The sequence below is a fragment of the Enterobacter cloacae complex sp. I2 genome, from assembly GCF_014896205.1.
Classification (GTDB): Bacteria; Pseudomonadota; Gammaproteobacteria; order Enterobacterales; family Enterobacteriaceae; genus Enterobacter; species Enterobacter quasihormaechei.
Genome location: NZ_JADBRA010000002.1, coordinates 1 through 56,266, shown reverse-complemented (window position 1 = coordinate 56,266; position 56,266 = coordinate 1). Strand labels below are relative to the sequence as shown.

At 56.7% G+C, this 56,266-nt stretch carries 56 protein-coding genes and 1 tRNA gene (1 of these 57 cut by a window edge); 23 read left to right on the top strand and 34 right to left on the bottom strand.

The features are described from left to right. Positions 1–529, top strand: partial view of an AraC family transcriptional regulator gene (locus IM300_RS02440; protein WP_063451185.1) — the 3' portion only. The gene continues 371 nt to the left of window position 1, outside the view; 529 of the gene's 900 nt are visible here — the last part of the coding sequence; its start codon lies off the left edge, out of view; the stop codon is at positions 527–529. 45 nt (positions 530–574) lie between these two features. Here the strand turns inward: IM300_RS02440 and yghB are convergent, their stop codons facing one another. Next, complete coding sequence (gene yghB / locus IM300_RS02435; RefSeq protein WP_023323743.1) at positions 575–1,234, bottom strand: DedA family general envelope maintenance protein YghB; 660 nt, start codon at positions 1,232–1,234, stop codon at positions 575–577. Between the two features lie 142 nt (positions 1,235–1,376). Beyond that, complete coding sequence (metC, locus tag IM300_RS02430) at positions 1,377–2,564, bottom strand: cystathionine beta-lyase (protein WP_063867770.1); 1,188 nt, start codon at positions 2,562–2,564, stop codon at positions 1,377–1,379. A 250-nt stretch (positions 2,565–2,814) separates the two neighbouring features. Here metC and exbB point away from each other — a divergent pair, with 250 nt between their 5' ends. Both exbB and exbD read left to right on the top strand, forming a co-directional pair. Continuing rightward, positions 2,815–3,546 (top strand): tol-pal system-associated acyl-CoA thioesterase, encoded by a 732-nt coding sequence (exbB, locus tag IM300_RS02425; RefSeq protein WP_063867771.1) that lies wholly within the window; start codon positions 2,815–2,817, stop codon positions 3,544–3,546. Between the two features lie 4 nt (positions 3,547–3,550). Beyond that, positions 3,551–3,976: a TonB system transport protein ExbD gene (exbD, locus tag IM300_RS02420; RefSeq protein WP_001251472.1), complete on the top strand. Its 426-nt coding sequence runs from the start codon at positions 3,551–3,553 to the stop codon at positions 3,974–3,976. 92 nt (positions 3,977–4,068) lie between these two features. On the opposite strand, the gene IM300_RS02415 is transcribed toward exbD, so the two are convergent. Together IM300_RS02415 and IM300_RS02410 are read right to left on the bottom strand one after the other, a co-directional pair. After that, entirely contained in the window at positions 4,069–4,497 is a 429-nt protein-coding gene (locus tag IM300_RS02415) for a cytoplasmic protein (RefSeq protein WP_193035157.1), read from the bottom strand. A 1-nt stretch (position 4,498) separates the two neighbouring features. Next, complete coding sequence (locus IM300_RS02410) at positions 4,499–4,903, bottom strand: hypothetical protein (protein ID WP_063867777.1); 405 nt, start codon at positions 4,901–4,903, stop codon at positions 4,499–4,501. Between the two features lie 102 nt (positions 4,904–5,005). On the opposite strand from IM300_RS02410, the gene IM300_RS02405 reads away from it, so the two are divergent. Both IM300_RS02405 and IM300_RS02400 read left to right on the top strand, forming a co-directional pair. Continuing rightward, positions 5,006–5,509, top strand: coding sequence for an ESA_00282 family adhesion-associated protein (locus IM300_RS02405; protein WP_131636393.1), 504 nt, complete (start codon positions 5,006–5,008; stop codon positions 5,507–5,509). Positions 5,510–5,552: 43 nt separating this feature from the next. Beyond that, positions 5,553–6,041, top strand: coding sequence for a TIGR00645 family protein (locus IM300_RS02400; protein WP_003862473.1), 489 nt, complete (start codon positions 5,553–5,555; stop codon positions 6,039–6,041). A 69-nt stretch (positions 6,042–6,110) separates the two neighbouring features. Here the strand turns inward: IM300_RS02400 and IM300_RS02395 are convergent, their stop codons facing one another. Then, entirely contained in the window at positions 6,111–7,151 is a 1,041-nt protein-coding gene (locus tag IM300_RS02395) for an aldo/keto reductase (protein WP_193035155.1), read from the bottom strand. A gap of 331 nt (positions 7,152–7,482) precedes the next feature. Between IM300_RS02395 and IM300_RS02390 the strand changes: the two genes are divergently transcribed. Further along, positions 7,483–9,030 carry a methyl-accepting chemotaxis protein gene (locus IM300_RS02390; RefSeq protein WP_193035153.1) on the top strand — a complete coding sequence of 516 codons (1,548 nt, stop codon included), beginning with the start codon at positions 7,483–7,485 and terminating at the stop codon, positions 9,028–9,030. Positions 9,031–9,032: 2 nt separating this feature from the next. Here the strand turns inward: IM300_RS02390 and fucR are convergent, their stop codons facing one another. Together fucR and yghU are read right to left on the bottom strand one after the other, a co-directional pair. Then, entirely contained in the window at positions 9,033–9,767 is a 735-nt protein-coding gene (gene fucR / locus IM300_RS02385) for an L-fucose operon activator (RefSeq protein ID WP_226842008.1), read from the bottom strand. A 91-nt stretch (positions 9,768–9,858) separates the two neighbouring features. After that, positions 9,859–10,725, bottom strand: a complete 867-nt coding sequence (gene yghU, locus IM300_RS02380; RefSeq protein WP_063451193.1) for a glutathione-dependent disulfide-bond oxidoreductase — start codon at positions 10,723–10,725, stop codon at positions 9,859–9,861. Between the two features lie 182 nt (positions 10,726–10,907). On the opposite strand from yghU, the gene gss reads away from it, so the two are divergent. Continuing rightward, on the top strand, positions 10,908–12,770 hold the full coding sequence (gene gss / locus IM300_RS02375; protein ID WP_193035150.1) for a bifunctional glutathionylspermidine amidase/synthase: 1,863 nt from the start codon (positions 10,908–10,910) through the stop codon (positions 12,768–12,770). A gap of 51 nt (positions 12,771–12,821) precedes the next feature. Here the strand turns inward: gss and pgaD are convergent, their stop codons facing one another. The 4 genes from pgaD to pgaA are packed head-to-tail and all read right to left on the bottom strand — an operon-like array spanning position 12,822 to position 18,961. Next, positions 12,822–13,256 (bottom strand): poly-beta-1,6-N-acetyl-D-glucosamine biosynthesis protein PgaD, encoded by a 435-nt coding sequence (gene pgaD, locus IM300_RS02370; RefSeq protein ID WP_193035148.1) that lies wholly within the window; start codon positions 13,254–13,256, stop codon positions 12,822–12,824. After that, entirely contained in the window at positions 13,253–14,584 is a 1,332-nt protein-coding gene (pgaC, locus tag IM300_RS02365) for a poly-beta-1,6-N-acetyl-D-glucosamine synthase (RefSeq protein ID WP_063451196.1), read from the bottom strand. Before pgaC ends, pgaD begins: the two co-directional genes overlap by 4 nt. Further along, positions 14,577–16,514, bottom strand: coding sequence for a poly-beta-1,6-N-acetyl-D-glucosamine N-deacetylase PgaB (gene pgaB, locus IM300_RS02360; protein WP_193035146.1), 1,938 nt, complete (start codon positions 16,512–16,514; stop codon positions 14,577–14,579). Before pgaB ends, pgaC begins: the two co-directional genes overlap by 8 nt. 8 nt (positions 16,515–16,522) lie before the next feature. Next, positions 16,523–18,961 carry a poly-beta-1,6 N-acetyl-D-glucosamine export porin PgaA gene (pgaA, locus tag IM300_RS02355; RefSeq protein WP_193035144.1) on the bottom strand — a complete coding sequence of 813 codons (2,439 nt, stop codon included), beginning with the start codon at positions 18,959–18,961 and terminating at the stop codon, positions 16,523–16,525. Between the two features lie 669 nt (positions 18,962–19,630). Here pgaA and IM300_RS02350 point away from each other — a divergent pair. After that, a complete protein-coding gene (locus IM300_RS02350; protein ID WP_063451244.1) occupies positions 19,631–20,158 on the top strand; it encodes a LuxR C-terminal-related transcriptional regulator in 528 nt (175 codons plus the stop codon). Between the two features lie 61 nt (positions 20,159–20,219). On the opposite strand, the gene IM300_RS02345 is transcribed toward IM300_RS02350, so the two are convergent. Beyond that, positions 20,220–23,252, bottom strand: coding sequence for an autotransporter outer membrane beta-barrel domain-containing protein (locus tag IM300_RS02345; protein WP_193035143.1), 3,033 nt, complete (start codon positions 23,250–23,252; stop codon positions 20,220–20,222). Between the two features lie 116 nt (positions 23,253–23,368). Then, complete coding sequence (locus IM300_RS02340) at positions 23,369–23,683, bottom strand: lipoprotein (RefSeq protein WP_063451200.1); 315 nt, start codon at positions 23,681–23,683, stop codon at positions 23,369–23,371. Between the two features lie 175 nt (positions 23,684–23,858). Between IM300_RS02340 and IM300_RS02335 the strand changes: the two genes are divergently transcribed. Further along, positions 23,859–24,491 carry a response regulator transcription factor gene (locus IM300_RS02335; RefSeq protein WP_193035135.1) on the top strand — a complete coding sequence of 211 codons (633 nt, stop codon included), beginning with the start codon at positions 23,859–23,861 and terminating at the stop codon, positions 24,489–24,491. After that, positions 24,488–26,272 carry a hybrid sensor histidine kinase/response regulator gene (locus tag IM300_RS02330; RefSeq protein WP_193035133.1) on the top strand — a complete coding sequence of 595 codons (1,785 nt, stop codon included), beginning with the start codon at positions 24,488–24,490 and terminating at the stop codon, positions 26,270–26,272. Before IM300_RS02335 ends, IM300_RS02330 begins: the two co-directional genes overlap by 4 nt. A 76-nt stretch (positions 26,273–26,348) precedes the next feature. Here IM300_RS02330 and IM300_RS02325 read toward each other — a convergent pair. Together IM300_RS02325 and IM300_RS02320 are read right to left on the bottom strand one after the other, a co-directional pair. After that, positions 26,349–26,424, bottom strand: a tRNA-Phe gene (locus IM300_RS02325). 95 nt (positions 26,425–26,519) lie between these two features. Next, entirely contained in the window at positions 26,520–27,233 is a 714-nt protein-coding gene (locus IM300_RS02320; protein WP_064909939.1) for a DUF554 domain-containing protein, read from the bottom strand. Positions 27,234–27,414: 181 nt separating this feature from the next. Here IM300_RS02320 and IM300_RS02315 point away from each other — a divergent pair, with 181 nt between their 5' ends. Further along, positions 27,415–29,553, top strand: a complete 2,139-nt coding sequence (locus tag IM300_RS02315; RefSeq protein ID WP_193035132.1) for an ornithine decarboxylase — start codon at positions 27,415–27,417, stop codon at positions 29,551–29,553. Positions 29,554–29,628: 75 nt separating this feature from the next. Here the strand turns inward: IM300_RS02315 and IM300_RS02310 are convergent, their stop codons facing one another. Together IM300_RS02310 and IM300_RS02305 are read right to left on the bottom strand one after the other, a co-directional pair. Then, positions 29,629–30,321, bottom strand: coding sequence for a response regulator (locus IM300_RS02310; protein ID WP_112791620.1), 693 nt, complete (start codon positions 30,319–30,321; stop codon positions 29,629–29,631). Continuing rightward, complete coding sequence (locus IM300_RS02305) at positions 30,311–31,948, bottom strand: sensor histidine kinase (protein ID WP_193035130.1); 1,638 nt, start codon at positions 31,946–31,948, stop codon at positions 30,311–30,313. The genes IM300_RS02310 and IM300_RS02305 overlap by 11 nt, the downstream gene beginning before the upstream one ends. Before the next feature lie 345 nt (positions 31,949–32,293). On the opposite strand from IM300_RS02305, the gene IM300_RS02300 reads away from it, so the two are divergent. Genes IM300_RS02300 through citG form a run of 8 tightly spaced genes read left to right on the top strand, consistent with a single transcriptional unit; the run spans position 32,294 to position 39,605 of the window. Continuing rightward, positions 32,294–33,655 carry a 2-hydroxycarboxylate transporter family protein gene (locus IM300_RS02300; protein ID WP_022649371.1) on the top strand — a complete coding sequence of 454 codons (1,362 nt, stop codon included), beginning with the start codon at positions 32,294–32,296 and terminating at the stop codon, positions 33,653–33,655. Between the two features lie 17 nt (positions 33,656–33,672). Beyond that, positions 33,673–34,536, top strand: a complete 864-nt coding sequence (locus tag IM300_RS02295) for a fumarylacetoacetate hydrolase family protein (RefSeq protein ID WP_193035128.1) — start codon at positions 33,673–33,675, stop codon at positions 34,534–34,536. 13 nt (positions 34,537–34,549) lie between these two features. Next, a complete protein-coding gene (gene citC, locus IM300_RS02290) occupies positions 34,550–35,572 on the top strand; it encodes a [citrate (pro-3S)-lyase] ligase (protein WP_193035126.1) in 1,023 nt (340 codons plus the stop codon). Between the two features lie 16 nt (positions 35,573–35,588). Then, on the top strand, positions 35,589–35,882 hold the full coding sequence (gene citD / locus IM300_RS02285) for a citrate lyase acyl carrier protein (RefSeq protein WP_107533737.1): 294 nt from the start codon (positions 35,589–35,591) through the stop codon (positions 35,880–35,882). After that, entirely contained in the window at positions 35,879–36,754 is an 876-nt protein-coding gene (citE, locus tag IM300_RS02280) for a citrate (pro-3S)-lyase subunit beta (protein WP_112791624.1), read from the top strand. The genes citD and citE overlap by 4 nt, the downstream gene beginning before the upstream one ends. Positions 36,755–36,764: 10 nt before the next feature. Further along, positions 36,765–38,288 carry a citrate lyase subunit alpha gene (gene citF, locus IM300_RS02275; RefSeq protein ID WP_193035124.1) on the top strand — a complete coding sequence of 508 codons (1,524 nt, stop codon included), beginning with the start codon at positions 36,765–36,767 and terminating at the stop codon, positions 38,286–38,288. Then, a complete protein-coding gene (gene citX / locus IM300_RS02270) occupies positions 38,285–38,824 on the top strand; it encodes a citrate lyase holo-[acyl-carrier protein] synthase (RefSeq protein WP_063867818.1) in 540 nt (179 codons plus the stop codon). Before citF ends, citX begins: the two co-directional genes overlap by 4 nt. Then, on the top strand, positions 38,802–39,605 hold the full coding sequence (gene citG, locus IM300_RS02265) for a triphosphoribosyl-dephospho-CoA synthase CitG (protein ID WP_193035122.1): 804 nt from the start codon (positions 38,802–38,804) through the stop codon (positions 39,603–39,605). The genes citX and citG overlap by 23 nt, the downstream gene beginning before the upstream one ends. A 79-nt stretch (positions 39,606–39,684) precedes the next feature. Here citG and IM300_RS02260 read toward each other — a convergent pair whose 3' ends face one another. The 4 genes from IM300_RS02260 to mutY form a co-directional block, all read right to left on the bottom strand. Next, a complete protein-coding gene (locus IM300_RS02260) occupies positions 39,685–40,941 on the bottom strand; it encodes a nucleoside permease (protein ID WP_193035120.1) in 1,257 nt (418 codons plus the stop codon). Positions 40,942–41,159: 218 nt separating this feature from the next. Then, entirely contained in the window at positions 41,160–42,236 is a 1,077-nt protein-coding gene (gene mltC, locus IM300_RS02255; RefSeq protein ID WP_131636456.1) for a membrane-bound lytic murein transglycosylase MltC, read from the bottom strand. A 124-nt stretch (positions 42,237–42,360) separates the two neighbouring features. After that, positions 42,361–42,633: an oxidative damage protection protein gene (locus IM300_RS02250; protein ID WP_003862425.1), complete on the bottom strand. Its 273-nt coding sequence runs from the start codon at positions 42,631–42,633 to the stop codon at positions 42,361–42,363. Positions 42,634–42,659: 26 nt separating this feature from the next. Continuing rightward, positions 42,660–43,712 (bottom strand): A/G-specific adenine glycosylase, encoded by a 1,053-nt coding sequence (gene mutY, locus IM300_RS02245; protein ID WP_193035118.1) that lies wholly within the window; start codon positions 43,710–43,712, stop codon positions 42,660–42,662. A 144-nt stretch (positions 43,713–43,856) separates the two neighbouring features. On the opposite strand from mutY, the gene trmB reads away from it, so the two are divergent. From trmB to IM300_RS02230, 3 genes are read left to right on the top strand one after another with little or no spacing between them, the layout of a single operon-like run. Continuing rightward, entirely contained in the window at positions 43,857–44,576 is a 720-nt protein-coding gene (trmB, locus tag IM300_RS02240) for a tRNA (guanosine(46)-N7)-methyltransferase TrmB (RefSeq protein WP_063867823.1), read from the top strand. Then, positions 44,576–44,902, top strand: coding sequence for a YggL family protein (locus tag IM300_RS02235; protein ID WP_006178455.1), 327 nt, complete (start codon positions 44,576–44,578; stop codon positions 44,900–44,902). The genes trmB and IM300_RS02235 overlap by 1 nt, the downstream gene beginning before the upstream one ends. A gap of 57 nt (positions 44,903–44,959) precedes the next feature. Continuing rightward, positions 44,960–45,676, top strand: coding sequence for a DUF2884 domain-containing protein (locus IM300_RS02230; protein WP_107533729.1), 717 nt, complete (start codon positions 44,960–44,962; stop codon positions 45,674–45,676). Between the two features lie 75 nt (positions 45,677–45,751). Here IM300_RS02230 and IM300_RS02225 read toward each other — a convergent pair whose 3' ends face one another. Genes IM300_RS02225 through IM300_RS02200 form a run of 6 tightly spaced genes read right to left on the bottom strand, consistent with a single transcriptional unit; the run spans position 45,752 to position 49,311 of the window. After that, positions 45,752–45,976 (bottom strand): endonuclease domain-containing protein, encoded by a 225-nt coding sequence (locus IM300_RS02225; protein ID WP_370552233.1) that lies wholly within the window; start codon positions 45,974–45,976, stop codon positions 45,752–45,754. A gap of 20 nt (positions 45,977–45,996) precedes the next feature. Beyond that, positions 45,997–47,139, bottom strand: coding sequence for a radical SAM family heme chaperone HemW (gene hemW, locus IM300_RS02220; RefSeq protein WP_063867827.1), 1,143 nt, complete (start codon positions 47,137–47,139; stop codon positions 45,997–45,999). After that, a complete protein-coding gene (locus IM300_RS02215; RefSeq protein WP_193035116.1) occupies positions 47,132–47,725 on the bottom strand; it encodes an XTP/dITP diphosphatase in 594 nt (197 codons plus the stop codon). The genes hemW and IM300_RS02215 overlap by 8 nt, the downstream gene beginning before the upstream one ends. A 3-nt stretch (positions 47,726–47,728) precedes the next feature. After that, a complete protein-coding gene (gene yggU / locus IM300_RS02210; protein ID WP_003860023.1) occupies positions 47,729–48,025 on the bottom strand; it encodes a DUF167 family protein YggU in 297 nt (98 codons plus the stop codon). Continuing rightward, positions 48,022–48,588, bottom strand: coding sequence for a YggT family protein (locus IM300_RS02205; RefSeq protein WP_063451231.1), 567 nt, complete (start codon positions 48,586–48,588; stop codon positions 48,022–48,024). The genes yggU and IM300_RS02205 overlap by 4 nt, the downstream gene beginning before the upstream one ends. Before the next feature lie 21 nt (positions 48,589–48,609). Beyond that, positions 48,610–49,311: a YggS family pyridoxal phosphate-dependent enzyme gene (locus IM300_RS02200; protein ID WP_193035114.1), complete on the bottom strand. Its 702-nt coding sequence runs from the start codon at positions 49,309–49,311 to the stop codon at positions 48,610–48,612. Positions 49,312–49,328: 17 nt separating this feature from the next. Here IM300_RS02200 and IM300_RS02195 point away from each other — a divergent pair, with 17 nt between their 5' ends. Further along, positions 49,329–50,309 carry a type IV pilus twitching motility protein PilT gene (locus IM300_RS02195; RefSeq protein ID WP_193035112.1) on the top strand — a complete coding sequence of 327 codons (981 nt, stop codon included), beginning with the start codon at positions 49,329–49,331 and terminating at the stop codon, positions 50,307–50,309. Between the two features lie 10 nt (positions 50,310–50,319). Here the strand turns inward: IM300_RS02195 and ruvX are convergent, their stop codons facing one another. The 7 genes from ruvX to galP all read right to left on the bottom strand — a co-directional run bounded on the left by ruvX (position 50,320) and on the right by galP (position 55,876). Then, a complete protein-coding gene (gene ruvX, locus IM300_RS02190) occupies positions 50,320–50,736 on the bottom strand; it encodes a Holliday junction resolvase RuvX (protein WP_193035110.1) in 417 nt (138 codons plus the stop codon). Beyond that, a complete protein-coding gene (locus tag IM300_RS02185; RefSeq protein ID WP_022649353.1) occupies positions 50,736–51,296 on the bottom strand; it encodes a YqgE/AlgH family protein in 561 nt (186 codons plus the stop codon). Before IM300_RS02185 ends, ruvX begins: the two co-directional genes overlap by 1 nt. Before the next feature lie 74 nt (positions 51,297–51,370). Continuing rightward, a complete protein-coding gene (gene gshB / locus IM300_RS02180; RefSeq protein WP_193035108.1) occupies positions 51,371–52,318 on the bottom strand; it encodes a glutathione synthase in 948 nt (315 codons plus the stop codon). Between the two features lie 19 nt (positions 52,319–52,337). Continuing rightward, positions 52,338–53,069 (bottom strand): 16S rRNA (uracil(1498)-N(3))-methyltransferase, encoded by a 732-nt coding sequence (gene rsmE / locus IM300_RS02175; protein WP_131636374.1) that lies wholly within the window; start codon positions 53,067–53,069, stop codon positions 52,338–52,340. Between the two features lie 51 nt (positions 53,070–53,120). Next, positions 53,121–53,828: a deoxyribonuclease I gene (gene endA / locus IM300_RS02170; protein WP_063867834.1), complete on the bottom strand. Its 708-nt coding sequence runs from the start codon at positions 53,826–53,828 to the stop codon at positions 53,121–53,123. Between the two features lie 94 nt (positions 53,829–53,922). Then, positions 53,923–54,420, bottom strand: coding sequence for a SprT family zinc-dependent metalloprotease (locus tag IM300_RS02165; protein ID WP_063867837.1), 498 nt, complete (start codon positions 54,418–54,420; stop codon positions 53,923–53,925). A gap of 58 nt (positions 54,421–54,478) precedes the next feature. Next, positions 54,479–55,876, bottom strand: a complete 1,398-nt coding sequence (gene galP, locus IM300_RS02160; protein WP_063867839.1) for a galactose/proton symporter — start codon at positions 55,874–55,876, stop codon at positions 54,479–54,481. Positions 55,877–56,266: the final 390 nt, after the last annotated feature.

Sequence of the window (56,266 nt, the reverse complement as noted above, 5' to 3'; positions counted from 1 at the left end):
GATGGCGGCAAGCGGTATTAACTCCGCGACCTTATCGGATGAAATTCTTTGCGCGATCGAACGCCTGTTAGATGTGATGGAAAGGCCGCTGGACGCCCGTATTCTCGGAAAGCAGATTATCCGCGAAATTCTTTATCACGTGCTGCTGGGGCCGGGCGGCGGGGCGCTGCTGGCGCTGGTAAGCCGGCAAACGCACTTCAGCCTGATTAGCCGCGTGCTGAAGCGTATTGAGAGCCAGTACACCGAAAACCTTAGCGTTGACCAGCTGGCGGCAGAAGCCAATATGAGCGTCTCGGCGTTTCACCATAACTTTAAATCCGTCACCAGCACGTCGCCGTTGCAGTACCTCAAAACCTACCGTCTGCACAAGGCGCGGATGTTGATGATCCACGATGGCATGAAGGCCAGCGCGGCGGCGATGCGGGTTGGATATGAAAGCGCGTCGCAGTTTAGTCGGGAGTTTAAGCGTTACTTCGGCGTTACGCCGGGGGAAGATGCGTCGCGCATCCGAACCATGCAGGGAGCCTGAGGGGAAACGTAGGCCGGGTAAGCGGTAGCGCCACCCGGCTTTTGTTTATGCACTGCAATACTTTTTCTTAATCACCACCGCAATAGTACCCACCAGCCCAGCAACCAGCAGGAAGATCGGCAGCACCATCAGGAACGTCATCACCTGGTCTTCATGGCGCTTAACAAAGGGGATCATATTCAGCGCGTAGCCGAGCGTAGTGACCACACCCACCCAGAGCAGGGCGCTCAGCCAGTTGAAGAACTGGAAGCGGCGGTTAGACAGGCCTGAAATCCCCGCCATGGTCGGCAGCAGGGTACGCACAAACGCCAGAAAACGCCCTGCGAGCAGCGCCAGCAGGCCGTGGCGGTCAAACATGCAGGTCGCACGCTGGTGGTATTTATGTGGCAGCTGCGCCAGCCAGCCCTTCACCACGCGGGTGTTTCCAAGCCAGCGCCCCTGCAAATAGCTCAGCCAGCAGCCGAGACTGGCCGCAGAGGTGAGGATCACCATTGTCGGTGCGAAGTCCATCACGCCCTTGCCGATTAACGCTCCTGCGAGCAGAAGCAGGCTGTCTCCGGGTAAAAATGAGGCTGGCAGTAGTCCATTTTCCAGAAACAGCGTCGCGAACATCACGAAATAGACAATCCCGACGACATGCGGGTCCGCCAGCGCGGCAAAATCGTGTTGCCAGAGCGCCGTGATGATATTTTGAATAACAGCCATGGACTTTCCTGTGGAACAGCAGATATAACGCTATTGTACTCCCAAATTTGCCTGTCGGGGTTGATCGCAGGCGCATCTCATACAGACTTTTCCGCTTGCGGTGTTCAGAATGGCTTCCGGGGAGTACATTTCAGCCAGCACTTTACACGATGCGCTCAAACCCTGCCGATAAATCCGCAATTAAATCGTCCACATTTTCCAGCCCGATATGCAGGCGGATTAAGGTCCCCTCAAAGTCCACCTCGCCGCCCGGGCGCAGGGCCGCAATCTGCTCCGGCTGGTTAGGCAGGATCAGCGATTCAAATCCACCCCAGGAATAGGCCATGCTGAAGAGGGTAAAGTGATCCAGATAGCGCGCCAGCTCGGCGTCATTCAGGCGCTTTTTAAGAACAAATGAGAACAGCCCGCTGCTGCCCGTAAAGTCACGTTGCCAGTATTCGTGGCCTTTGCTGCCCGGCAGCGCCGGATGGTTAACGCGCTCCACCTGCGGATGCAGCGCCAGCCACTGGGCAATTTGCAGGCTGCTTTCGTGGTGCTGACGCAGACGCACGCCGAGCGTACGAATGCCCCGGCTGGTCATGTAGGCGGTATCGGCATCCACCATCTGACCCATCAGGTAGGCGTTTTCACGCAGTTGATCCCAGCAGCGGGCGTTAGCTACCGCCGTACCGATCATGCCGTCGGAATGGCCAATCAGATATTTGGTCGCCGCCTGTATGGAGATATCAATATCAAAGTCCAGCGCTTTAAACAGCACGCCTGCCGCCCAGGTATTGTCGATCATGATAATCGCTTCCGGCGCGATACTGCGCACCGCGTTCACGATGGCCGGGACGTCATGCACTTCCATGGTGATGGAGCCGGGAGATTCCAGGAACACCACGCGTGTGTTGGGCTGAACAAGCCCGGCAATGCCTGACCCAATCAGCGGATCGAACCAGCTGGTGGTGACGCCGAGCTTGCTGAGAATTTTGGTGCAGAAGTCCTGACTTGGTTCGTAGGCGGTATTGGTCATCAGGACGTGGTCGCCCTGTTCCACAAACGCCAGAATGGTATTGGCGACCGCCGCCGCGCCGCACGGGAACAGCGCGCAGCCCGCGCCGCCCTCCAGTTCGCACATGGCTTCCTGCAACGAGAAATGGGTTAACGTGCCGCGACGACCGTAAAACAGCCCGCCCTTCGCGCGATTACGCGTGGCGATTTTTTTATCCTCGACGGTATCAAACACCAGCGAGGAGGCGCGCTGGATCACGCTGTTGACGGAGCCCTGGGTGTATTTCTTACTGCGTCCTGCCTGCACCAGCGTGGTCTCAAGCTGCTTTTTAGTCATGTTCGCTAACCCTATTTTTATACGTCTGGACGTCCAGACTACCATGATTGTCAGAATGTGCATCCGGATGCTTATCGAATAAGCAGAAAATATTATTAAAAATACGCATAAAAAATTTTTACTGCGTAAGCGCAAGGAAAGTGAGCGAAAATTACGGCACTATGTAAATACTAATGAGAACTACTATCAATTCGACGACGTTTTGATATTATTACGTTCAGATTTGTGATTTGCGTCCTGGAGATACAGAGTGGGTAATAATTTGATGCAGACGGATCTCTCCGTTTGGGGCATGTACCATCATGCTGACATCGTAGTTAAGATTGTGATGATCGGCCTGATTCTGGCGTCCGTGATCACCTGGGCTATCTTCTTCAGCAAGAGCGCCGAACTTCTTTCACAAAAACGTCGCCTCAAGCGTGAGCAGAAGCTGCTGGCAGAAGCCCGCTCTCTGGATCAGGCTTCTGATATCACCTCATCCTTCCATGCGAAAAGCCTGACCACCCTGTTAGTGAATGAAGCTCAGAACGAGCTGGAACTCTCCGCAGGCAGTGAAGATAACGAAGGCATTAAAGAGCGTACTGGCTTCCGTCTGGAGCGTCGCGTTGCAGCCGTAGGCCGTCATATGGGCCGCGGTAACGGCTACCTGGCGACTATCGGCGCCATCTCCCCGTTCGTCGGCCTGTTTGGTACCGTCTGGGGCATCATGAACAGCTTTATCGGCATCGCCCAGACGCAGACCACTAACCTTGCGGTCGTCGCGCCGGGTATCGCAGAAGCGCTGCTGGCAACGGCTATCGGTCTGGTTGCCGCTATCCCGGCGGTGGTTATCTATAACATCTTTGCACGCATGATTGGCAGTTACAAAGCCACGCTGGGCGACGTTGCCGCGCAGGTTCTGCTGCTGCAAAGCCGCGACCTGGACCTGAACGCCAGCGCCGTTAAGCCGGTGCATGCGGCCTCCAAACTGCGCGTAGGTTGATTGTATGGCAATGCGTCTTAATGAAAATCTGGACGATAACGGTGAAATGCATGAGATCAACGTGACGCCGTTTATCGACGTCATGCTGGTTCTGCTGATTATTTTTATGGTTGCCGCGCCGCTGGCGACGGTGGACGTAAAAGTGAATCTGCCTGCATCCTCCAGCCAGCCGCAGCCGCGTCCGGAAAAGCCTATCTACCTGTCGGTGAAGGCTGATAAATCCATGTTCCTGGGCAACGATCCGGTGACGGATGCCTCGGTTATTCCGGCGCTGGACCAGCTGACCGGCGGCAAGAAAGACACCACCGTCTTCTTCCGCGCGGATAAAACCGTCGATTACGAAACCATGATGAAGGTAATGGACACGCTGCATCAGGCGGGTTATCTGAAGATTGGTCTGGTCGGCGAAGAGAAAGCGGCCGCGAAGTAAAACGATGGCTTTTGCCGCCTTCCGTGCCGGGTGGCGGCTTCGCCTTACCCGGCCTACAATCTCAGGCTAGCGCCTCCGGGCGAACCACGTTGTCAGCAGTCGGAAGATGTTGTTGACGCCTCTTCATCGAGCGCCACGCAGGTGACGTTTGATGTGCGATAGTTGCCTTCCGAGAGTTTACGGGTCAGGCGCAGGGTGGCGGTTTCGCGTGCCAGCAGGTACTGATAGCTCGCCTCCAGCCGCCCGAGGATCTTCTCCTTCAGCTCAGGGTGCTGTTCGATAATGGCGTTCATCACCGCGCCGCAAATTTCCTCTTTGACCTGCAAGGCATAAATCTCCCGGCGGTTCTGCCATTTCAGGCGCACCAGCGTGGCCGGAATTGAAATTAAATCCTGCGTAATTCGCGTCATCTCGTCATTTTTTATCTTTTTGAGGGCGTCGAGATTTTGCTTTAAGATAAATTCATCGCTTTTCTTATCATCTAAAGTCAAATAAACGTTATTACCGGTATCATTATTCACGTTAATCTTCCCCCAGCTGATAAAAAATGGGATTGTTTTTTTCACGCGTAATTAAATTAAGCCAAATTTCATTGCCCGCTTCATTTATTTGCTGCGTTTTCTCGGCCATTATTTGACTTAAAGTCTGGGCATCTATTTCCCCTTCGGCCTGTAAATCATTCAGCAGATGAACCAGAGCTTCAATCTTGATGGCCCGAAATAAACGTTCTTTTAAATGGCGATCGTGCTCTTCCAGCACCATATTACGGGATTTGCCGGTGCGCGAAACACCAATTAATATATCGGCTTCGTAGTCGGAGAGTTTTCTTTTTCCTTGAGTGAAATTCGCCTCTTTATCTGCTTCCGTCGAAGGCTGTTCCACAGGCGTAATGTGGTACTTTGCCGGGACAATATTGTCGGGCAGCATTTTAATTTCCTTTAATTTCAAAAGGGTGGGGTTGGAAAAAGGGTGAGATTCGTTGACAATAACATGAGGCAATTTTAAAATCAAAAAAAATGGAGCCTACCCATGAACAGCATTTTCTTTACGGTCATAACGTTACTATTACTGACCGCTGGCGTGCTTTTATTGATGCAAGAGTTCAATAAAACGAAAGTGTCAAAAGACGTCAGTGAACCGCCGCAGCCTGAATTGATGTCCAAAGAGGAGGGGGAAGATCATTTCTCCGTATTGATGAACGCCGTGACGCCGGTGTGGTACTGGCGGGTGAATCACGAATATATCGATTTTCTTCATGCGACAATTAAGCGGATGAAAATGTCCGACATTAATGACACGCCCGGCCTGTTCGATGCGCAGCGCCGCTGTAGCGACCTTAATTCCGCCGTCTATAAATATTATGACAATATCAAAAAGCGCTGTCTGAATGGTGAGAAGGTGTCGTACTCCGATTTGGACGTATTAAATCTGCGCCAGTGTTTTCGCGAGTTTAGCCTGGAAGCCTACCCGGAACTGGTTGCGCTGGTCTGGCCGGAGTATGCGCGCCCGGATGTAGATCCCAACGATGTGTAGTTGAGATATACTGAGCGCTGGTTTCGTTTGCAGACAGGATTTTATGGAACGCTTTTTTGAAAACGCAATGTATGCCTCTCGCTGGCTGCTCGCACCCGTCTATTTTGGTCTTTCCCTGGCGCTGGTCGCTCTGACGATCAAGTTCTTCCAGGAGATTTTCCACGTCCTGCCAAACATTTTCTCCGTGGCAGAAGCCGATTTGATTCTGGTTCTGCTGTCGCTGGTGGATATGACGCTGGTGGGGGGATTACTGGTGATGGTGATGTTCTCCGGTTATGAGAACTTCGTCTCTCAGCTTGATATCGCCGAGCATAAAGAAAAGCTCAGCTGGCTGGGGAAAATGGACGCCTCCTCGCTGAAAAATAAAGTCGCGGCGTCAATTGTGGCGATTTCGTCTATTCACCTGTTACGCGTCTTTATGGACGCGAAGAACGTCCCGGACAATAAGCTGATGTGGTATGTCATTATCCACCTGACGTTTGTGCTGTCGGCGTTTGTGATGGGGTATCTGGATAAGATCAGTAAGAAATAATTTTACCGCGCCCCTCACTCTAACCCTCTCCCTGTGGGAGAGGGCCGGGGGGGTAGCAGGCCGCACTATTTATTTATCCGACGACGCCTGCCACAAATTCAGTTCACCGTCCGTCACGTGCTGGTCAATGCGCGTCAGTTCATCTTCGGTAAAGCGCAGGTTATTCAGCGCCTGCACGTTCTCTTCCAGCTGCTCCGGGCGGCTCGCACCAATGAGCACCGACGTTACGCGCGCGTCTTTCAACAGCCAGCTTAGCGCCATCTGCGCCATCGTCTGCCCGCGCGCGTGCGCCATTTCATTCAGCAGACGAAGGCTACTCAGGTTAGCTTCCGTCAGCATGTTCTCCGTCAGGCCGCGCACTTTCTTCCCTTCGCGCTGCATGCGTGAACCGTCCGGAATACCGTTCAGGTATTTACCGGTCAGCAGGCCCTGCGCCAGCGGGGTAAAGGCGATACAGCCCGTTCCGTTTTTCTCCAGCGCGTCCAGCAGGCCAGTTTTGTCGACCCAGCGGTTAAGCAGGTTGTAAGACGGCTGGTGGATCAAAAGCGGGATCTTCCACTCGCGCAGCAGTTCGGCCATCGCCGTCGTGCGTTCCGTGGAGTAAGACGAAATGCCGACATACAGCGCTTTTCCGCTCTGCACCGCGTGTGCCAGCGCGGCGGCGGTCTCTTCCATCGGCGTGTGTTCGTCAACGCGGTGAGAATAGAAAATATCCACATACTCCACGCCCATGCGTTTCAGGCTCTGGTCGAGGCTGGCGAGCAGATATTTACGTGAACCGCCCGAACCGTACGGCCCTGGCCACATGTCGTAGCCCGCTTTGGTGGAGATAATCAGCTCGTCGCGATAACCGGCAAAATCTTCCCGCAGCAGGCGGCCAAAATTTTCTTCAGCGCTGCCCGCAGGAGGGCCGTAGTTATTGGCAAGGTCAAAATGGGTAATGCCGAGATCGAAGGCTTTACGCAGCAGCGTACGCTGGGAATCGAGCGCCTGAACGTGACCGAAGCTGTGCCACAGGCCCAGCGACAGCGCCGGCAAGCGCAGGCCACTTTTGCCGCAGTATCGGTACTGCATATTTTCGTATCGGCCGGAGTAAGGGTGCCAGGACATGATGTCTCCTTTCTTATCGGTGAATTTTCGAAACAGCGTTTTTATTCTAAGCCTATCAAATCATAAATCGTGGAGATAAGCGACGACGCGCCTGACTAGCAAGAATTTTCCGCACGAGCTGATTGATTACGATGACTATTATGCCCACGCTATGACCAGCCCGAAGCCGAGCTGGCTGGTCGAGAACGTTAAGCTGGTTTAAAAAGCATCTGGAATAATAAGCACTGCTTAAATAAATCATCACAAGGGGTTATCTTTTCCCCTGTCCCTGCCGATAACGAGGATAGCACTCGCCTCTGGGCGAATTCACCCTCACGGCAAGGAACACTCAATGAACATGCTTCGTAATTTCACCATCCGTTTCGTCATGCTGACGATACTGGGGATCTTTTGTGTCATGTGGGCGGGCGTAGGGCTTTACAGCACCTGGTCTCTGTCCCGCGTTTCTGATGGTAACGACGTTGACCGTCAGCTGGTCCGGCAAATGACGGTATTGAGCCAGGGTAACGATCAGTATTTTCGCTTTGTCACCCGCCTGAGCCGCGCGATGGACGTTAAAGCGGCGGGCGGCACGCCGGACCTGGCTTCCGCCCAGCAGGCTCTGGATAACATGAGCAAAAAGCTGGCGGAGATAAAGGCCATCTCCCCGGGCCCGATGGATGAAACGGTCTCTGCGCAGGTCATTTCCACCTGGCAGGCGCTGCTCGATCGGGGCGTTACGCCGCAGATGGCGCAGGCGAAGCAGGCGACGCTCGAAGGCTATCGTCAGCAGGCCAACAACGTCACGCCGCCGCTGAGCCGCGCGTTTGGCGCCGCGGTTGAGAACTTTAACAATTCTGCGGTGACGGCGCTCGACAGTACGCGCGTAGTGGTCGACAGCCTCACCAGCATAACCCGGACGGTGATCGTTACCGCCACGATCGTCGGTCTGCTGATCCTGCTCTTCACCGACCGCTACCTGGTGGCGCTGCTGGTGAAGCCGCTGGAACGCATCCGCCAGCAGTTCCGCCAGATTGCGCAGGGCGATCTCAGCCAGCCGATTGAGCCCATTGGCCGCAACTGCGTGGGCCAGCTGGTGCCGCTGCTGAGCGCCATGCAGGACAGCCTGCGTGAGGCGGTCAGCACCATCCGTTCCGGCAGCGAGAATATCTGGCGCGGGGCAACGGAGATCTCCAGCGGGAATAACGATCTCTCTTCGCGTACCGAAGAGCAGGCCGCTGCGCTGGAAGAGACGGCGGCAAGCATGGAGCAGCTTACCGCAACCGTGAAGCTGAACGCCGAAAGCGCACGCCAGGCCAGCCAGCTGGCGGACATTGCTTCCGGCACGGCCAGCCGCGGCGGTTCACTGGTCGACGAGGTCGTCACCACCATGAGCGGCATCTCAGCCAGCTCGAAGAAGATTGCTGAAATCACCTCCGTGATTAACAGTATCGCCTTCCAGACCAACATTCTGGCGCTTAACGCCGCGGTCGAGGCGGCCCGGGCAGGGGAGCAGGGGCGTGGCTTTGCGGTCGTTGCGGGTGAGGTGCGTAATCTGGCCAGCCGCAGCGCGAACGCGGCAAAGGAGATCGAAGGGCTGATTGCAGATTCCGTTTCCCGCGTGGCGCAGGGGGCGCAGCTGGTGAACGATACCGGCACGACGATGGAAGCCATCCTGCGGGACGTGACGGAGGTGACCGTCATTATGAAGCAGATCGCCACCGCGTCAGAGGAGCAGAGTAAAGGCATTTCGCAGGTGGGCGTGGCCATCACCCAGATGGACGGCGTGACCCAGCAGAACGCCTCGCTGGTGGAGCAGGTTTCCGCCGCCGCCGCCGCACTGGAGCGGCAGACTGAAGAGCTCCAGCGCTCAGTGCAGAAGTTCCGTCTCTCCGCGTAACATCACTGCGTCAGGCTGTCACTGGCGGCCTGACGTTTATCGCTCTGAATCATCTGTGTCACCTGCGACAGCTGGCCGATTTTCACTTCGCTTGCCCGCATAAGTTTACTTTTATCGATCAGCAGCAGCGACTGGCTGGCGCGGCTTAACAGCAGCGCCTTAAAACCCGCGTTGTGCTCGGACGGATCCCAAAGGACGCCATGCTCATCGACCCCTTCACACGAGAAGATAAACAGATCGATCTCCAGCCCTTTTAGCTGCGTCACCAGCGCCGGATTAACATAGCAGCGATACTTACGCTCAAGCGTTCCGCCGGAACAGATAAGCGTGATCCGCTCGCGCTTCGCCATCTCGTGGCAGATAGGCAGGCTATTGGTAAACACGGTGAGTTCGATATCCGGAAGCTGGCGCGCCAGATGAAAGCAGGTCGAACTGGCATCAAGGGCAATGGTCATCCCTTCGCTGATCCAGCCTAGCGCGTGGCGGGCAATATCGGCTTTGTCGGCATAATGGCTTTTCAGCCGTGCGCCAAAGGGTTCACCGCTGTCGCGGCTATCGGGATGAATCAGACGCGCTCGTCCGTGCTGACGCAGGAGCTTCCCCTGCTGCTGCAACGACTTCAAATCCCGGCGGATTGTCTCTTTACTGACGGAGAGTTTCTCAGCCAGTACATCGGTAGTCAGCCAGTCGCTTTTACTCAGCAAAGCGATAAGGCGCTGCTGTCGGGTTGCTTTCAGCGTCTGGTCTGACATACGAGGTTCCTTGCGCACGCGTGCTGACTCACTTTTCTCATCGCAGAAGAAGGGCGGCGAACCGCCCGGTCATCCGTCAGGCCTGACGTTTATCTTCCGTCTGGGTATCGAAGTCGCTCGCTGAATGGCGCTCATGCAACTGCTCGCTCAGCTCGCCGTTGGTGCGGTTAACGATGCGTCCGCGTTTAACCCCAGGGCGATTCGCCACATCTTTTGCCCAGCGCTGCACGTTGGTGTACTTCCCGGCGTCGAGGAACTCGGCGGCGTTGTAAACGCTGCCCAGCGCCACGCAGCCAAACCACGGCCAGATCGCCATATCGGCGATGGTGTACTCTTCGCCTGCCACGTAACGGCCGCGCGCCAGCTGTTTGTCCAGCACGTCGAACAGGCGTTTAGCTTCCATGGTGAAGCGATCGATAGCGTACTCAATCTTCACCGGCGCGTAGTTGTAGAAGTGGCCGAAACCGCCGCCGAGGAACGGGGCCGCGCCCTGTAACCAGAACAGCCAGTTCAGGGTTTCCGTTCGTCCTGCCGGATCTTTTGGCAGGAAGTGACCAAACTTTTCGGCCAGATAGAGCAGGATATTGCCGGATTCAAAAACGCGCGTCGGCGGGGTAGTGGAGTGGTCACGCAGCGCCGGGATCTTCGAGTTCGGGTTCACGTCGACAAACCCGCTGGAGAACTGATCGCCCTCACCGATGCGGATTAGCCATGCGTCGTATTCCGCACCCGTCACGCCCAGCGCCAGCAGCTCTTCCAGCATGATGGTAACTTTCTGTCCATTCGGCGTACCCAGAGAGTACAGCTGGAGCGGGTGCGCGCCCACGGGGAGCTCTTTCTCGTGCGTGGCGCCCGAGACGGGACGGTTGATATTGGCGAACGCGCCGCCGTTATTCTGTTTCCATTCCCACACTTTCGGTGGCTGATAGGTATTTTCGGACATGTTGGCCTGCCTTTTTGGTGTTGTGTTGAGGCAGTGTAGCAGGAGATATAAGAACCGTTTAACGATGCGAGCGTAATGGTCAGGGCGGGTGTATGATAACGCCACCTCTGTCAGTTAATTACAACGTGCAGACGACGACAACCCCACAAAAAATTGCCGCCTGCCTGTTTTAGGTTGGACACATGCGTAAAGGAACGTTAAGCAGTGACGCACCCTTCGGGACGTTATTAGGTTATGCGCCGGGTGGCGTGGCGATTTACTCTTCAAATTATGGCAGTCTCGATCCGCGCCACTACCCGGAAGACGCGGAGTTTCGCAGCTATATCGGCAACGAATACATGGGTCATAAATGGCAGTGCGTTGAGTTTGCGCGCCGCTTCCTGTTTCTCAACCACGGGTTTGTCTTTACCGACGTCGGGATGGCGTGGGAGATCTTTTCTCTGCGTTTTTTACGCCAGGTGGTGAACGACAACATTCTGCCGTTACAGGCCTTTGCCAATGGCTCGAAGCGCGCACCGCAGGCCGGGGCGCTGCTTATCTGGCAAAAGGGCGGTGAGTTTCAGGAGACCGGACACGTGGCCGTCATCACCCAGCTGCTGGACGACAGGGTGCGCATTGCGGAGCAGAACGTGATCCATGCCCCGCTGCCGCTGGGGCAGCAGTGGACGCGCGAGCTGCGTCTGAGCGTTGAAAACGGCTGCTATACGCTTCATGACACGTTCAGCGATACCGAGATCCTCGGCTGGATGATCCAGACGGAGGAGACTGAACACAGCATTCCTCAGCCGGAGATCGACGGTGAGCTGCTGAAAATCAGCGGCGCGCGGCTGAAGAACTGCCGTCAGTTTGACGGGAAATGGCTCAATGAAAACGACGCCCTGCAACAGGCGTACGTTCGCGCCAACGGCCACGTTATCAACAACGATCCCTGCCAGTACTTCACCATTACCGAAAGCGCCGAGCAGGAGCTGATCAAAGCCACCAACGAACTGCACCTGATGTACCTCCACGCCACCGACAAGGTGCTGAAAGACGACAATCTCCTCGCACTTTTCGACATCCCGAAAATCCTCTGGCCGCGCCTGCGCCTCTCCTGGCAGTGGCGTCGTCACCATATGATCACCGGTCGTATGGATTTCTGCATGGATGAGCGCGGCATCAAGGTTTACGAGTACAACGCGGATTCCGCCTCCTGCCATACCGAGGGCGGGCTCATTCTCGAAGAGTGGGTGAAAAACGGCTACCGCGGCATCGGCCACAATCCGGCGGAAGGCTTGCTGGAGGAGCTGACCGGCGCCTGGAAGCACAGCCACGCGCGGCCGTTCGTGCATATCATGCAGGACAACGATACTGAAGAGGATTACCACGCGCTCTTTATTCAGCGCTCGCTGATCCAGGCCGGGTTTGAAACCAAAATCCTCCATGGCCTGGGCGCGCTGAGCTGGGATGCCGCCGGGCAACTGATTGATGATGAAGGCCGTCACGTCAACTGCGTATGGAAAACCTGGGCGTGGGAAACGGCGATTGAGCAGATCCGCGAGGTGAGCGAAACCGAGTACGCCGCCGTGCCTATCCGCACCGGACACCCGCAGGGTGAAGTACGCCTGATCGACGTCCTTCTGCGCCCGGAAGTGCTGGTCTTCGAACCGCTGTGGACGGTGATCCCCGGTAACAAGGCGATTCTGCCGGTGCTGTGGCAGCTGTTCCCGAACCACCGCTATCTGCTGGATACCGACTTTGAGGTGAACGACCTGCTGAAGCAGACCGGTTACGCCGTTAAGCCCATTGCCGGGCGCTGCGGGAGCAACATCGACCTCATCAGCGCTCAGGATGAGTTGCTGGATAAATCCAGCGGCAAGTTTGTCGATCGTAAAAATATCTATCAGCAGCTGTGGTGCCTGCCGAAGGTTGACGGCAAATACATTCAGGTCTGCACCTTTACCGTGGGCGGGAACTATGGCGGAACCTGTCTGCGCGGGGATGACTCGCTGGTGGTGAAAAAAGAGAGCGATATTGAACCGCTGATTGTGGTGAAGGATAAGTAATTCATACCCGCGACAAAAAGCCCCCGCCGGATAACCGGCGGGGGCTTTTTCTTACTCTTCTTCCTCGTCCTGCTGTTCGCTAATCTTGAGATCAATGATGCGGCCGATCTGGTCATGATAGACCGTCAGCAGGTTGTACTGGCTCATCTCCGAGATAAGCTGCGGTGAGACGTCAAAGCTTCTGGCAAGCTCGTCATGGTGCAAATAGCCCGCACGACGGCGTCTTACGTGGGTACGTCGACGATTGTACTGATACCATAAAATCAGAAGCCAGCCGTTGAGTACGGCGAGCAGCAAATAAATTAGTACCGTGTTAAAGGAAGCAATGATGTCTCCCCACCGGTACTCGCTCTCTTCAGTTAACTGCATCCACAGCCGGGCATACAGAAAAAACAGAAATCCTCCCCACGCCAGCAGCGTTAACGCGGTATCGAAAAGGCGTGGGAGTAGCCGGTGTTCAGTCAAAATTAAGGTATTTTCGTTCATTGAAGACGTCCTTTTCCCCGGTCCGGGCTGATCCAGCGTGCGCGTGCGCGCTGGCGCTTAAGCATAACTTTTGGAAATGCAACAAGGGTGGTGAACAGGCCAATCATCCAGTAGACCATCGGGAACCAAATCACCCAGAAAAGCGAGCTCGCCACTTTTCGCTCATACCGCCGCTCGATGTACAGGCTGACAAGGAACTGCATCAGGCACATAACGCCCAGCAATAGCCCGGTAAACGCCGGTGGAAAGAGGGTTTCAACGGTCAGGTTGGCGGGCACCGGCGCGACATGGCTGATGAGGAATAACAGTACCGTCACCGCGTAAGCAAACGCCCACAGCGTTGACAGCGCGTACTCCATAAACAGGGGCCACATGCGATGGTGTTCCCAGCGCACTATTCTGCGAAGGTTGACCAGAAACACCTCCGCGCCGCCCTGCGCCCAGCGCAGACGCTGTTTCCACAGGCCTTTGAGGGTCTCCGGCATCAGGATCCAGCACAGTGCCCGCGGCTCGAAAAAGATATCCCAGTGGCGCAGCTGGAGCTTCCAGCTGATGTCGATGTCTTCCGTGATCATGTCCGGACTCCAGTACCCGACGTCCGCCAGCGCCTGGCGGCGAAAGGCGGCGATCACGCCCGAGACGGTAAAGACCCGGCCATAGATCCGCTGCGTCCGTTTGATAAGCCCAATGATGGATGAGAACTCGCCCACCTGAATACGGCCAATCAGCGTCGAGCGCGTGCGAATGCGCGGGTTCCCTGTGACGGCCCCAACGTGGGGATACTGGATCAGCGGCGCCACCAGATACGCCGCCGTGTCGCGGTCAAGCAGGGCGTCGCCGTCAATGCAGACCAGCAGATCGCCACGGGCCGCCGCTGCGCCGGCCTTGAGCGCAACGGCTTTTCCCTGGTTCTCCGCGAGGTTAATCACCCGCAGGCGCGGCTGCTCCAGCGCGAGCTGGTGCAGCTCCCGGGCGGTGTTGTCGGAAGAACCGTCATTAATGGCGATAACTTCAATATTTTCATACCGCTGAGCCAGCGCTGCGCTGATGGTCTCTCTGGCATTCCTTTCCTCGTTGAAGCAGGGAATAAGGATGGAAATTAACGGCTCACCGGCGAGCATCGGGGCTGGCGTTTCTTTGCCCCACGGCCAGCGTCGTTCGAGCTGAAACCAGAAGTAGAGACCGCCGGTTATCCACAATACGGACATGAACAGCGGCCAGAAGAACACAAAATCCAGGATCAGCTCGCCGGTAAACAGGGCGGCAACGCCTAATGGCAGCCCGAACACCAGACATAAAATAGAGAATGCGATGATGCGATCAGTCATTGTCAGGATACCAGTAGGAAGATAATTCAGGCCTGATGCGGGACATAGCAGGCTGGTTGTTAATGAAATCGTCGGGGTAGTAACCGTAGTTTTTGACGCCGTTCAGCTGGAGCACGCGCATCCACTCCACCAGACGCTCGTCGGGAACGGGGCGTTGCGGTGTTTGCGACCAGTCTCTCGCCTGGAGTTCAAAAATGGTCTTATTGAGCGCGCCGGGCCGCGCGGCGACGGCTTTAACCAAACGCGTAAGCCATGCATTGCTCTCCTCTACCGGGACGGACTCCATCAGGGGCATTGCCATCGGTACCGTCCAGTCATAGGCCGCCAGAAAATCATCAAGATTCTGCGCAAACCACGCTTCGCTTTCGGGTTGCAGAATGGGCAAGACGAACATATTCCGCGCGGTTTTGATTTGCGGACCACGAATGTCCTTTACCGCCTGGCTTAAGGCCTGGGTAAACCCAATAAGCAGCTGGCTCCTCTGGCGCGCGGTATCCTGCCCGGCATCGTCAACGTCCGTCAGCACCGCATCGTCATGGAACACAATCCCGTTGAAGCTGGCATGCCGGGCTAAATCTTCATAGATTTCCGTCACCTGCTGGCGAACCTGCGGGTTCCATGGCGAAAGCCTGATATAGGGATCGGTGGCCTCGTGCAATGCGCCTGTCTGACGATCCCGACGCTGAACGCGCGGCAGGGAAGGATCGAGATCGAACGAGAGCACCGGCATCCACGCGAAGACCTTCACGCCCGCCCGGGTCTGGAGCTGCCAGGAGATAAAATTAAAGAGATCGGCCCGAACCGGAAGCCGGCGGTTGGGGAAATAGAGCGCTTTGATTTTGCCGTCGCCCTGCGGGTCGGCAAAGGCCTGGAGGAAAACATGGCTTATTTTCATGTCGTAGACCCGCTGGACCAGCTTGTTGATATTCTGGGCCTGCTGAGTCGGGTCGGGATCGTAAACGTAGTCGAGATCGACGTGCATGACGCGCACGGGATCGTGCTCCTGAATCTGGCTGACAGTACTGGCAAAGGTTTTGAGCGAGGGATTCCCGGAAATCAGCAGGCGGGGAATGCTGCTGAGATTGCCCACGTCGCCCAGTCCGTCCTCCAGGGTAAAGGCCAGCCGGTAGCCCTCTTTTTTGGCAATAGACAGTGACGTGCCGTTGGCTGCTCCGTACGGCCAGACCCAGGCGCGCGGCGCTTTCCCGGTTACCTGAGTTATTTTATCCGTCACCTTGCGCACGTCATCGCCGATCCGCTGGCTGAACTGTGCGTCAGTTTCATAGCGCCCCGTCGCTTTATCATAAAAGCGGCTGGCGATGGCCGGTTCACGGCTGCCCTGCGGGTTGGCCGGAATGCCGTAATGTGAGGCCCAGGTATGCGCGCCGATTTCAACCAGCGGGGAGCGGCTTAACTCGCGCACCATATCCCACGTCGCGAACCGATCGCGGGGCGTCATCAGACCGCCGAAGTTAACCTTTTGATTTGACGGCGTATCCACCCAGCTGCCCACCGGCGCCCACAGCGCAGGAACGTTCCATGCCTGAAGCAGCGGCCAGACGCGGGTATAAAAGCTGCTGTAGCCATCATCAAAGCTGAGTAAAACGGCTTTCTGCGGCAGCGTTTTCTTTCCGTCATGGGCATCGAGAATGTCCTGCACGCTGATGGCGTGATAGCCGTTATGCAAAAGCCAGCTAATCTGCTCGTTTAACGCGCTGGTGCGAACGGAGAGGTAGCGCTGATCGGCAGCATCATCTTCAACGTCGTGATAGGCGAGCACCAGAAACTGGTTTGTCGGCCAGGGTTTGCTTGCCTCCTGCTGCGGCCTCTCTTTGGGCGCAATAAACGAGAGCGCCTGCGCGTAAACGCTCGCGCTGAGGCAGAGACAGGCGGTGAGTAACAGTCTCACTGAAAAACGTGTGTTCAGCATAGTCATCCTTAAAAGCGTAAAGTCGCATCAAACGAGACGGAGAGATTGCTTTCGCGTTTGCCGTCGTAAGGGCGTTTATCCCAGTTCAGCATCACCCCGGTATCCACGACGTTATTCCACTGAATGCGTTGCCCGTAACCCAGCAGGGTAATGGCGCCAGATGACTGATTTTTCTGCCAGTATCTGCCGCCGCCGGCGACAATCTGCTGGCTCCAGAGGGTGTCGTAGTGGCGGTACATCTCATGGTCAACGGACAGGGCGGCCGTGACGGACAGATCCCGTGTCGGGTTGTAATAAAGCGTATCCCGCAGGCTGTTTTTACTGGCGGCGATCCCCGGTTCGAGATCCAGCGTCAGGGACGGGGTCTGCCAGAGGCGCTCTTTCCCCGTGAGGACATATTCCTGACGGCGGTTATGGTCTGAGAAGCGGCTGACGGCGGCGCTAAGCTGATACTCCCGGCGCTCGTTTTGATACCAGCGCACTCCGCCTTCGCCACGGTTCGCGCTTATGCCATTGCGTAGCGCCCGTAAGGGCGTGGTGCGGGACAACCGTTCGAGGCTACCGCTGATCTGCCAGCTGTCACTGAGGCTGTAAGTCGTTGAGAGCCGGGCACCCGGCTTGTTTTCACCGTGATAGCGGTTGCTGGAAATCTCGGCTTCGAGCGTCAGGTCGCGTGGCCGCCACTCAACGCCGCCCAACAGGTGGCGGCTGATGCCTTTGCCTTCGTCAAAATTGCCCTGTGCATAGCGGGCGCCGGCAAACAGCCGCCAGTTATCCGCCACGGGCGGGCCATAGAGCGTGGCGTCCCAGCTCATGTCGTGGGTACCGCTGACGGGGTTATCTGAGTGCAATCCTTTACCCGCGTTCAGACGCAGTTCAGACATATGGTGGACCGCTCTGAGCCGGTCCAGGCGGCGGGCGCTGCGATCGGTGGGTGCGCGAGACAGCACGTCCTCAGCCAGTAAATCCATCTGTCGCCACTCCTGAAGGTCCATTGCGACGTAAGCCTGCTGTTTTTCAAGCTCCAGATTCGACGGTTCAAGCGCCTCTGCTTGCTTAAGCTTTTGCTCGGCCGCGCGCGGCAGGCCCCGCGCCTGAAGCAGGGCGGCATAATCAATCTGTAACCCCTGATTGCCCGGTGCCGTTGACGCCAGACGATGCGCCAGCTTTTCGGCCTCCGGCAGGGCGTTGGTCGCCAGCAAATAGTTAAAGTTGAGTGACTGCCCGGTAAGCCACCGATCGTTTGGCTGGGCGGTGGGGGACCCGAAATCGTAGCGGGTCCAGGGAACGCTGCGGGTCTCGCGCTCAACGTAGCGGCGGGCGGCCTGATACTGCCCCGTATCCAGCCAGGCGTAGAAAAGCGCATGTTCCTCGTCCTGCGGATCGGAGGTGTATTGTGGATAGCGTTGCACAAGCGAGAAGGCGGCGATGGCGTTTTTCTCCTGCAAATATGCAGAGATCACCCAGCCGATGGCCCACTCCGGCACCGGATGCTGTGCGGCTGTCAGCGCCTGATATTCGCTAATGACCTGCCGGTAATCACCCTGCGCATACAGCGCACCAAGCCGATCGATACGGGCAAGGACGATGTCTTCAGCCGCCTGCGGGTCGTTTTGCCAGCGGGAAAGCAGGACCTGGTAACGATCTAATGCGCTTTGTGCCAGCCGCAGGCGCTCTCTCTCCGTTCTGCCCGGCACATCCGCCAGGCGTACCCGTTCAGCCGCGGCGTTACGCTCAAGGCGGCGGCGCTCCGCAGGAGAGAGCGCCGTGTTTTGTGACAGCCAGAGTGCAGGCGTGCTTACCCGGTTATCCGTTAGCGCATCGATCGTCTCGCGAAGAAGGGCCTCATTCCCTGGCGCGGCGCTTAGCGCGCGCATGTCCGCCAGCAGCCGATCCCTGTTTTTTCCCTGGCGCATCCAGACATAGGAGAGCGTCTCAAGGTGCGCGGAAGAAGGCTCTTTTTTTACCAGTTGTCGGGCTTCCGATAGCGCGAGACGATCCATGCGGGCATCGGCCAGGGTCTTCACATAGCCGATGCGGTAATCGTCGTTATCCGGCGCAAGGCTGCGCGCCTCTTTCCACAGCGATAGGGCAGATGGCCAGGCCTTTTGGTTTCTCCTGGATTGCGCGACAGCAGCGATGGCGCGAGCGGGCAGCGGCATATAGATGCCATAACGCTGCCAGACCTGGATAACCTCATCATCGCGCCCTGCCCAGGAGGCAACCTGTAACCAGTCCGCAACCTGTTCGGGCGTTAAAGCATGTTGTTGCTCATAGCGCTGTAGATAATCAAGAAACTGAGCGTAATTACCGTTACGTGCCTGTTGAATCTGATGCGCATAAGCGGATTCATCAGCCTGAACCAGAACAGGAAAGAGTAAAGGCAGGAGTAATAATATTGTGGTGCGATAAAAGAATAACGTAGTGAAGCGAAGCGATCTTTCCATATCTATTTGCCATTTGTTTATCATGAATCCATTGCATAACACGGCCGCCTTTTAACTCAGCGTTAAAGGCCATAAAGGAGAACATTAAATCTGAATGGTGCTACGTTACGGGATACTTACTTAAAGGTAATTATGAGCCCTCATCTCGGTGATTCAGTTGGGGGTAATGTACACCCGATGTGTTGGGGGATAAATAAGTTGAAAAGCGGGTTGAGTGTTTTGAGATAATTCTGGAAGATGACGGTTTTTTAGATAATTTAATTCGCGGCGTTTGTTTTTAACTTATTGATAATATTGATTTTTTATTCGTTTGTTTTTCTTTTTGTTATATTCGAAATGAAGTTCTGCTCAGTTAATTAAAGTACTTTCCGGTGCGTGTTTGGGAAGTTTCATGACAAAAATTCTTAATGTTCAGGGAAGTGACTTTTCTGAAATTCTTTTTTATTTATAATTAACGTCAGCCATTGAGTGATAGTCTACGAAAAGTCTAGCTCACCAATGTGCATATTGAGGGATGATCAAAGCCAGAAAACATTTGCCGTTAATGTAAAGCGCTATAAGCGAAAGCGTTCTTCTTTCTTAAGAGGCGGGCTTGCTTTAATCTAAAAGGGATGGTTAGTGGCGACTTCAATTGTGTTAGTGACTCAGGATTGTTTCCTTGTCAGGGGGATGCGGCTATTTTTCCCGGATATAATTTGCCTCAGTTCGATTGACAGAAACATATTTGATACCGGTGCAGATGAATATACTGTACTGATTGATAGCCGTACGCCGCTCCGTTTATATGATTACCTGATACGCCATCCGGCCAGAACGAGAAAAACGATCTGCTGCGTTATGCTGGATATGCACCCTCGAGAGGAGGACCTTCTCAGTATGAAGCTGTTTATGAACACGTCGCTTACGGCCCCGGATATGGCGTCGTTATTCAATCTGGTGCTCGATATGAAAGGCAGGCGTCTGACAACCAAATGGCTGCTTAACTTACGCCTGAGTCGACACGAAGCGGTAATGATCCGGTTGCTGAAGGCAGGGAGGTCAATGGAAGAGATTGCAGATAAGCTAAATATGTCGGTCAAAAGCCTCTATCGCAAGCGAACGGTGCTGTCGGAGCGGTTAGGGGCGGGGAACTTCAACGAGGCGTGTTTGTTCATCTTCAAAAACAAACTGCTGGACGCGGTTGGGAACGATCCCTAGCTTAGTCAGAAGCCAAAAGCACAAACCCGCCACGAGGGCGGGTTCTTTTAATGGACATAATTCAGAACGACCAGCGCAGATTGGCGTTAACCGAGTTGACGCGGGTATCCGCACCATATTGTCCCTGATAACCCACATCCAGCGTCGCAGCACGCGACAGCTGTACGCTCACGCCGATATCACCCACCATTACGTCCTCATCGACGGCCTGTCCCTGAGTAATGAACGCGTCGCTGCCCGCAAACGCCATGCGCGAAGAGGGATTCTTATCGCCATAAGCGTGCTGCCAGCCCAGCGAACCGTAGAGGTTAACGTTTTTCGGCAGCTCGGTAACACCGCGTACCCCGAGTGTGGAATAGAAGGTGTTCATCGTTTCGTTACGTACGCTCAGCGCAGCGGCACCGCCGTCTTCCCTGAAGCTGTCGGTATGCAGCCGGATGTACGATAAATTGACGAACGGCTCAATATTCATATCAGGCTGGCCGAAACGGTAACCCGCTTCGGTGAACGCCAGCAGCGAGTTGGCGTCGTAATCCGACTTCAGCCGATCCGAGAAGCCGCTGAAATCAACATTGCGCTCGCCTTCGATCTTGTGCCAGGTATAACCCAGCGCGCCGCGAAGGGAGAACGCATCCTGTTGACCCGCCGCATACAGGCCAAGATGGTAGTTGTCGGTATCCGCTGAGGAACGACGGCTGTCGACGTCGTAATCACCCCGGCTGTAGCCGAAATAGCCACCGACACGCACGTTATGATCCGCCAGCTTGCGATCTGCCCCCAGCAGGAAGCCGGTGGTGTTGCCGTCAAGCTTGCCCACATTGCCGTCGCCGCTGTTTTTACTCCAGGAGCTGAAGGTCTGGCCCCAGACGCCATTATTTTGCGGCTCCGGCTGCTGCACCAGCGACATTGCTAACGGTGGTATCGGCAGGCTGTCGTTATCAAACGCGCGCTGCATACGCTGGTTTAACACGTTGAAAACCTGCGTGCTGCTGGCGATCAGGTTGGACTGCATTGACGGATAAACTTCGCCAGACAGCTGGTTGAACGCCTCGCGCGCTTCCGGTGCGCTGAGCAGCAGCAGCGAGTTATACAGCGCCAGCGACGGGCCGCTTTGCGTCAGCGTGGAGAGCGCGCCGGCGGTATTCCACTGGTTGCTGCTTTTGGCCACGGTCTGGAAAATCCCCGGCTTGCCGCTGCCCGGGTTTTCACCGCCAGGGTTTTCCCCTCCAGGATTCTCACCTCCCGGATTTTCGCCTCCGGGGTTTTCTCCTCCCGGATTCTCACCTCCCGGGTTTTCGCCTCCAGGATTTTCGCCGCCAGGATTTTCGCCGCCGGTCTCTTTCTGCGCGATGGTCAGATCCACGGCGTTGGTGCCTTGCTTGAGCGCCACGTCCAGGAAGGCAGATTTGGAAATCGCGCCGGCGAACTCACCGTCAATCCCTCCCTCGGAGGTTAAAATGCGGTAGCTTTGGCCCGTTTTATAGCTGGTTTGCGGGTCCAGCGCGGTGACCTGTACCTTAGCCTGATCGCTGATGGTGGTTTTGCCCGATACCAGCAGTTGGTCGCTGCTGCCATCTCCCGCGATATCTACGTCATAGAAGGATTCGCCGATAAAGTTCAGATAGCGTTTCAGCGTCAACCTGCCGATAGTGCCGTCGCCGGGCGAGATATGCCCGCCGGACAAGATCTCGGTCTGGCCCAGCGTGCCGTTGCCGCCCAGCGTGCCGCCGGCCTTGATTGACGCGGCGCTGCTGTAACCCGCCCCGTTGCTGACGTCTGAACCCGCCGTCGCGTTGAGGATCAGCGTGCCGCCGTTCTCCGCGCTAAGCGTCTGAATATCAAAAATATCGTCTTCTGGCTGGGTGTTAATATTGCTGGCAATGATGACTTTACCGCCCCGCGCGGTTACGTTCGCCTTGAGTCCGGAAAGATCGCCGTTCAGGGTCGTCTGCCCGGAGGTGTTGATCACCTCACCTTCGCCGCTCATCTTGTTGCTAAAGATGTAATTTGCGTCGGTATGGTTGAAGTAGACATAGCTGCCGAACAGTCCGCCGCGCAGGCTGATTGCCGTCTTCGCATCGAGGCTACCTGCGCCGCCCGCCGTGCCAAGCGTTGGCTCAGTTAAACCCGTGCCGATGTCCATATTGCCGCGGCTGCCGATGATGAGCGCTCCCCGGTTCGAGCCGGAACCCGATGTCCCCACGATCAGCGCATTGCTGCCTGCGGAAAATGAACCGCCGTCAATCACCGACAGCACGCCATTGCCATAATCGCCCACGCTCACGCTGCTGCCGCTGGTAAAGCGCGAGTCTTTGCCCGCAATAACCAGCTCAGCCGTTTTACCTGCCCCGGAGACGCCCGCCACCTGCACGCCGCCCACGTTAACCGCACCGCCGTTCAGCACGTCCAGGTCGCCATAAAGCGTCAACGTACGGCCAACGTTCCACTGTGAGCCGCTCCCCGTGACGGTGGCTTTCGGGCTTAGCGTGTCGGTTTCACCCGGCCCGATACCGTTGCCGATGCGCGCATCGTAGGCGGTGCTGAGCGCCGCGCCGTCCTCAATCGCCAGCGTGGAGCGTGCGCCCAGATCGGTGCCTACGCTAAGAAAATTACTGGTCACACGAGAGCCGGCACCCGTGGCGATAAGGTGGCTGTCGTAGCCGCGGGTGGTGCCGACAACGATCTCCTTTGCGCTCGCCAGTGCGCCTTCTTCGACCCGCAGGGTACCGAGACCAAGATTCAGGTCGCCGCGCAGGACGTACCGATCGTTCACCGCGTTAAGCTCAGCGTTTGGCCCGCGGACCGTGACCACGCTTTCATAAATTTGGCCGTCGAACAGCCGACCGATATTGATGTTATAGGCGGTGATTTTGCCGTTATCGATCAGCAGGTTTCCGCGTTGGTTACGTCCAACATAAACATCTCCGGTGTAACCCAGCGTTTCGGTAATACGCGAGTCGCCATCAAAAATAGCATCGGCCGCACGCGCGACATCGACAGGTAAAAGCAGTAGCAGCGGTGCGGAAAAAAGAGCGAGGTAAAGTCTGGAAAGCGGCGTCTTAACCGCTAAAGAATGCGATGTAGAGTTATTCACGGGCTATCTCCGTACTCATTAGCGTGATGTCAGGAAAATCGTTTTTATATGACAACTCAGATACGTCGAATAATGTAAAAGGCGTTATTTATGTACGCCTTTTGATGTGGCGTTAATTATTTATGTGTGACAACAGGTGTACAGGTTGGCGCGCTCAGCGTCGGTGCGGATCCTAAAATTCCCGGCATCATCATTGATGAACAATCAAAAATGCGCCCTTTTTCCGTCGTAGCGCGATAAGTCAGTTTTTGTCCTCCCAGTGCGTCCGGCTGGGCGCCGTTAACGTTGGTCACGGTTATTTCATCTGATGAGCCCAGCCCCAGCATTTTAGCGGTCTCTGCCTGTAGAAGTGGAATAGCCTGATCGGTTTTCAACGTGGAACAACCCGCCAGCATCAACGTAACGGTTATAACGATTAGTGGCTTTTTCATAAATTATCCTTGATATCCAATCAGTTAATTTTACTGATTGTATTTATGTTTTCTTTTACCCAAACCAGCGAATAATATATTTCTCTTTCCTAATCGAAAAAACCCTCCTAAAGTAGGGTAGGTAGAGAATAATTCATCCGTACTCTAAGATATGCGAAGGTAAAAGGAGGATCCTTTGGGACAGAATTATGCGTTAGTCGTTGATGACCATCCATTGGTAGCAAGCGGCATCGCCAATTTTCTGATTACACATTGCCAATTTAAGCAGGCGTATGTGGTGACGAATGAGGATGATTGCTACCGTCAAATTAGGGACCATGGCCCGCCACGTTTGCTGGTAATCGATTTTTGGCTCTCGTCCGGTACGGCCTTGAAATTACTCAAAGAAGCAAAAGAACTTTACCCCCAGGTTCGACTCCTGGTGGTCAGCGGGGATGACAATAATGATATCTGGCGGAAAGTTCATGCCGCCGGGGGGCACGGATTTGTATTGAAAAGCGAGCCGCCAGAAATGTTCTCACGGGCCGTTTTTGCCCTCACTGATAATCAGACCTGGTTTCCTGAGGGTAACGAAATTTCCGATAAGTCGAATAATGAGCGGTTAAGTAAATTTAACTTAACGCCGCGACAAATTGACGTATTAAATATGATTATGCGCGGTCTGCCAAATAAACGCATCGCCGCCCAGCTTTCAATTTCTGAACCCACGGTCAAAGAACACATCAGCAATATTTTGAAAAAGATAGGCGTTAACAGTCGGGTCGAAGCCATCACGCTTCTGCATGGCAAACAGGAACCGTCGGAATGAGGTTTTTCCAGAGCTTACAAAACGAGGGTATCTCTGCTCCGGCGCAGATCCGTTTGCTAAACAACACGTTTCTGCGGCTGGTATTCAGCTTTAGCGCGGTGCCCTTTGTTGGTATTCCTTTCGCCATCTGGATTTATATGCTTGGGGACAAACTCGGCCCAACGATTATCTGGATAATCATTTATCTGTTATGTGCCGTGGCGATACGAATATTGCACCGACGCTATCAGCGCGAAGCGAAAGAATACGATGAAAGGGAGGTCCTGCGACGCTGGCTTCCGCGTATTAATAATATTGCCTTTATTCACGGGCTGGGCATTTCATCACTCTATTTAATTACGCCACAGACGCAGAACTTTGACTTTTTCCTGTTACTGAATATCAGCATCGCCGCTATCGTCGCCGCCAATGCGACGCATCTGACGCCGGTCATCAGCACCTTTACGCGCTTTTTCTTCGCCTCCTGGGGGGTGCTGAACCTCGGTATTATCTGGCGGCTCGATGAGTTGATGTTCATCGTGCTCATGCTGAATCTGCTTTACGGCTTCGCGATTTACCGCCATGCGTTAACGTCACATGCGTTCTTTATTCAGCAAGCGCTGCTTGAGGAAAAAAGTTCGCGCCTGGCGGAACAGTTTCGTCAGGCCAAAGAGGACGCGGAGCAGGCGCTGCTGGACAAAAACCAGTTTCTGACAACCGCCAGCCACGATCTGCGCCAGCCCGTTCACGCTATGGGCTTTCTGATCGAAGCCATCCTCCACCGAAACCGGGACGACAGCCTGACGCCGCAGCTTCTTGACCTACAGCAGAGCGTTCGCTCGGTACATTTGATGCTCAATTCTCTGCTCGATCTCAGCAAAATAGAATCCGGGAACGTACTTTCTGCCCCTGGCAAAGTGGATATCGGCGCTCTGCTCGACTCGGTCATCACGCTGTTTCGCGAAGAAGCCAACAGCCGCGCGCTTAGGCTGGGCACCCGGCGACCTAAACGCCGCATCTACGTGATGGGCGATCCGCTGCTGGTGCGACAGTCCCTGATTAACCTGATTCAAAATGCCCTTCGCTACACGCTCCAGGGCGGCGTGCTGGTCGCCATCCGACCGCGCGGTGACGAGTGTATGGTGGAAGTGTGGGACACGGGGGTCGGTATCGCCGATGATGAGAAAGGCAAAATCTTCTCACCTTACTACCGCCCCGAGCTGGCATGGAAGATCGATAGCGCCGGGCACGGGCTGGGGCTGGCCGTCGTTGCCCGTTGTGCCAAGCTGATGAAGGTGAAATACGGGATGCAATCCATTGAAGGTAAAGGCTCACGCTTCTGGATGCGCTTCACCCAATACGCTGGCGAAGAGATCGCGACGGACACCCCGGCCGCCGATAACAACGCTTCTGCGCCGGTTCGCTATGCGCCGCTTCGCGGTTCTTGCCTGGTTGTTGATGACGATCCGCTGGTGACGTCTGCCTGGGAGAGCCTGATGAGCGTCTGGGGAATCAACGTACGCTGTGCGGCCTCCGCTGAAGAAGCGTTTGCCATCATCGACGACGGCTTTACGCCGTTTGCCGTGCTGTGCGACCAGCGCCTGCGATCCGGCGAAAGCGGCTTTGACATCCTGAAAGCGCTTTTTGAACGCCTGCCGGATATGAGCGGCGCGATAGTCAGCGGCGAATTTAATTCACCGGTTCTGCTGGAGGCAGAGCAGGAAGGGTACCTGGTACTCCGCAAGCCTCTTGAGCCGGCTAAGCTGCATGCGCTGCTTACGCAGTGGTCAGGATGTCGTTAAGGGAATGCAGAAGGGTTGATTCTGGCGGGCTTAGAATGCAAAAACGGACCTCCGTGGAGGTCCGTTAATATGAATTTGGTGCCCGGACTCGGAATCGAACCAAGGACACGGGGATTTTCAATCCCCTGCTCTACCGACTGAGCTATCCGGGCAACGGGGCGCATTAAACCCGATCCGCCCTCCGACGTCAACGAAATTTATTGCTTTCGGTGCAGACTGCACACTCTCTCACCATTTCGCCGCAAACTTAAGCGAAAAAGTGCGTCCAGAGCGCGGAAAGCGGCATGGCGAGCAGCAGGGCAGGGAGCATGTTCACCACTGCAAACATTTTGATGCCACAGATGCGCAGCCCTGTCGCCAGCAGCAACAGGCCGCCGACGGCGGTAAAGTCTGCCATCATCGCGGGCGTCGTCAGCGGCAGGATCAGCGTGGCGCAGGTGGCCAGCGCCAGCTGAATCAGCAGCATTGGCACGCAAATCGCGGCGACGGCGATGCCGAGCGTAGTGGCAAAAATAGTGGCGGTGAAGAAATCCAGGAACGCTTTCGCAATCAATATGCTGGGATCGCCGGTCATTCCTTCCTGCATCGAACCGAAAATCCCCGTACCGCTGGCGCAGAACAGAATAACGATCGCAACGTAGTTTTGAATAAACGACTCGTGCGTGCCGTGCTTCGCCTTGCCCGGTCGGGCAATCAGGTTTTTAGCCTTACCTACCGCGCTATTTATGCCTCTTTCCAGATAGCAAAATTCGCCAATCAGCGCGCCGAGCAAGGTTGCCAGCACCATTACCGGCAGGTTGGCGCACTTCACCACTAAAAGGATACCAATTCCCAGCGACGCCAGGCCAAAAATGGAGGGCATGGAGACGCGAATACGCTCCGGCAACCGCTGGCTTAATACTGCCCCAAGTACACCGCCCAGCAGTACAGCTCCCGCATTGATAAAGGGTCCAATTACCACGTTTAACTCCTGTTATTTAAGCACTGGCATTGCATGATTATGGCACGTCCAGCCCTGATTATGGTTAGCTTCGGGAGGCGTAATGCATACTGATTCCTTCTTGCGCCTGAAAATAAAAGGTGACATGATTGCGCGAATTTTCTCCTCCCTGTCTCACCGTTCGGTGAGGGTATTTGCGCTTATGAAAACCATGAAAATTGCCGTCAGCCGTGAGCTGGTATCCAAAGTTTCTACGCACCGTGAAAAGGTGACGCTGGATAACACCGATTTCACCGATGTGGCGGCAGTCGTCATTACGGTAGTTGAAAGCTACAGCGGCATTCTCGCGTTGCTGAAGCGTACGGGCTTTCAGCTACCGGTGTTTATGTTCTCGCATGAGCCAGGAGAGGTGCCTGATGGCGTCACGGCGATTATCTCGGGTAGAGCGCAGGAGTTCCTGGAACTGGAATCCGCCGCCTGCCGGTATGAAGAGAACCTGCTGCCACCTTTTTTTGACACCCTGAGCCAGTATGTCGCAATGGGGAACAGCACCTTTGCCTGTCCTGGTCATCAGCACGGCGCGTTTTTCAAAAAACATCCCGCCGGGCGCCAGTTCTACGACTTCTTCGGTGAAAACGTGTTTCGCGCCGACATGTGCAACGCCGACGTGAAGCTCGGGGATTTGCTGATCCACGAGGGTTCTGCCAAGCACGCGCAAAAGTTCGCGGCGAAGGTGTTTAACGCGGATAAAACCTACTTCGTGCTGAACGGCACGTCGGCTGCCAATAAAGTGGTGACCAATGCGCTGCTGACCCGTGGCGATCTGGTGCTGTTCGATCGTAACAACCATAAATCCAACCATCACGGGGCGCTGATCCAGGCCGGGGCTACCCCTGTTTATCTTGAGGCCGCGCGTAATCCGTTTGGTTTTATCGGCGGAATCGATGAACACTGCTTTGATGACGCGTATCTGCGGGACCTGATCCGCGAGGCGGCGCCGGACAAGGCCGACGAGGCCCGCCCGTTCCGCCTGGCGATCATTCAGCTCGGTACCTACGACGGCACGATCTACAACGCCCGTCAGGTGATCGACAAGATCGGCCACCTGTGTGACTACATCCTTTTTGACTCCGCGTGGGTGGGCTACGAGCAGTTTATCCCGATGATGGCAGAAACGTCTCCGCTTCTGCTGGAGCTGAACGAGAACGATCCGGGAATTTTTGTGACCCAGTCGGTACACAAGCAGCAGGCCGGGTTCTCGCAAACGTCGCAGATCCATAAAAAGGATAACCATATTCGCGGCCAGTCGCGTTTCTGTCCGCACAAGCGTCTTAATAATGCGTTTATGCTGCACGCCTCTACCAGCCCGTTTTACCCGCTGTTTGCGGCGCTGGACGTAAACGCCAAAATCCACGAGGGCGAGAGCGGGCGCAGGCTGTGGGCGGAGTGCGTCGAGCTGGGTATTGAGGCGCGCAAGGCCATCATCGCCAACTGCCATATGATCAAGCCGTTTATCCCGCCAGTGGTGGCGGGGCGGCCTTGGCAGGATCACCCCACGCAGGTCATCGCCAGCGAGCGTCGCTTCTTTAGCTTCGAGCCGGGGGCAAAATGGCACGGTTTTGAAGGCTATGCTCGCGAGCAGTATTTCGTCGATCCGTGCAAGCTGCTGCTGACCACACCGGGCATTGATGCAGAAACAGGTCACTATACCGATTTCGGTATTCCGGCGACCATTCTCGCCCACTACCTGCGCGAAAACGGCATTGTACCGGAGAAGTGCGACCTCAACTCCATCCTGTTCCTGCTGACGCCAGCGGAGAGCGAGGAGAAGTTAATGCAGCTGGTGGCGATGCTGGGGCAGTTCGAACAGCATATTGAAGACGACACGCCGCTCGCGGACGTGCTGCCGACTATCTATCAGAAATACCCGGTGCGTTACCGCGACTACACGATCCGTCAGCTGTGCCAGGAGATGCACGATCTCTACGTCAGCTTTAACGTGAAGGATCTCCAGAAGGCGATGTTCCGCCAGGAGAGCCTGCCCGCCGTAGTGATGAACCCGCAGGATGCCAACCAGGAGTACATTCGCGGAAACGTGGAGCTGGTGCGTATTCGTGACGCTGAAGGGCGCATTGCCGCAGAAGGTGCGCTGCCATACCCGCCAGGCGTGCTGTGCATGGTGCCGGGCGAAGTCTGGGGCGGGGCGGTACAGCGCTACTTCCTGGCGCTGGAAGAGGGCATTAATATGCTGCCTGGCTTCTCGCCGGAGTTGCAGGGCGTGTACAGCGAGAAGGATGCGGACGGGATCAAGCGACTGTATGGGTTCGTATTGAATGTTTGAACGTAGGCCGGGTAAGCGTTAGCGCCACCCGGCGAGTTGCCCGGTGGCCAAGCTTACCCGGCCTGCAATACTGCGTCAGGCTTCTGCGCGGCGGTACATCCTTCTTGGATGCCCAATCTTCCCGTACAGCATCTCCACCGTCAGAAAACCCACCTCCACGCAGTGTTCCAGATAGCGTCGGGTGGTAGTTTTACTCAGGCCCGTCTCGCTCACCACCTCATCCACCGTAAAGCAGTGCGCCGCCTTGCTGTTGAACAGCGTTTGCACCCGCGCCAGCGTGTTCTCCTCTATCCCTTTACTGCCGTTGTCCAGACGATAGTTTTTCGCCTGTAGCTGATAGAGCGAATCCACGTTCTGCTGGTCAACAATCTTCCAGACGCGCTGCTGCTCGGCAAACTGCACAAAACGCTCCAGCGACTGGCTCAGGCGCTTCCAGGAAACCGGCTTGAGGATGTAGTCGAACGCGCCGTTACGAATGGCCTGGCTACAGGTGTCCATATCGCTGGCGGCGGTGATGAAAATCACCGAGCAGTTGGCGCGGGCGAGCATCGGGTTGCTGATAAGGGTGATGCCTTTGCCGTCCGGCAGGTAGTTATCCAGCAGCATCAGCTTCGGCTGTTTGCTCTCCAGCTGTTGCTGCGCGTCGGCCAGCGACGCGGCAATTCCCACCAGCCTCAGGCGCGGATGTTTACCGATAAGCTCCGCGTGCAGTTGCGCCAGTTCGTTCTCGTCTTCAACAATCAGTACGTCGATAAGTTCATGTTGCATAGTCGGTATCTTCCAGTTCCTGTGCGGGGTGCCGGGCCGTTCCCGTGGCGGGAATAAACAGTGAGAAAATGGCACCGCGTGGGGTGTTATCGGCAACTTCAATTGCGCCGCCAGCCTGCGTGACGTAGCTTTCAATCAGATAGAGGCCTATACCATGATCGCCGCGCGTTTTGGTGGTGATGCCGCGCTCAAAGATCCGGTCGCGGATCGCCGGTGTGATGCCGACGCCCTGGTCGGCGACTTCAATAATCAGTTCTTGCTCGTTCAGCTTTATCAGCACGTCTACCGGCGCATGCGGAAGCGGGGCGCGCTGGGTCGCTTCGATGGCGTTATCCAGCAAGTTCCCGATGATCGAGATAAGTTCCGATTCGAGCAGCGGCAGGAACGGCTTGTCCACCCGGCAGGCCGGATCGAAACTCAGCTCAACGCCTTTTTCACGGGCGCGGGCGGCTTTACCCAGCAGCAAACCGCACAGCGTCGGGGAGCTGAAGCGGGACGAGATAAAGTCCAGCAGCTCCTGAGCGTGTTCCGACTGCGCCTGTATGTAGCGGATCGCCTCGTCATAACGGCCCATATGCAGCAGGCCGGACAGCGTGGTCATACGGTTCAGCTGTTCGTGGCGCATGATGCGCAGGTTATCAACGTAGCGCTTCACCTGGCTAAGCTGGGCGCTGAGCGAGTCGATCTCGTTGCGATCGCGAAAGGTGATCACCCAGCCCTGCAACGCATCTTCCAGCATGATCCGCACCCGGCTGGCAATGACCGTGAGATCGTTAAAGCGACAGATCTCATCGTGGGTGTCTTTCGCAAGCATGGTCTGCGCGTTAAAGAACGGGACGGGTGCGATCACCTGGCTAATGTGTTGACCGCGCAGTTCGCGGGCGGGCTGACGTAAGCCTAATAATTTACGCGCCGCCTGATTGATCACTTCAATGCGCAGGTCGTCATCGATGGCAATCACCCCTTCATAAATGGATTCCATCATCGCCTTTTGCTGACGCACCAGCAGGCCGATTTCGCGTGGTTCCAGAGAGAATATCTGCTTCTTGATGCTGCGGGTGAAGAACCAGGAGAAAATAAACAGGGCGATAAGCAGTAGCACGGCGGCAATCAGGATATTGACCACCTTGTTGACGGTGATGGTGTCCAGATAGCTTGTGAGATAGCCCACCGAAACAATCCCCACCACCTGCCCGGCATCATTAAAAATAGGGGCTTTGCTGCGTAGCGAAATGCCTAACCCGCCCTTGCGGATGGTAATGGTGCTTTTGCCGTGTAATACCTCGTCGTTGTCCCCGCCAACCAGCGTTTTGCCCACCCGGTCAGCAAACACGGAGTGAAAAAGATGCAGCCCTTTATTGTCACCAATCACAATAAAACTGGCGTCGCTGTGGGCGGCTATTTTCTGCATAAAGTCATGGATGCTCTGGATATCCTTTTGTTCGACTTCTTTTCGCAGAGTGGGAATAAGCGCTATCTCTTCAGCCTGTATTTTTGCGCGCGCGCTCATTTCCTGATAAAGCTGCCTGCCGACGTCGACATAATAATATCCGCCCAGTAATGCGAACAGCACTGAGAAAAAGGCGACCAGCGAAATAAAGAGCTTGATCTGAAACGATACTTTCATAACTATCACGCAAGGTATCAACAGGTTGGCTGAATATATCATCTTTTAACGCCAGGATGCCCGCTTTGCCGAAAACTTGTGATCCCTTGCACAGCACGGCCTGTAAAAGATTTTTCCGAAAGTCTCATTCTCTGAATGCTAACTGAATAAATGTTATTTCTTTGTTCGGTTAGGAAAAGAAACCATAAAAACCACGGTAATAAATAAGGCATAAATCACATTAAATAATAGAAACCATTAAAACCATAGCGGCCATTAAAACTTCGCCTTTAATATGTCATCCCTCACATAAAGTAAGCCTTTGTGACTCTAAGCTGAACGCACAAAATAACTAAGGGGCTTATTATGAGCACAACTGACGATTCATTCTCTGTTACCCACGACCCGATTGATATTCAGCGGCCCTCCCTCAAGGAGCGCTGGTGGCATATTATGGATACCTGGAAAATCGGCATTATTCCTTTGCCGCTGTTCGTTCTGGCGGGCGCGCTGATTGCGATTGATTGTCTGGGCGGAAAGCTGCCGAGCGACATCGTGGTCATGGTGGCCACGCTGGCCTTCTTCGGCTTTGCCTGCGGCGAATTTGGCAAACGCCTGCCGATTGTCGGCAAGCTCGGCGCGGCGGCGATTTGCGCCACCTTTATCCCTTCCGCGCTGGTCTACTATGGTCTGCTGCCGGACGTGGTGGTGGAATCCACGACCAAATTCTACAAATCCACCAACATTCTCTACCTCTATATCTGCTGCATCATCGTCGGCAGCATCATGAGCATGAACCGCACCGTGCTGATCCAGGGCTTCCTGCGCATCTTCTTCCCGATGCTGTGCGGTGAAATCGTCGGCATGATTGTTGGCATGGGCGTGGGGCTGGCGCTGGGCCTTGAGCCGTTCCAGATCTTCTTCTTTATCATTCTGCCGATCATGGCGGGCGGCGTCGGGGAAGGGGCGATCCCGCTTTCCATCGGCTATGCCACCCTGCTGCACATGGACCAGGGCGTAGCGCTTGGCCGCGTGCTGCCGATGGTGATGCTCGGCGGCCTGACGGCGATCATTATTTCCGGCTGCCTCAACCAGCTCGGGAAACGCTACCCGCACCTGACTGGCGAAGGCCAGCTGATGCCTAACCGCGCGAATGCGGATGCCACCGTCTCTCAGCCTGCGTTCTCCGGTAAAGCGGACGTGACCACTATCGCCTCCGGCGCGCTGCTGGCGGTGCTGCTGTACATGCTGGGCATGCTCGGCCACAAGCTGATTGGCCTGCCTGCGCCCGTTGGCATGCTGTTTATGGCGGTGCTGGTGAAGCTCTGCAACGGCGCTTCTCCGCGTCTGCTGGAGGGTTCCCAGGTGGTGTACAAATTCTTCCAGACCTCCGTGACCTATCCAATCCTCTTCGCCGTTGGCGTGGCAATTACCCCGTGGCACGAGCTGGTCGCGGCGTTCACCGTCAGCAACCTGCTGGTGATTATCAGCACCGTGTCTGCGCTGGTGGCGACCGGATTCTTCGTCGGTAAAAAGATCGGTATGCATCCGATTGATGTCGCCATCGTCTCCTGCTGCCAGAGTGGACAGGGCGGTACCGGCGACGTGGCGATCCTGACCGCAGGCAACCGCATGAGCCTGATGCCCTTCGCCCAGATTGCTACCCGTATCGGCGGCGCGATTAACGTCTCTGTCTCACTGCTGATTCTGGGCAACTTCCTCGTCTAAGTATTCAGGAAAAAACAATGAAACTCGCAAGCTTTTTATACCAGGGAAAACGCAGCTACGGCATCGTTCAGGCCGAGGGCGTGATTGATTTAGGCCGCCGCCTGGGCGACCGCTATGGCGACCTTAAAGCGCTGTTGCAGGGCAACGGTCTGGCGCAGGCCACCCGTTTTCTGAACGACGCGGTGGACGTGCCGCTGAACGCCATCACCTTCTTGCCGGTGATCGTGCAGCCGGAAAAAATCCTCTGCGTGGGCATGAACTACGCCGACAAGCGCAAGGAGTTTGACCAGCACAACCCGGCCCCGACGCTGTTTGTCCGCTTCCCGGATTCACAGACCGGCCACAACGAGCCGGTGCTGAAGCCGCGCCACTCCAGCGAATTCGACTACGAAGGCGAGCTGGCGGTGATCATCGGTAAGGGTGGGGAGAACATCAGCCGCGATGACGCCCTGCGCCACGTGGCGGGTTACAGCTGCTACATGGACGGCTCCGCCCGCGACTGGCAGCACACCTGGTTCACCGCCGGTAAAAACTGGCGTCAGACCGGGGCATTTGGCCCCTGGATGGCGACGGCGGATGAGATCCCGGACCCGCACAGCCTGGCGATCCGCACCTGGCTTAACGGCCGCATGGTGCAGGAGGACAACACCAGCAGCATGATCCACAAGATTGCGGAGCTCATCGAATACATCAGCACCTTCACCCGCCTCAGCCCGGGCGATGTGATCATTACCGGCTCTCCTGGCGGCGTGGGTAAAAAGCGTAACCCGCCGCTGTTTATGAAGGAGGGGGATCGCATTGAGGTGGAGATCGAGCATATCGGTCATCTGAGCAACGTGATCGTGGAAGCGCCAGCCGTCGGGCTTGCGGCGGCACACTGAGTAAGGCGGCAGCATGCAATCGCAACCCATTGATTTTCGCCATACCATTGTGGCGAAACACCCGGAACGCTTAAGCCAGATCCGCTACCTGCTGGCAGACAGCGGCCTTGGCCTGGACAACGACATCACGCTGTTTGTTGAAGCCTGGTCCGGCGCGCAGCTGGTGGGTTGCGCAGGGCTGGCTGCCAACGTCATCAAGTGCGTGGCGGTCAACGAGCAGCTTCGTGGGGAAAATCTCAGCGCGCGGCTGCTGGCAGAGGTGGAGAATGCGGCGCTGGAGCGCGGCCATTTTCACCTCTTCCTCTGCACCCGTCCGTGCAATAAGGAGCGCTTTGGCCGCAGCGGCTTCTGGCCGATTGCCCAGAGCGGGAACAACGCGGTGCTGATGGAGAACACTCCGCAGGGGATCGCGCGCTACTGCCGTACCTTAAGCCGGATGCGAAAGGGCGGGGAGAAAACTGGCGCGATCGTGATGAACGCCAATCCGTTCACCCTCGGCCACCGCCATCTGGTGGAGCAGGCGGCGGCGCAGTGCGATGCCCTGCATCTGTTTGTGGTGCGTGAAGACGCTTCGTTCTTCCCGTTCAGCGCGCGCCTTGAGATGGTGCGGGCGGGCGTGGCGCATCTGCCGAACGTGGTGGTGCATGAAGGCTCGCAGTACATCATCTCGCGCGCCACGTTTCCGGCCTACTTTCTCAAAGAGAGCGGCAAAGTGCAGCAGGCGTGGAGCGAGATCGACGTGCTGATCTTCCGCGACTTCATCGCCCCGGCGCTCGGCATCACGCACCGATTTATCGGCTCGGAGCCGTTCTGCGATATCACCCGCCAGTACAACCAGACGCTGCACGATCTGCTGGCCTCGCACATTGAGGTGGTGGAGATGCCGCGCATCAAGGCCACCGGCAACGCCATTTCGGCGTCCGAAGTGCGCCGTTTACTCAAGACACAGCAGTTTACCCGGATCCGGGAGATCGTCCCGGACTCCACCTTCGCGCATCTCGAAGCGCATTATCGCGCGAGTGCGGAAGTCGCATAACTATCAGGAATTTATCATGAATATTGTAAGGGAGGCGCTGGCCGGAACGCAGGAGTCCAGCGACCTGATGGTGAAAATCGCCCCCGCTCACGGCGAGCTGGAGATTGTCATCCACAGTGAAGTGATTAAGCAGTTTGGCGAGCACATTCGCCAGGTGGTCGACGACACGCTGCGCGCCATGAACGTGCACCAGGGATTAATCATTATTGAAGACAAAGGGGCGCTGGACTGTGCAATCCGCGCCCGCCTGCAAAGCGCGCTTCTGCGTGCTGCCGATGAACAGGCCATCAACTGGGAGGCGCTGAAATGAGCAAACTCCGCCGCAGTATGCTGTTCCTGCCGGGCGCCAATGCCGCCATGCTCTCCACCGCGTTTATCTACCGGCCAGACGCCATCATGTTCGATCTTGAAGATGCGGTGGCCCTGCGCGAGAAAGATACCGCACGCATGCTGGTGTTCCACGCGTTGCAGCATCCGATGTATCAGGATATCGAAACCGTGGTGCGCATAAACCCGCTGAGCACGCCGTTTGGCCTGCTGGATCTGGAGGCCGCCGTGCATGCGGGCGTGGACGTGATCCGCCTGCCGAAAACCGACACGCCGGATGATATCTACGAGCTGGAAGGCCACCTTGAGCGTATCGAACAGGAGTGCGGGCGCGAGGTGGGTTCTACCCGCGTAATGGCAGCGATTGAATCGGCTATTGGCGTCATCAATGCCGTGGCGATTGCCCGCAGCTCGCCGCGCCTGATCGGCATTGCGCTGGCGGCCTTTGACTACGTAATGGACATGCAGACCGAGCGCGGCGACGGCACCGAGCTGTTTTATGCCCGCTGCGCGGTGCTGCACGCCGCCCGCGCAGCGGGCATCGATGCCTTCGACGTGGTGTGGTCAGACGTTAACGACGAAGCCGGGTTCCTGCGCGAGGTCGACCTGATCCGCAAGATGGGCTTTAACGGCAAATCGCTGATTAACCCGCGCCAGATTGACCTGCTGCACAACGCCTACGCCCCGACGCAGGAAGAGGTGGAGCACGCCAAAAGGGTGATTGAAGCGGCAGAAGAGGGCGAGCGTAACGGCCTGGGCGTGGTCTCGCTCAACGGCAAAATGGTCGACGCCCCGATTATTAACCACGCGCAGGTGGTGCTGGAGCGCGCGGCGGCTTCCGGCGTGCGTCGGTAAGGATGACAAAATGAATCAGACAGAACTTCTCCACGTAAACTTCCCGCATCTGCGGGACCTGAAACCCTTTGATACCGCCCACAGCGCGACGCCCTGGCTGGCAGACAGCGACGCGAAGCACAACCGCAAGCTCTGTGCCACCCTCGAAGAAGCCGTAGCGCGCAGCGGCTTGCAGGACGGAATGACCATCTCCTTCCACCATGCCTTTCGCGAAGGCGACCGGGTGATCAACACCGTTGTGGCGCTACTGGCGCGGATGGGATTTAAAAATTTGACCCTGGCCTCCAGCTCGCTGATGACCTGCAACGACGCGCTGATCGAGCATATCGAAAGCGGCGTGATTACCCGGATTTACACCTCCGGCATGCGCGGCAGGCTGGCGGACGCCATCTCCCACGGGCTGATGGACGAGCCGGTACAGATTCACTCCCACGGCGGGCGCGTGAAGCTGCTCCAGGACGGCGAACTGAACATCGACGTGGCGTTTCTCGGCGTGCCGTGCAGCGATGCGTTTGGCAACGCCAACGGGACGCACGGAAAATCGTGCTGCGGTTCGCTGGGCTACGCCATGGTGGACGCGCACTTTGCCCGCAAGGTGGTGCTGCTGACCGAAGAACTGGTGCCGTTCCCGAATATGCCCGCCAGCCTGGTGCAGGACCAGGTGGACTACATCGTGCAGGTGGTGAGCGTGGGCGACCCGGCGAAAATCAGCGTCGGTGCGGCGCGCGTCACCAGCAACCCGCGCGAGCTGATGATCGCCCGCTATGCGGCGGACGTGATTGAGCACTCCGGCTATTTCAAACCGGGCTTCTCGATGCAGACCGGCTCCGGCGCGGCGGCCACCGCCTGCACCCGTTTTATGGAAGAGAAGATGGAGCGCAGCGGCGTGAAGGCCCGCTTCGCGCTCGGCGGCATCACCGGTAGCCTGGTGGATCTGCACGAGAAGGGGCTTATCGAAAAGCTGCTCGACACCCAGTGCTTTGACGGCCAGGCGGCGGCTTCGCTGGCGCGCAACCCGAACCACGTGGAGATCTCCACCAACGTCTACGCCAACCCCGGCAGTAAGGCGGCAAGCTGCGACCACCTCGACGTGGTGATCCTCAGCGCGCTGGAAATTGACATTGATTTTAACGTTAACGTCATCACCGGCTCCGACGGCGTGATGCGTGGCGCATCCGGCGGGCACTGCGACGTGGCGGCGGCAGCCAACCTGACTATCGTCGTCGCGCCGCTGCTGCGCAGCCGCATTCCGACGGTGGTCAAGCGCGTTACCACGCGCCTCACGCCGGGAGAGAGCATCGACGTGTTGGTCACCGACCACGGCATTGCAGTCAACCCGGCGCGCCCGGAGATCCGCGAGCGTCTGATGGCGGCAGGATTAAAGGTTGTGGATATCCATGCGCTCTACGAGCGGGCGATTTCCCTGACCGGCGTACCGAAACCGATTGAATTTACCGACAAAATCGTCGGCGTGATCCGCTACCGCGACGGCAGCGTGATCGACACCGTGCGACAGGTGAAGGAGTCAGTATGATTTCAGCGACACCCGTGCGGACGGGTGTCAGCCTGGACGAACTGCTGGCGGCGAAAGATCGCCGCGCGGCGCGCCAGGCCGACATGCTCACGCACTATCAACAACCGGTGATTTCCCTCACGCTGGTCACGCCCGGGGACATTAAAGACAGCCTGCGCTATCGCAACACCATGGGCGTGGCGCTCCAGATGTGCGACCAGCTGCTGTGGGAGAACCGCTGGCAGGTGCTGGACCGCCAGGTGCTGTGGCTGCCCACCGGACCGGAAGCCTTGTGGTGCGTCGCCCATCCGGCGGCGGAAATCAAAGCGCACTGCGCGGAGCTGGAGCAGACGCACCCGCTCGGCAGGCTGTGGGACCTGGATGTCATCTGTCCTCAGAACGGCCACGTCGGGCGCCAGTCGCTGGGGGCAAACCTCAGGCGCTGCCTGATCTGTGACGCGCCCGCGCATGCCTGCTCCCGTTCGCGGCGCCATCCCGTTGAGCAGGTAGTTTCCCGCGTGGAGAAGACGATCGATGACTGGTTTGCTCGCGACTAAACCGCGCCCGATTGATGTGCCCGCGCTTGCCGAAGCGGCGCTGTGGCAGGAGCTGGAGCTGACGCCCAAGCCGGGGCTGGTGGACAAGCTTAACAACGGTTCCCATCGCGATATGGATCATGCCCTGTTTGTTCGCAGCATTACGGCGATTACGCCGTGGTTTGCCCGTTTTGCGGAGTTGGGCGAGGCTCATGCGGACAAGCCAGCCGCTCAGCAGCTGCGGATTATCCGCCCGATGGGGATGGCCTGCGAACAGGCCATGTACGCCGCGACGGACGGGGTAAACACCCATAAGGGGGGCATTTTTGCCCTCGGTTTGCTCTGCTTCGCTGCCGGGCGTGTGAAAAATGTCTCCGCCGGCAGCCTCTGTTGTGAGGTAAGTAACATCTGCCGTGGGCTGGTGGCGCGTGAGCTCGTCGGGCGCAGCGGGCAGGCAACGGCGGGCGAGCGGCAGTTTCAGCTGTACGGTCTCACCGGCGCGCGCGGCGAGGCAGAAAGCGGCTTCAGCACGGTGCGTAACGCGCTGAAGCAGTGGAAGGGGAATACCCTTCATGACCTGTTGTTACGCCTGATGGCCATCAACCAGGACAGCAATCTGGTGTCGCGCGGCGGTATGGAGGGGCTGCGCTACGTACAACGTTACGCGCGGGAACTGCTGGCGAACGGCTGGGATCGCGATGCGTTGCTGAGGATGGATAGGGCGTTTATTGAACGAAACCTGAGTCCGGGCGGCAGCGCGGATTTGCTGTCGGTGGGGTGGGTGCTGTCTGCCATAAAATAGCCGGGTGGCGGCTACGCCTTACCCGGCCTACGGTCTGGTTTTGTAGGCCCGGTAAGCGAAGCGCCACCGGGCACAACAATTAATGCGCGATCGGCTGCGCACCGTGCGGTTCGCGAACGTGCTTGTACTGGAACAGCGCGAGGAACGCGAAGAACAGCACCAGCGAATACGCCGCGAAGATCAGCCACACCGGCTGCCAGTCGGTAATGCCGTTGGTGGTGTACATCTCAACCACTTTACCGCTCACCACGCCGCCCAGAATACAGCCGAAGCCGTTGGTCATCATCAGGAACATGCCCTGCGCGCTGGCGCGGATTTCAGGCTTCACCTCTTTTTCCACAAACACCGAACCGGAAATGTTGAAGAAGTCGAAGGCGCAGCCGTAAACAATCATCGACAGCACCAGCAGCACGGTACCGAACGCGCTCGGGTCGCCGTAGGCGAACAGGCCGAAGCGCAGCATCCACGCGGCGATGCTGATCAGCATGACGTTTTTGATGCCGTAGCGGCTCAGGAAGAACGGGATGGTCAGGATGAACAGCGTCTCGGAGATCTGCGAGATGGACATCATCACCGACGCGTGCTCAACGATAAAGCTCCCGGCAAACAGCGGATCGTTATCGAAGCTGTGCAGGAAAGTGTTGCCGAACATGTTGGTGATTTGCAGCTCCGCGCCCAGCAGCATGGAGAAGATAAAGAAGATCGCCATGCGCTTGTTTTTGAACAGCGCGAAGGCATCCAGGCCAAGCATGGTGCTCCAGCTCTGGTTTTTCTGCTGGTTAGATACCGGAATGGTTGGCAGCGTCAGGGTGAACAGCGCCAGCAGTACGGAGAGCCCAGCACCAATATACAGCTGCATGTGGCTCAGCTCGAAGCCCGCGAAGCTCACGCCCCACATCGCCATGATAAAGCCGATGGTGCCCCAGATACGGATTGGCGGGAAGTCGGTGACGATATCCAGGCCGGCAGATTTCAGGCGGTAGTAGGAGATGGAGTTGATCAGCCCAAGCGTTGGCATATACGCCAGCGAGTTAAGCAAGATCACCATAAACATCGCCCCCGGCGTGGTCACTTCGGCCGCCATAAACAGCGTCCCCGCACCCACCAGATGGCAAAGCATATACAGCCATTTCGCACTTAACCATTTATCCGCCACGATACCGAGCAGCGTTGGCATGAAAACAGCCGCAATACCCAGCGAGCTGTAGACGGCACCGATTGACGCACCATCAAACTTGAGCGTCACAAACATATAGGAGCCGAGTGTAGTCAGCCAGCTACCCCACAGGCAGAACTGCAGAAACGACAAGATTTTAAGCTGCAGCTTAAGGTTCATGTTACTTTCCTCACAAGTGAGCGGGAGATATGTTGTTATAGGAACATTCAGGGTTGTTATTTGATGCAATTCTATCAGCAGGCGAGGTTATGTTTTGTTACCTCCCGCAAAAAAATGCAATCCACATTAATTTGCAGTCTGGATTGTGATGCAAATAGCATTTTCGTATGGATGGAGAGAAGCAGAACACCTTCTCCTTACAGGAGAAGGTGTGTTGATTATCGACGACGATAGTTTTTCTGCGCCGTATTCACCTTATACAGGTACCGGCGGGATTCCGCAGACGGGTGGCGGGTGGTGAGGGTGGAGTAAACATCTCCCGGCGCCATGCTGTTGATGATATTCGCAGCCTGCACCTTGTCGTTCGAGAAGACGCGCAGCACGCTGCCCGCCCCGCCGTTGTAGGCGGTGATCACCGCATAGCGGCGTGACGTTGGGTTATCAATTCCACCGAGATAGACATTGTTCAGCATCGCCAGATAAGCCGTGCCGGTATCAATGTTGCTTTGCGGATCGAACAGGTAGCTGCGGCTCGGCGTGCCGGATTTCCCCTGCGAGCGGAACACGTCTTTACCGGCGCTGTGCTGCACAACCTGCATCAGCCCCAGCGCGTCGGAACGGCTCACCGCGTACGGGTTGAACGAGGATTCGGTCTGCATAATCGCCAGGATCAGCGACTCGTCCACGCCATACTTACGCGACGCCTGACGCACCATGCCCAGATACTTATGCGCACGCTTGTCGAGGTGGTTCGGCACCAGGTTAATGGTCACGCTGTAAATCACCTTCAGGCCGTTGGTGCGGCTTTTCAGGCGGGTTTGCAGCAGGTAGTCAGCGAATTTGGTGGCGCGGCCTTCCCAGCGGATCGGCTGACCGGTCTGGTCTACGACCTGGCCATACAGGAACGGCTCTTTGGAGATGGTAATGTCATCGGCATCAGAGTAGAGGTCAATCGACCCCGGATCGTCGCCCATCAGCAGGGTCTTGATGATGGCCTGACGTAAATGCGCCGCAGGTTCAGTCCCCGCGATGGTTTCAACCGTAATCGTACCGTCATCGAAGTTGATGTGGCTACGGGTCTGATAGGCGTCGGTGTACTTAACGTAGTCTTTCGGTCCGGCAATCAGAACTTCGTTAAATCCCCATATATTTTCGATGTTGTGGGCAAACTGCCCCATCAAAATGTCAAAACCGTTGGTGTCCTTAACCCAGGCTTCGTTATAGCTATCGCCCTTTTTGGAAGAACAAGACACAAGCAACGGCGCAACAAGTGCTAGCGCTAAAAGTTTTTTCATCATTCCGGGAGTGCGTGTTGTGTTTGCTTAGTCGTTGCTTTCGCCGGGTGGCGCTGCGCTTAGCCGGCCTACAAAACCGTAGGCCCGTGCAAGCAAAGCGCCGCCGGGCAACAGCCGCAGAGTATTATTTTTCCGGTGGCGTATAGCCTTCGATGTGGACGTCTTTGCCCTCGAACAGGAAGTTCACCATCTCCTGCTCCAGCAGCTTGCGGTGCTCCGGGTTCATCATGCTGAGCTTTTTCTCGTTGATCAGCATGGTCTGTTTTTTCTGCCACTGTCCCCAGGCTTCTTTGGAGATCTCGTTATAGATGCGCTTACCCAGGTCGCCCGGGTAGAGCTGGAAATCCTGGCCTTCAGCGTCGCGCTGTAGGAAAGTACAAAAAATGGTTCTGGCCATACTCATTCCTCTTTGTGTTGCCGATGCTAAACCATTGCACCGACACGTAATTGCTGTAACAGGCGCTCCACGGGAGCCGCCAGCCCGACTGATGGCGGTTGCGCTAAGTTATACCAGAGAGCGGTGCCTTCATCCATGCAGGAGGTGAACGAGGACACGGGAAGCCACATAGGCACAATATCCAGATGGAAATGGCTGAAGGTATGGCGGAACGCGTTCAGCTGCGTCAGGGTATCTGCCGCAATGCCGCGCTGTTCAAGCCATTCCCGAAGCGAGGCTTCATCTTCAAACTGTGGGAAGCAGTATAGACCACCCCACAGGCCGCTCGGCGGGCGCTGGGCGAGGAAGACGTCGTCGCCGTGCTGCATCAGCAGCATATAGCCGGTGCGCTCCGGCAGCGTCTGTTTGGGTTTCTTACCCGGATACTGCGCCCATGACTGGTTGGCATACGCCACGCAGAGGTTGTTCACCGGGCAGAGTTCGCACTTCGGTTTTGAGCGCGTGCAGACCATCGCGCCGAGATCCATCATCGCCTGGTTAAAACGCTCTACGCCTTTCGCCGGAGTGACCGCTTCAGCGATCTCCCACAGGCTTTTTTCAACGTCTTTCTTACCCGGCCAGCCGTCAACGGCGTAGCAGCGTGCGAGCACGCGCTTCACGTTGCCGTCGAGGATCGGGAAATGCTTGCCTAATGAAAGGGAGAGGATCGCGCCTGCGGTTGAACGCCCGACGCCGGGTAAATCCGCCACCTCGTCGAAGGTTTCCGGGAATTTACCGTTGTGGCGCGTGGCGACCTGCTGCGCGGCCTTATGCAGGTTGCGCGCGCGGGCGTAATAGCCCAGCCCGGTCCACAGGTGCAGCACTTCGTCCAGCGGCGCGTTTGCCAGGTCGGTGACCGTCGGGAAGCGCGCCATAAAACGCTCGAAGTAGGGAATAACCGTGGCGACCTGCGTTTGTTGCAACATCACCTCGGAGAGCCATACTTTGTAGGGCGTTTTTTCAATTTGCCAGGGCAGGGTTTTACGCCCGTATTTATCGTACCAGTCCAGCACCTGGGCTGAAAATTGAGAGGCTTGCATGGTCATCGATTCGCATAATCAGGGACGCAGATTGCAGCACAGCGTCAATCTGCTGTAAACCGGATCTTTCCCATGCTTGCATAGAAGCCTTAACTTTGGATAATGCCCGTTTCCCGAACACTCTCACAAGCAGACAACTCTTTTATGAAAAACGACGTCATTTCACCGGAATTTGATGAAAACGGTCGCCCGCTGCGCCGTATTCGCAGCTTTGTCCGCCGTCAGGGCCGCCTGACAAAAGGGCAGCAACACGCGCTGGACAACTACTGGCCGGTGATGGGCGTTGAGTTCAGCGAGCAGCCGCTCGACTTTATCGAGCTGTTCGGCCGCGACGCGCCCGTCACGCTGGAGATCGGGTTTGGTATGGGCACCTCGCTGGTCACAATGGCGAAAGCGCGCCCGGAGCAGAACTTCCTCGGCATTGAAGTACACTCGCCGGGCGTCGGCGCGTGCCTGGCAACGGCCCACGAAGAGGGCGTTGAGAATCTGCGCGTGATGTGTCACGACGCGGTGGAAGTGCTGCACAAAATGATTCCTGACAATTCTTTGAACATGGTTCAGCTCTTTTTCCCTGACCCATGGCACAAAGCGCGTCATAATAAACGCCGTATCGTTCAGGCACCGTTTGCCGAGCTGGTGAAAAGTAAGCTCAAACTGGGCGGCGTTTTCCACATGGCGACCGACTGGGAACCTTATGCGGAACACATGCTGGAAGTGATGTCGTCGCTGGACGGGTATAAAAACCAGTCCGAGAGCAACGACTACGTACCGCGTCCGGATTCACGTCCGGTGACAAAATTTGAACAGCGTGGCCATCGTCTTGGTCACGGCGTATGGGACTTAATGTTCGAGAGGGTGAAATAATGGCAAAGAATCGTAGCCGTCGTCTGCGTAAAAAGATGCACATCGAAGAATTCCAGGAAGTGGGCTTCTCTGTTGCCTGGCGTTTCCCGGAAGGCACCAGCGTCGAGCAGATCGATCAGGACGTTGATGCGTTCATCAACGAGGTCATCGAGCCAAACAAGCTGGCCTTCGACGGTAGCGGCTATCTGGCGTGGGAAGGTCTGATCTGCACCCAGGAAGTAGGTAAATGCACCGAAGAACATCAGGCGCTGGTACGCAAATGGCTTGAAGACCACAAGATGGAAGATGTCCGCGTGAGCGAACTTTTCGACGTTTGGTGGGACTAATAAAGCAGGTACGGGGCCAGCATTAGCTGGCCCATTTTGTCTGAGGGAGTGTTAAAGATGCGCAAAACGTTGCTGGCTGTTGCTTTACTGGCAATCGGATCCACCGCCCATGCGGAATATAAATGTAGCGTCACCCCGCGCGATGACGTGGTGTTAAGCCCGCAAACCGTGCAGGTTAAGGGCGAGAATGGCAATCTGGTGATTACGCCGGATGGCAACGTGACCTTTAACGGCAAACCGCAAAACCTGACGGCCGCCCAGCGCGAGCAGGCGATGGACTACCAGGCCGAGCTGCGCACCGCGCTGCCGTGGATCAACAACGGCGCGCTGACCCGCGTTGAAAAGAGCCGCGTGGCGCTGGATAAAATCATCACTAAAGAGGTGGGGGAGAGCAGCAATATGCGTACCCGCCTGACCAAGCTGGATAAACAGCTGAAAGAGCAGATGAACCGTATTATCGAGACGCGCTCTGATGGCCTGACGTTCCACTATAAGGCGATCGATCAGGTGCGTGCCGACGGTCAGCAGCTGGTGAACCAGGCGATGGGCGGCATTCTCCAGGACAGCATTAACGAGATGGGCGCCCAGGCTGTGCTGAAGGGCGGCGGTAATCCGTTGCAGGGCGTACTGGGTAGCCTGGGCGGACTGCAAACCTCGATTCAGAACGAGTGGAAGAATCAGGAAGCTGATTTCCAGCAGTTCGGCAAAGACGTGTGTAAGCGCGTGGTGTCGCTGGAAGATAGCCGGAAAGCGCTGGTAGGGACGTTGAAGTAACGCCTCTGCGCGCAGGGCCCCTCACCCTAACCCTCTCCCCAAAGGGGCGAGGGAATGATTTGCACCCTCTCCCTTTCAGGGTGAGGGCAGGGGTGAGGGTTGCAGCATTTGCAGCGTTTCAAGGATCTTATCTAACACGGCCTCTTCGTTATTCCAGAGTTCATTGTTCCAGAACCGAATGACGTGCCAGCCTTTTTGGTTAAACCACAACGTCCGTTGGCGATCGTATTCCTGATTTTCATCATGCTGTCCGCCGTCCAGCTCAACCGCCAGCCTTTCCCTCAGCCGGCAGAACGGGATGCAAAATCCTGAATCAGCCTTCAGGATCCTTCAGCGAGGAACAGCTCAAGAAGGGAGTTTAAGAACAGCTTACCGTGCTCGGTGATCTGCCAGTAATCATCACATTCCGTCAGATACCCCTGCGCCAGCGCCTCGTCAATCTGCGGGCGAATCGCTGATTCCGGTAACCCGGTATAACGCGAAAATTCGGCGCGCGGCGCGGCTTCCAGCAGACGGAAGCGGTTCATAAAGAACTCAAACGGCTTGTCCGCCGCCTCGACGTCGTGCTGACGCTCCAGGTAGCGGCCTTCCATAAATCCGCGCGGATGACGCGTTTTGGCGGTACGCAGAATGCGACCGTCCGGGAAGGTCACTTTGCCGTGAGCGCCGCAGCCAATCCCCAGATAATCACCAAAACGCCAGTAGTTCAGGTTGTGCTGACACTGATAGCCCGGCTTCGCATACGCCGAGGTTTCATATTGCTGATACCCTGCCGCGGTTAACAGCCTGTGACCCTGCTCGAAGATATCCCACAGCGCGTCGTCGTCCGGCAGCACCGGAGGGCGGGAGCCAAACAGCGTGTTCGGCTCAATGGTGAGCTGATACCACGACAGATGCGGCGGGTTCAGTTCAATCGCCTGACGCAAATCGTCCAGCGCCTCTTCCAGCGACTGGTCCGGCAGGCCGTGCATCAAGTCGAGATTAAAACTGCGCAGCCCAAGCCCCGTTGCCAGGTTTGCCGCCCGCTTTGCCTCTTCCGGGCCGTGAATGCGCCCCAGACGCTTCAGCTTCGGCTCGCTAAAGCTCTGCACGCCGATGGAGATACGGTTCACGCCTGCGCGCTGATACTCGACAAAACGGTCGGCCTCAACGGTGCCGGGGTTGGCTTCCATCGTAATTTCAGCATCCGCTGCCAGGTTCAGGCGCGCACGCACGCCGTCCAGCAGCGTCTGCATCGCCGGGCCTGAGAGCAGGCTTGGCGTACCGCCACCAATGAAAATGGTCTTTACCTCACGTCCCTGCGCGTACGGTACATCGGCATCCAGATCGGCCAGCAGATGCGCGACGTAATCATCGTGCGGTACTTCGCCCTTCAGCGCGTGCGAGTTGAAATCACAGTACGGGCATTTCTGCACACACCACGGGATATGAATATAAAGACTCAGAGGCGGCAAATTAGCCATTACGTAACGCTTCCAGTAACAGTTTCAGCGCGCGACCACGGTGGGAGATCGCGCTTTTTTCTTCGCGGGTCAGTTCCGCAGCGGTTTTGCCCTCGGTCGGGACAAAGAAAATCGGGTCATAGCCAAAGCCGCCGTTGCCCGCCGCTTCACGGGTAATCACGCCCGGCCAGCTGCCGTGACAGACGATCGGCGTTGGGTCTTCCGCATGACGCATGTAGACCAGCACGCAGTGGAACTGCGCGGTACGCTGTTCGTCGGGAACGTCCTTCAGGGCCACGAGCAGCTTTTCCAGATTCTGCTGGTCGGTGGCGTCCACCCCGGAATAGCGGGCGGAGTAAATCCCCGGCGCACCGCCGAGAAAATCTACGGCCAGACCGGAGTCATCGGCAATCGCGGGCAGCCCCGTGATCTGCGCGGCGTGGCGCGCTTTCAGAATGGCGTTTTCGATAAACGTCAGGCCCGTCTCTTCGGCGGAATCCACGCCCAGCTCGGTCTGAGCCACCATGTCCAGCCCAAAATCATTTAATAGCGAGGCCAGCTCGCGCACTTTACCGGCGTTACCGGTGGCGAGAACAACTTTCTGCATGGTTTAGTCCTGTTCTGTCAGAGCCGCGACTTCCGTCGGGATAGATTGCGGATTAAGGATTTTTACCTGTTTATGGCGGCCAAGTTCACCTTTCTCAATGATGACCTGGCTTTTAGCGACGCGAAACTGTTTAGCCAGGTATTTGGTCAGATGCGCATTCGCCTGGCCGTCAACCGGCGGGGCGGTGATGGCGACTTTTAACTCGTCGCCATGCAGCCCAACAATGCTGTCGCGGCTGGCTTTAGGCTGAATGTACAGCCGTAAAACCAGCCCGTCGGCGCAGGGGCTAACTGCACTCATAACGCCATCCACAGCCCCGGCAGCAGCATATTGCCCGTCGCCTGCAACAGTTCCGCGATCCCCATATTCAGCACGTACAGCAGCAGAACGAGGAGCATCGGGGAGAAGTCGATCCCGCCCATGGCAGGCAGCAGGCTACGAATCGGTCGCAGCAGCGGTTCCGTCAGCTGAATCAACGCGTATTCCACCGGGCTACGGCCCCGGCTTACCCAGCTCATGATCGCCATCACCAGCAGGACCCAGAAGATCAGCAGGCCGACGGTTTTCACGAGGATCAGAACGGCTGAAATCCAGATAATCGGCTGGAAAGTAATGACCATAAACAGCACGATCGCTTTGATAACGCTCAGAATAAACGCCATCAGCAGAGATGAACTGTCTATCGGCCCCATTGCCGGAATGATGCGGCGAAGCGGCCCCACAACGGGCTGCGTGATTTTCACGATAAATTGTGAGAATGGATTGTAAAAATCACAACGGGCCCACTGCATCCAGACGCGCAGCAGCAGCGCCATCGTATACAGTTCAATGACCGTTGAGAGCAGGAAAGTCAACGTCTTCATGGCGTTCCTCAGTTTTCCTTATTATTGGGTGTAATCGCGCGCACCGAAAATAGCCGTGCCGATGCGCACCATGGTGCTGCCTGCCGCGATGGCGGCTTCCATATCGTCCGACATGCCCAGAGAAAGCGTGTCTACCGTGTCATAGCGCGCTTTAAGCGCCTCAAATGCTACAGCCATTTGCTGTGCCACGGCAAACTGCCTTTCATAACTTGACTCTGGCGCCGGAATTGCCATCAGCCCGCGCAGGGTTAAGCGCGGCAGCGCCGCCACCTCAGCCGCCAGCGCATCCAGCTCACTCAGCGTAATGCCGGACTTGCTGTTTTCATCACTGATGTTGATTTGAATCAGCACGTTAAGCGCTGACATCTCTGCCGGGCGCTGGTCGCTCAGACGGGTGGCGATGCGCAGACGATCGATGGTGTGGCACCAGTCGAAGTGCTCTGCTACCAGTCGGCTTTTGTTCGACTGTAGCGGGCCGATAAAGTGCCATTGCAGGTCCGTATTGCCCTGTTCCCGGAAAGCGCGAATCTTATCCACCCCTTCCTGCACATAGTTTTCGCCGAAGGCGCGATGGCCGGCGGCAATCGCTTCTGCGATGGCGCTCGCAGGCTTGGTTTTGCTGACTGCAAGCAACGTAATTTCTTCTGAAGCACGGCCGCAACGCGTTGCAGCGGCTGAGATTTTGTCCCGGACCTGTGCCAGGTTATGCGCAATGTCGTTCATTTTCCGAGGAGTAGTCTATGGATGTGGAAGAAATTGTGGCCCTTAGTGTAAAGCATAACGTCTCCGATCTACACCTGTGCAGTGATTCGCCACCGCGCTGGCGCAGGTTAGGCCGGCTTGAACCGGCGCCGTTTCCGCCCCCGGATGTGGAGGGATTAATAAAAGCGTGGCTCAACGACGAACAGCAGGGCGCATGGTGGGCAAACGGGCAGGTGGATTTTGCCGTTACCCTCGCAGGCGGTCAGCGGCTGCGCGGCGGTGCGTTTAAGCATATGCACGGCGTTTCGATCGCGCTGCGGCTGTTGCCGCTGACGTGCCCGCAGCTCTCTGCGTTGGGCGTGCCGCGAGCGATCCCGGCGCTGTTGACCCATGACAATGGCCTGATTCTGGTCACCGGCGCCACCGGCAGCGGAAAATCGACCACCCTGGCCGCGATGGTCGATTTCCTCAATCACCAGACGGACGGGCATATTCTGACCCTGGAAGATCCGGTGGAGTTTATGTACCAGAGCGAACGTTGCCTGATCCAGCAGCGCGAGATAGGCCAGCACAGCCCGTCCTTTGCCGAGGCCCTGCGCAGCGCCCTGCGTGAAGATCCGGATGTGATTCTGCTTGGCGAGCTGCGCGACAGCGAGACGATACGCCTGGCGCTGACGGCGGCTGAGACCGGCCATCTGGTTTTAGCCACGCTGCACACGCGCGGGGCGCCGCAGGCCATTGAGCGCCTGGTCGATACCTTCCCGGCACAGGAAAAAGATCCGGTGCGCAATCAGCTGGCGGGAAGCCTGCGCGCGGTGCTGGCGCAGAAGCTGCGTCAGGATCTCCAGGGCGGGCGCGTGGCGCTTTACGAATTACTGGTGAACACCTCTGCGGCGGCGAACCTGATCCGCGAAGGCAAAACCTGGCAACTTCCGGGCATTATCCAAACGGGGCAGCAGGCGGGGATGCAGAACTTTGAGCAGAGTCTGGCAGAGCGGCGGGCGCAGGGGCGGCTGTAGGCCCCGGCGCTCAGTAACCTTGTTCGAAATAGCTTTCGAGGATAATGACGGCGGAAGCAGAATCCACGCTGCCTTTGTTCAGCGCCCGGAAGCCGCCGTGCTCGAACAGGCCAGCGCGCGCTTCAACGGTGCTCAGACGTTCATCGTGCAGCTTAACGGAGACGCCAAAGCGGCCATGGATTTTGTTCGCGAACTTGCGCGCGCGGGCGGTAAGCGGTTGCTCGGTGCCGTCCATGTTCAGCGGCAGGCCGACAATCACGTCGTCCGGCTGCCACTCCTTGAGCAGGCGCTCAATAAGGTTCCAGTCCGGCGTGCCGTCGTTAGCTTTCAGCGCCGTGAGGGGGCGGGCGGTGCCGGTGACCCGTTGACCCACGGCGACGCCGATGCTTTTGGTGCCGAAGTCGAAGGCGAGAAGGGTGCCGCTCATTACGCGTGCCCCGCAACGCCAGGCATGGTCAGAATATCAATGCCGATCAGCTTCGCCGCGTCGCGCCAGCGATCGGCAATAGGGGTTTTGAACAGGATATTCATATCCGCAGGGGCTGTGAGCCAGGCGTTGTCCAGAATTTCTTGTTCCAGCTGCCCTTTTTCCCAGGAGGCGTAGCCGAGCGCAACCAGCACTTCAGAAGGCTGATTTGCCGTGCCCAGCGTTTCGAGCACGTCGCGCGACGTCGTGACGACGGTGTTATCGGAGATACGAATACTGGACGAGAAAACCGGCGGGGTATGCAGGATAAAGCCACGATCTTCTGCAAGCGGGCCGCCCAGCATCACCGGTTTATCGAGACGGATCTCCGGCAGTCGCGCTTCAGCGGGGATTTTCAGCTTGTCGAGAATCCCTTCAACCTGAAGGTTTTCCAGCGGCTTGTTGATGATAATCCCCATCGCGCCGTCTTCGTTGTATTCACAAATGTACACCACGGCGCGGCGGAAAATCGGATCCTGGAGAGCAGGCATGGCAATAAGAAAGTGATGCTGTAAATTCATTGTCAGAGGTACTGTTTCCTGGTTTAAAAAGCGACAGCGCCCAGTATGGGGATAAACACAGGCGCTGTCACAGGTTATTTCTGTAAACGTTTTTCGATAGCGTCCATCAGCATTCCGGTGATCGAGATCGGGAATTCCGCCTCAATTTCACGAATGCAGGTCGGGCTGGTGACGTTCACTTCGGTCAGGCGATCGCCGATGATATCGAGGCCGACGAAGATCAGACCTTTATCTTTCAGCGTAGGACCGACGCGGCGGGCAATTTCCCAGTCGCTTTCGCTTAACGGACGCGGTTCGCCACGGCCGCCGGCCGCCAGGTTGCCACGGGTTTCGCCGCCCTGCGGGATGCGCGCCAGGCAGTAAGGCACCGGCTCGCCGTCTACGACCAGCACGCGCTTGTCGCCGTCTTTGATGGCAGGCAGGTAGTTCTGCGCCATGCAGTAGCGGGTTCCCAGCTCGGTCAGCGTTTCGGCAATCACGCCAATGTTCGGGTCGCCGTCCTTCACGCGGAAGATCGACGCGCCGCCCATGCCGTCCAGCGGCTTCATGATGATGTCGCCGTGCTTCTGCCAGAATGCTTTCAGCTGCGTTTTGCTGCGGGTGACCAGCGTTTCCGGCGTCAGGTCAGAGAACCAGGCGGTGTAAAGCTTCTCGTTGCAGTCGCGCAGGCTCTGCGGCTTGTTGACGATCAGCGTTCCTTTCTCTTCGGCACGCTCAAGGATATAGGTGGAGTAAATGTATTCGGTGTCGAACGGCGGATCTTTACGCATCAGGATGACGTTGAGGTCGGCCAGGGCAATATCCTGCTCGGTGCCAAATTCGTACCATTTGTCGTAGTTCTGCTCGACGTTAACGATGCGGGTGCGTGCGCGGGCTTCACCGTTGATCAGGTAAAGATCGTTCATCTCCATGTAGTGGAGTTCATAGCCGCGACGCTGCGCTTCCAGCAGCATAGCGAAGCTGGAATCTTTCTTGATGTTAATGTTTGCGATGGGGTCCATCACGATGCCGAGCTTAATCATCTTCTTCTCCGTTAATGGGTCAACCCAGATCGCCAAACCGTACCTGTAGCGCGGTAATGGCTGTGAGTGCCGTTGTCTCAGTGCGCAGAACGCGAGGTCCCAACAGAATATCAGTAAACTGGTAACGCGCCGTCATGGCGATTTCGTCAGCCGACAGGCCGCCTTCCGGGCCAATCAGCAGGCGTACGCGCTCAACGGGCAGCGGCAGCGTATTGATGCTGGCGCTGGCGCGCGGATGAAGATTAAGCTTAAGCCCACTTTCCTCTTCTGCACACCAGTCCTCCAGATCCATCGCCGGGCGGATCTCCGGAATACGGTTACGGCCACTCTGTTCGCAGGCCGCAATGGCAATTTTCTGCCATTGCTGGATCTTTTTGTTCAGACGTTCCGCATCCAGTTTAACGCCGCAGCGCTCAGAAAAAAGTGGCGTAATGAGGCTTACACCCAGTTCAATGGATTTCTGAATGGTGAACTCCATCTTTTCCCCGCGCGACATCACCTGGCCGAGGTGAATGTGCAGCGGGGATTCCCGGTCGTCCACTTCGCCACGCAGCACCTTTACGTGCACGCTTTTTTTGTCGGCGCGCGTAATTTCAGCGTCGAAAACCTGATTAGAGCCGTCGAAGAGCTGAATGGCCTGGCCTGCACCCATGCGCAGCACGCGGCCTACGTGGTTTGCAGCATCATCAGACAGGGCGATTTCGCCGCCAGCGGTAATCAGTTCAGGGTGATAGATGCGAGGGATGCGCATAGTCAGAAATTCCATATGTCATGCGATATAAGCGAATGGCCGTAGTGTAGGTTAGCTCTTTTGCGCCTGGCAAGCCCGCTGGACGTAAGGGTTGTGATTCCCCTGGACGTTAGCGATACGTTCGTCGCGCTGGCATTCCCAGTCCGTCACCGGATAGAGTTTGTCCCAGGCATTGAACAGTTGCGTCTGCTGGCGGGAAAGGTTGAGATGGTAGCGGTCGCGCATATAGAAGTACGTACGGGCGATGCTGCCGCGCGCGCGCGCAGGCGGTTCGGCTACTTTATCTTTGAAATCGACCTTCATGGCGCACTGGCCGTACTGGCCTTCGCCACCGTTCCACTGGCTGTACATGAAGTTACCGCGATCGCCATTGACTTCACCCACGGCGGGTTGCAGGTTGTGCATATCGCTTTCCATCTGGCGATAGACCGGATCTTTTGCGCAATTCTTACGTCCGCCATCCTGCCAGCACTGGCGCTGGTGGCCAAACTGCCAGGCCGGAACAACGTGTTCCCATTCGATTCGGCTGGCGCGGTTCTCGTTCTTGCGCACCTTATAGCCGCAGGACTCCAGGTCCACGATCCCTTTTTTACCCTGCCAGTGGATTTTACAGCCGCAGTAGAAATCACCCGGCACGTCGGCGTTAATCTTTACGCCTGCCGTTTTAGCCTGAGAAAAACTGTGAATACCGTCGGCCAGAGCATGGCCGGAAAGTGCCGTCGCCAGAAAAGCGACCGCGAGAGAAACATTACGGGACATCTTACACTCCGTGTCAAAACGAGCCCGCAACGTAACGAATGTTGTTCCTGTATGCAATCAGTCAGATCAGGAAAGTTCCTGATAGTTCAGTTGATTATTCCGCGACCAGCGGTTCGCCACACTTCACGCAGCGGTAGGTTGCCTCGCCCCGCACCACGCGGTTGTGGCGGCGGACGGTAAGCTGGTGCTGCTGGCACTGGCAGCGGTAGGGAAAGGTATTGCGGCGCACCGATTCCAGCTCGAACTGATGGGTTCGGCGTGCCGGAACGCCGAGCACCGCCTCCATCATCCACTTCCACTCTTTGCCGTGCGGCGCGACGCGGCCAAAGTGTTTCCACACCAGAAGATGGGCCAGCTCGTGCGGCACCACTTCTTCGATAAACGCCTGCTGATTTTCCATCATCAACACCGGGTTCAGGCGGATCTCGTAGGCTTCCAGCCAGGCGGTGCCTGCCGCGGTGCCGCGCTGCTGATAGACCAGCTTCGGTTCAGGATAACTGCGACCGAGCTTCAGGTTGGCCTGGGCGAGTTTTTCCCGCAGGCTGCGCATAACGGCTTGCTGAATGGCGATGGGGAGACGGGGAGCTTTCATAGGGGCAGAGCATAAAGCGGGAAGCGGGGAGGCGCAAGAGGCGCCTCCCGCAAGAGGATCAGTCGTGTGCGCCGATTTCGCGCAGAGGACGACCTTTCATCAGGTTACGTTCAATGTGTTCCAGTGAAACGTGTTTGGTTTCAGGAACCAGCCAGATTGTGAGAACAATAAAGAACAGGTTCAGACCCGCGTAGACCCAGAAGGTATTGGCGTTACCCAGGGTATTGAGCATGGTCAGGAACGTTGCGCCGACGATCATGTTGGCAATCCAGTTGGTTGCGGTAGAGCAGGTGATACCAAAATCACGCCCTTTCAGCGGCTGGATCTCAGAGCACAGTACCCAAATCAGCGGACCGGCACTCATCGCAAACCCAATGATAAACATCAGCAGCATCGCCACGGCGAAGTACTGTGCCGTTGGAGAGTGAATGCCCAGGTGCATCATAGTACCCAGCACGCCCATACCGACAGCCATCACCAGGAAGCCCAGCGTCAGGGTTGGCTTACGTCCCCAGCGGTCCACCAGACCGATGGCGATAAAGGTTGCCAGCACGTTGGTCAGGCCGACGATCACGGTGCCCCACATCTGCTCGGTGGTGTTGGTGTAACCCGCCAGTTCGAAGATTTTTGGCGCGTAATACATGATGACGTTCATCCCGGTGAACTGTTGCATAACCTGTAACAGCACGCCGAGGAACACCGCGCGGCGGAAGTTGCTGTTCTCTTTGAACAGCGCCCAGCCGGACTGTTTCACCTTCAGGCTTTCGCGGATCTCTTCCAGCTCGTTTTTCGCTTCGGCGCTGGTATCACGCAGGCGTAAGAGCACGCGTTCGGCATCGTGGAAGCGTCGTTTGGCGGCAAACCAGCGCGGGCTGTCCGGCAGGAAGAAGACGCCGATCAGCAGCAGGACGGCAGGGATGATGATCACACCCAGCATCCAGCGCCATGCGCCGCTGTAGCTGAACGCGGTATCGGAGAGATAAGCCCCGAGAATACCGATGGTGATCATCAGCTGATACATGGAAATCATGCTGCCGCGAATTTTTTCCGGCGCGATTTCAGACAGGTACAGCGGAGCAGTGTAAGACGCCACGCCCACTGCCAGACCCAGCAGCACGCGGGAGAGGATCAGCACTTCAACGTTAGGCGCAGCGGCAGAGAACAATGAGCCGGCAACGAACAGGATCGCGCCGATCATCAGGCTCTTTTTACGCCCGAGCTTAAAGGAGAGCCAGCCGCTGCCGACCGCGCCGACGGCGGCGCCGAACATCATGGAGCTAACCACCCATTCCTGAGTGTGTGCGCTAATCTGGAACTCATCGGCGATGAAAGGTAATGCACCGGCGATGACGCCAATATCCAGGCCAAAGAGTAATCCTGCCAGAGCGGCAAGGAAGCAGACGAAGAACGTCATTGCCTTATTGGACGTACGCCCCTGTTTATTATTGTCAGGCATTATGCCCTCCAGTTGGGTTATCAGTTTTATCGATATTAAGGGTAGGTGAGCGGTTCATAAAAATATGTGAGACAAATCACAATGGTGTAATCGGTTACACTAACCCGTAACCGTAAAAATAATTAAAGCTTTGAAAATATAGAGGTAAATTAATTGATATGCATCGCGTTTGCATGAATTTCAGACTTAACTGAAAGGGAATGTAACAGCAGAAGAATTACGATCATGCAAAGAGAATATTCTGAAAGCGGGGTATATCCGGCATAGTGTAAGCGGTTTCAAATATTGCCGGGTAGCGGGGGGGGGGGATGGCGGGGGCAAAAAAAATAATTGTGTTTAGGGGGGCCCCCCCCCCCCCACAAAAAAAACCAACCCAAACGAAAGAGGGGT

Excerpts from the sequence above, each read along its gene's own strand:
- hemW (WP_063867827.1), bottom strand. The coding sequence starts at position 47,139 with ATGGCTAATTTGCCGCCTCTGAGTCTTTATATTCATATCCCGTGGTGT.
- citE (WP_112791624.1), top strand. The coding sequence starts at position 35,879 with ATGAGCAAACTCCGCCGCAGTATGCTGTTCCTGCCGGGCGCCAATGCC.
- pgaB (WP_193035146.1), bottom strand. The coding sequence starts at position 16,514 with ATGCTGAACACACGTTTTTCAGTGAGACTGTTACTCACCGCCTGTCTC.
- IM300_RS02395 (WP_193035155.1), bottom strand. The coding sequence starts at position 7,151 with ATGTCCTGGCACCCTTACTCCGGCCGATACGAAAATATGCAGTACCGA.
- citF (WP_193035124.1), top strand. The coding sequence starts at position 36,765 with ATGAATCAGACAGAACTTCTCCACGTAAACTTCCCGCATCTGCGGGAC.
- mltC (WP_131636456.1), bottom strand. The coding sequence starts at position 42,236 with ATGAAAAAACTTTTAGCGCTAGCACTTGTTGCGCCGTTGCTTGTGTCT.
- IM300_RS02405 (WP_131636393.1), top strand. The coding sequence starts at position 5,006 with ATGAACAGCATTTTCTTTACGGTCATAACGTTACTATTACTGACCGCT.
- mutY (WP_193035118.1), bottom strand. The coding sequence starts at position 43,712 with ATGCAAGCCTCTCAATTTTCAGCCCAGGTGCTGGACTGGTACGATAAA.
- yghB (WP_023323743.1), bottom strand. The coding sequence starts at position 1,234 with ATGGCTGTTATTCAAAATATCATCACGGCGCTCTGGCAACACGATTTT.
- rsmE (WP_131636374.1), bottom strand. The coding sequence starts at position 53,069 with ATGCGCATCCCTCGCATCTATCACCCTGAACTGATTACCGCTGGCGGC.
- endA (WP_063867834.1), bottom strand. The coding sequence starts at position 53,828 with ATGTCCCGTAATGTTTCTCTCGCGGTCGCTTTTCTGGCGACGGCACTT.
- IM300_RS02200 (WP_193035114.1), bottom strand. The coding sequence starts at position 49,311 with ATGAACGACATTGCGCATAACCTGGCACAGGTCCGGGACAAAATCTCA.
- IM300_RS02350 (WP_063451244.1), top strand. The coding sequence starts at position 19,631 with ATGCGGCTATTTTTCCCGGATATAATTTGCCTCAGTTCGATTGACAGA.
- IM300_RS02310 (WP_112791620.1), bottom strand. The coding sequence starts at position 30,321 with ATGCAACATGAACTTATCGACGTACTGATTGTTGAAGACGAGAACGAA.
- IM300_RS02235 (WP_006178455.1), top strand. The coding sequence starts at position 44,576 with ATGGCAAAGAATCGTAGCCGTCGTCTGCGTAAAAAGATGCACATCGAA.
- pgaA (WP_193035144.1), bottom strand. The coding sequence starts at position 18,961 with ATGGAAAGATCGCTTCGCTTCACTACGTTATTCTTTTATCGCACCACA.
- IM300_RS02315 (WP_193035132.1), top strand. The coding sequence starts at position 27,415 with ATGAAAACCATGAAAATTGCCGTCAGCCGTGAGCTGGTATCCAAAGTT.
- gss (WP_193035150.1), top strand. The coding sequence starts at position 10,908 with ATGCGTAAAGGAACGTTAAGCAGTGACGCACCCTTCGGGACGTTATTA.
- IM300_RS02250 (WP_003862425.1), bottom strand. The coding sequence starts at position 42,633 with ATGGCCAGAACCATTTTTTGTACTTTCCTACAGCGCGACGCTGAAGGC.
- IM300_RS02390 (WP_193035153.1), top strand. The coding sequence starts at position 7,483 with ATGAACATGCTTCGTAATTTCACCATCCGTTTCGTCATGCTGACGATA.
- yghU (WP_063451193.1), bottom strand. The coding sequence starts at position 10,725 with ATGTCCGAAAATACCTATCAGCCACCGAAAGTGTGGGAATGGAAACAG.
- IM300_RS02165 (WP_063867837.1), bottom strand. The coding sequence starts at position 54,420 with ATGAAAGCTCCCCGTCTCCCCATCGCCATTCAGCAAGCCGTTATGCGC.
- IM300_RS02305 (WP_193035130.1), bottom strand. The coding sequence starts at position 31,948 with ATGAAAGTATCGTTTCAGATCAAGCTCTTTATTTCGCTGGTCGCCTTT.
- pgaC (WP_063451196.1), bottom strand. The coding sequence starts at position 14,584 with ATGACTGATCGCATCATCGCATTCTCTATTTTATGTCTGGTGTTCGGG.
- IM300_RS02330 (WP_193035133.1), top strand. The coding sequence starts at position 24,488 with ATGAGGTTTTTCCAGAGCTTACAAAACGAGGGTATCTCTGCTCCGGCG.
- galP (WP_063867839.1), bottom strand. The coding sequence starts at position 55,876 with ATGCCTGACAATAATAAACAGGGGCGTACGTCCAATAAGGCAATGACG.
- IM300_RS02260 (WP_193035120.1), bottom strand. The coding sequence starts at position 40,941 with ATGAACCTTAAGCTGCAGCTTAAAATCTTGTCGTTTCTGCAGTTCTGC.
- IM300_RS02340 (WP_063451200.1), bottom strand. The coding sequence starts at position 23,683 with ATGAAAAAGCCACTAATCGTTATAACCGTTACGTTGATGCTGGCGGGT.
- trmB (WP_063867823.1), top strand. The coding sequence starts at position 43,857 with ATGAAAAACGACGTCATTTCACCGGAATTTGATGAAAACGGTCGCCCG.
- IM300_RS02215 (WP_193035116.1), bottom strand. The coding sequence starts at position 47,725 with ATGCAGAAAGTTGTTCTCGCCACCGGTAACGCCGGTAAAGTGCGCGAG.
- IM300_RS02195 (WP_193035112.1), top strand. The coding sequence starts at position 49,329 with ATGGATGTGGAAGAAATTGTGGCCCTTAGTGTAAAGCATAACGTCTCC.
- citX (WP_063867818.1), top strand. The coding sequence starts at position 38,285 with ATGATTTCAGCGACACCCGTGCGGACGGGTGTCAGCCTGGACGAACTG.
- metC (WP_063867770.1), bottom strand. The coding sequence starts at position 2,564 with ATGACTAAAAAGCAGCTTGAGACCACGCTGGTGCAGGCAGGACGCAGT.
- IM300_RS02410 (WP_063867777.1), bottom strand. The coding sequence starts at position 4,903 with ATGCTGCCCGACAATATTGTCCCGGCAAAGTACCACATTACGCCTGTG.
- IM300_RS02205 (WP_063451231.1), bottom strand. The coding sequence starts at position 48,588 with ATGAAGACGTTGACTTTCCTGCTCTCAACGGTCATTGAACTGTATACG.
- pgaD (WP_193035148.1), bottom strand. The coding sequence starts at position 13,256 with ATGAACGAAAATACCTTAATTTTGACTGAACACCGGCTACTCCCACGC.
- IM300_RS02295 (WP_193035128.1), top strand. The coding sequence starts at position 33,673 with ATGAAACTCGCAAGCTTTTTATACCAGGGAAAACGCAGCTACGGCATC.
- IM300_RS02185 (WP_022649353.1), bottom strand. The coding sequence starts at position 51,296 with ATGAATTTACAGCATCACTTTCTTATTGCCATGCCTGCTCTCCAGGAT.
- citD (WP_107533737.1), top strand. The coding sequence starts at position 35,589 with ATGAATATTGTAAGGGAGGCGCTGGCCGGAACGCAGGAGTCCAGCGAC.
- ruvX (WP_193035110.1), bottom strand. The coding sequence starts at position 50,736 with ATGAGCGGCACCCTTCTCGCCTTCGACTTCGGCACCAAAAGCATCGGC.
- yggU (WP_003860023.1), bottom strand. The coding sequence starts at position 48,025 with ATGAGTGCAGTTAGCCCCTGCGCCGACGGGCTGGTTTTACGGCTGTAC.
- IM300_RS02230 (WP_107533729.1), top strand. The coding sequence starts at position 44,960 with ATGCGCAAAACGTTGCTGGCTGTTGCTTTACTGGCAATCGGATCCACC.
- gshB (WP_193035108.1), bottom strand. The coding sequence starts at position 52,318 with ATGATTAAGCTCGGCATCGTGATGGACCCCATCGCAAACATTAACATC.
- citG (WP_193035122.1), top strand. The coding sequence starts at position 38,802 with ATGACTGGTTTGCTCGCGACTAAACCGCGCCCGATTGATGTGCCCGCG.
- IM300_RS02300 (WP_022649371.1), top strand. The coding sequence starts at position 32,294 with ATGAGCACAACTGACGATTCATTCTCTGTTACCCACGACCCGATTGAT.
- exbD (WP_001251472.1), top strand. The coding sequence starts at position 3,551 with ATGGCAATGCGTCTTAATGAAAATCTGGACGATAACGGTGAAATGCAT.
- citC (WP_193035126.1), top strand. The coding sequence starts at position 34,550 with ATGCAATCGCAACCCATTGATTTTCGCCATACCATTGTGGCGAAACAC.
- IM300_RS02400 (WP_003862473.1), top strand. The coding sequence starts at position 5,553 with ATGGAACGCTTTTTTGAAAACGCAATGTATGCCTCTCGCTGGCTGCTC.